Below are 56578 nucleotides of genomic sequence, written 5' to 3'. Positions count from 1 at the left end.
TTTGCGACCCCGTCTTTCGACGGGTGTGCCCTTGCAGCGCTCTCTTTTTCTAGCACGCGAGGGTGCGTGCCGCTATGCCCATGTTGTTTCGGGGAATGAGCGTCAGCCCGTCGAGCGGCGGCGCTGCAGCACGATCGCCAATGCCACGGCGGCGAGCAGCGCACCGGCGAAGAAGGTCCATGCGGCACCGGCGCGCTCCCACAGCAGGCCCGCGACAGCGCTGGCGAAGAGCATCGCGATGCCGCTGACGAGATTGAAGAAACCGAAGGCCGTGCCGCGCAGCGGCGCCGGCGCGGTGTGGGCGACCATCGTCGCGAGCAGACCCTGGGTCATGCCCATGTGCAGTCCCCACAGCACGATGCCGGTGCCGAGGCCAAGCCATCCGGCGCCTGTTGCGAGGGCGAGGTCGGCGAGGATCAGGATCGCCAGCCCGGCTGCGAGGAGGTGCGCGTGATTCAGGCGGTCGGCGAGCTTGCCGAAGGGGTAGGCGGCGAGCGAATAGACGACGTTCATGGCGATGAGGACGAGCGGTGCATAGGCGACGGCGAGGCCGGCGTCGAGCGCCCGCAGTACGAGGAAGGCTTCGGAGAAGCGCGCGAGCGCAAAGAGGGCGCCGACCGTGACGACCCACCAGTAGGCGCGAGGAAGGCGGCGCAGGCTGTCGCGGCGAAGCGGATTCGTGGCCGGGCCGGCGGGCGCGTGTGCCGGCTCCTTGACGCCGAACAGCAGCAGCGCGACGGACAGGAAGCCGGGGATGATGGCGACCCAGAATACCGCGCGGAAGTCGTTCTGCCACGCCAGCATCAAGCCCATCGCAAGCAGCGGTCCGCAAAAGGCGCCGACCGTGTCGAGGGCTTGGCGCAGACCGAAGGCAGCGCCGCGGGCCTCGGGTGGGGCGATGTCTGCGACGAGCGCGTCGCGCGGTGCGCCACGGATCCCTTTGCCGACGCGGTCGATGAGGCGGGCGGCGAGCACCATCCCCGGGCCGGCCGCAAGCGCAAAGAGCGGCTTCGACAGTGCGCCGAGCCCGTAGCCCAGCATCGCGAGCGGTTTGCGCTTGCCCCAGTAGTCGGACAGCGCCCCGGAGAAGATCTTGACGATCAGGGCCGTCGCTTCGGCGGCGCCTTCGATCAGGCCGACGATGAAGGGGCCGGCGCCGAGCGAAGTCACGAGGAACACGGGCAGCAGGCTGTGGATCAGCTCCGACGAGACGTCCATCAGCAGGCTGACGAAACCGAGCATCCAGATGGCGGCGGGGAGCCGCGCGGGCGTGGTGGTATGCGACGCGCCGGGCGAGGAGGGGGGGACTGTCATCGAAGCGGGGGCGAGGGCTCGCGAGCAATGAACCGGCCCCCATTCTGGCATGGCGGCATTGGAGGCAGACGAAATATCCTGGATCAAGGATCGCCGCGGATTAGGCGTATAGCATCGTTGGCAATCTTGTCATGATCGCGTTCGTTGCACTCCTTTGCCATGAATCTGTTTCTCCATCCGCTGTGGCTCGTCGGCTTCCGTCCCTTCTTCAGCCTGGCCTTCCTGTCCGGCCTGAGCCTGCCCGTGTTGTGGGCGCTGATGTTCGCGGGCGTGCTGGCGCCGCCCGCTGCGAGCTTTTCTCCGACGCAATGGCATGCGCACGAGATGTTCTTCGGCTTCGGCTGGGCAGTGATGGGCGGCTTCCTGCTGACGGCGACGAAGAACTGGGTGCAGATCCGCGGCTACCACGGCCCGATCCTGATGGCGCTCGTGGCGGCCTGGCTCTTCGAGCGCATCGGCATGGCTTGCGGCGGCGCCTGGCCGCCGACGCTGTTCTGGTTTTCCAACACTGTCTTTCTCGGCTCGATCGTCGCGTTGCTCTTGTGGACGCTGCTGCGCTACCGCAAGCAGGACAGCTTTCGCGACAACTATTTCTTCCTGATCGTCTTGCCGGCCTTCGTCGCCGCGAAGGTGCTGATGCTCGACCCCGCGCATTTCCATACCGGCGTGACGGTGGCGCTGGGCCTGTTCCGCGTCGCCTTTCTCGTGATGCTCGAACGCACGCTGACGCAGTTCATGAAGGGCGCCTTTCAGGTCGAGCTTCTGCGCCATCCGCTGTTCGACAACACGATCAAGCTGCTCGCGCTGTCACTGGTGTTCATGGACGCGATGCCGAAGGCGATGGCGGGCGCGGTGCTGGTGACGCTGGCCTTCCTGCTCGCGGCGCGGATCGTGCTGTGGAAGCCCCATCTTGCGATGCGCCGGATCGAGCTCGCGATCATGTATCTCGGGCAGGTCGCGATGGTTGCCCAGTTGCTGACCGAGTTCGTGGCGCTGCATCGTGCGCCGGCGTGGATCGGGAGTGTGTCGGTGCATCTCTTCACGTTCGGCGTGATCGGGCTGATCGTGCCGGCGATGCTGGTTCGCATCTCGAAAGGGCACACCGGGCGGAAGGTGGCGTTCGACGCGGCCGATCGCCTCGTGCTGTGGATCATGATTGCCGCGTTCGTCGTGCGGATCGTGTTGCCGCAACTCGCGCCCGCGGCCTACACGGCGTGGATCGGGCTCTCGGCGGCGGGCTGGTTCGCGTGCTTCGGGATCCTGGGCTGGCGCTACATTCCCTTCCTGCTGCAGCCGCGCGTGGATGGGAAGGTGCACTGAGGATGTCAGCGCACGGGGTCGGCGGGAGCTTGTGGGGTGCGTCGGCTGCGCGGCGGGTCGACGTGGATGGCGCGGGCGCGCAATTGGCCGCAGCCGCCATCGACGTCCTGGCCTGCCGACTGGCGCAGCTTGGTGAGGATGCCGCGGCCTTGCAGCCGGGCGGCGATCGCGTCCGCATGTTCCCGTGCCGGTCGGCGGAATTCACTGCCCTCGACCGTGTTGAACGGGATCATGTTCATGATCGCGTACTTGCCCGCGAGCAGGCGCACGATGCCTTCGATCTCGTCGTCGCTGTCGTTGACGCCTTCGAGCAGCGTCCATTGGTACTGGATCGGGTAGCCCGTCGCGCGCGCATACGCTTCACCCAGTTCGACGAGTTCCGCCGGTTCGATGCGCGGGGCGCGCGGCAGCAGTTGCTCCCTGAGCTGCGGACGGGTCGTGTGCAGCGACAACGCCAGCGCGGGCCGCACGCGGCCGAGGGGCAGGCGTTCGAATACGCGACGGTCGCCGACGGTCGAGAACACGAGGTTCTTATGACCGATGCCGCCTTCGGTGCCGAGCAGATCGATCGCCTCGAGGACGTTGTCGATGTTGTGCGCGGGTTCCCCCATGCCCATGAAGACGACCTTCTTGACCGGGCGCCGGGCACGGGCGAGGACGACCTGGGCGACGATCTCGGCGCTGCCGACCTGGCGCAGCAGGCCGTCGCGGCCCGTCATGCAGAATGTGCAGCCCACGGCACAGCCGACCTGCGAGGACACGCAGACGCCGTCGCGGAGCAGCAGCACGCTCTCGATCGCCTGGCCATCGGCCAAGTCGACGAGAAGCCGTGCCGAGCCGTCGTCGCCCGGATGCTCGGAACGCACGCGCGCGAGCCCCGCCAGCTCGTCAGCGAGGGCAGGCAGCGCGTCGCGCAGCAGGGCCGGGAAGAAGTCTCCCGCAAGGCCGCGGCGCGTGGTGTCGAGCGGGAGCGCGTGGGTCCAGGAGCGCAGCAGCTGTTGCTCGTGGCAGGGCTTGGCGCCGAGGGCGCGCAGGCGCTGGCGGAGGTGTTCGATACGCATGGGAAGGCGGATGTTAACATCGCTCGGGCGCTACCGGTAGCGGGAAGCTCAGGGCGAATTCGGTCGCGTGCGTCCGCAGGGGCGTGCTGCCATAATCGCTTCACCAACCCTTTCTGGAGACTCGGATGAGTGCCTGGAGTTGCCCTCACGATCTGGATGGCGTCTGTCAGCGCGTGAATGGCGCACGCTGTGACCCGGGCATGCGCGGCTGCGTGCTCGAAGGCAAGGTGCGTTTCGCGCGTGATGAGATGAACCGCGAACGCAAGCCCGTAAAGGCGTCGCCGCCCCCGCCCTCGGAAGAAAAGCCCAAGGAGCCGCCACGGCCGGTCCGGCGTCTGCCGTTCTGATGAGGCCGCTGCGATGATGGCCGGTGCGCCGGCCAGGGGGCGTTTGCCACTGCTGGCGGGCTGCGTTCTCGCGGCGGTCGGCATCGCGCTGGGCGCCTTCGGCGCTCACGGGCTGCGTAATCTGCTCGGGCCGGCCGAACTCGGTTGGTGGCAGACCGCGGTTCAGTATCAGATGTGGAACGCGGTCGGGCTTGTCGGCGTGAACGGGGCGGGGCTGTCCCGCAACGGGCTGCCGACGACGCTGCTCGTCGCGGGCACTCTCGTATTCGCCGGGACCCTCTACCTCATGGCACTGACCGGCTTGCGCTGGCTCGGCATGATCACGCCGATTGGCGGCGTGTTGATGATCGCGGGGTGGTTGCTGGTCGCCTGGCGGGTCTGGCGCGGGTGAGAGCCGGGCAAAGCGCCGACCCCCACCCGCGGCATGTTCAGGCCGATTCGGAGAACTGCAGGTAGGGCCGGGTGTCGGGGCCGATGCGGACGCGATGCATCTCGGTCAGGCCGTTCGCCTTGAGCAGCACCGTGTAGGCGCCGTGCGCGAACGGCCCGATCGTGCTCGCGCCGTCGAGCGCGACCTGCGTGATCGGACGGCCGGTCGTGTCGAGCACGCGTACGCGGGCGAGTGGCCCTGCCAAGACGGAGGTGCGCGCGGCGGGCAGGGCGAAGGAGTGCAGGTAGATGCTGCGGTCGAGGCCTTCGCTGCGGGCACCCGTTCGGCTCGCCTCATCGAACTGGCGCGCGGGCGGCTGCGCGTCATCGTCATCCGCATTCGCCGGTCCAAGATTGCCGAGCGCGAAGCTCGCGGCCGCGAGGTGCAGGAAGTGTCGCAGCACGCGTTGTGAGCTTCGGTAGTTATTCTTCATGCGTCTCTCCGTGGTGGGGGTGGGGCACGCGCCGGCCGCCTGGACGGCCGGCGGTCGAGTTAGCCGAGGTCGATTGGCACGAAGATGCGCGCGTCCTCGCGCTGAATCAGCAGCGCGATGTGCTTGCCGGCGCCGGACAATTGCTTGCGGAGCTCTTCCGCGCCGGTCACCGGGCGGCCATTCACCGACAGGATCACATCGCCGCGCTGGATGCCGGCACGGGCGGCCGGGCCGCTGGTATCGAGTACCAGCAATCCGCCCTTGGCGTCGGCCTGGCGCTGCTCCTCGGGCGACAGCGGGCGCACCGCGACGCCCAGGCGACCGCGGTCGGCCGAGCCTTCGTCATCGCTCGCGACTTTCGCCGCCTTCTGTTCGCCGACGGTGACCGTGACGTTCTCGGTCTTGCCCTTGTGCCAGACTTCGAGCTTCACGCTCTTGCCGGGCGCGACAGCGGCGACCTTGGGCGGCAGTTCGGCCGAGGAAGCGACCGCTTGCCCATCGATCTTGAGGATCACATCGCCCGCTTCCAGGCCGGCCTTCGCAGCCGGGCTGTCGGCTTCGACGCTGCTGATCAGCGCGCCGCGTGCGGAATCCAGTCCGAAGGACTCGGCGAGCGCCTGATTCACGTCCTGGATCGCGACGCCCATCCGCCCGCGCGTGACCTTGCCGTGCGTGAGCAGCTGATCCTTGACGTGCGCGGCGACGTCGATCGGGATCGCGAACGACAGGCCCTGGTAGCCGCCCGACTGGCTATAAATTTGCGAGTTGATGCCCACCACTTCGCCGTTGAGGTTCAGCAGCGGTCCGCCCGAGTTGCCAGGGTTGATCGCGACGTCGGTCTGGATGAAGGGCACATAGCCTTCGTCGGGCAGCGAGCGCGACTTCGCCGACACGATGCCGGCCGTCACGCTGTTCTCGAAGCCGAAGGGCGAGCCGATTGCCAGCACCCAGTCACCGACCTGCGCGCTCGCGGGATCGCCCAGTGGCACGGTCGGAAGGTCGTGCGCATCGATGCGCAGCACAGCGATGTCGGTCGGCTTGTCGATGCCGATCACCTTGGCGCTGAATTCGCGCTTGTCGGTGAGCTTGACGGTGACGTGGTTGGCGTCGGCGACGACGTGAGCGTTGGTCAGCACGATGCCGTCGGGGCTGATGATGAAGCCCGAGCCCAGGCCGTGCGTGATCTGCTCGCCCTGCGGCACCTGCAGTTGCGGGCCGAAGCGGCGGAAGAAATCGTAGAAAGGATCCTCCGGGTCGAGCCGGCCGAGCGGCGACTGACCGCGTGCCGAAGTCTTCGTGGTGCCTTCGACGCTGATGTTCACGACCGCGGGACCGTAGCGTTCGACGATGCTGCGGAAGTTCGGCAGCGTGACGCCTGCGGTGGTCGACGCGGGCGCCGTGAGGGCAGGCAGCATGCCGGCATGGGCCGGCGCCATCGAGCGGGCGGCCTCGTAGCCGCCGAAGGACAATGCCGCCAGCGCGGCGGCGGTTGCCGTGAGCTTGATTGCGAGAGTCTTCATTTGGGGCTCCTGTGACGGTAACGGGCGGAGGTATCCGCGACGTTGCCAATCTAACGGGGCCCGGCTTAACGGAAACTTAAGGATCGGTAAAATTTCCCGCTACGCACTTTCCCGCGTCGCCGGTGGGAAGGCCACCGATACGCGCAGCCCCCCGAGCGGCGATTCGTCGAGCACGAGCCGTGCGCCGTGGCGCTCGGCGATGCTCCGTACGATCGCGAGGCCCAGTCCGCTGCCGGGTTGCACCTGACCTGCGGGGCGATAGAAGCGGTCGAGCACGCGTTCGCGCTCGTCCTCGGGAATCCCCGGCCCGCTGTCGCTCACGCTGAGCCAGCACGTTGAGGCATCGGTGCCGGCGCCTGCCTTGACTGCGACATCGACGCGGCTGCCCTCGGGCGAATAGCGGATCGCGTTGTCGAGCAGGTTGCCGACCAGCGTGCGCAGCGCCGCCGCATCACCGATCACGGAGAGCGTCTCGTCGAGCGTTTCCGCGCCGAGATCGATGTGACGCGCGTCGCCCAGCGCGGCATGATCGGCGAGACTTTGGCGCGCGACGTCGGCGAGCCGCAGGGACGTCGGCGGCAAGGCGGCAGCGCCCGGCTCATGGCGGGCGAGGGTCAGCAGTTGCTGCACCATGTGGGTCGCGCGCTGCAGGCCCGCGCGCAGCTCGGCCATCGCGGCTTGACGCGTCGCTTCGTCGCTTGCGCGTTCGCACAGCTGGAGCTGGATCTGCAAGGCCGCAAGCGGCGTGCGCAGTTCGTGCGCGGCGTCGGCGACGAAAGCCCGCTGGGCGCTCAACGCCTGATCGAGCCGGCGCAAGAGTCGATTCAGTGCGGTGACGAGCGGTCGGGCTTCTTCGGGCACGTCCTGTGGCGGCAGCGCTTCGAGCGAGTCCGGCCGTCGGGCGGCGACTTCGCGCGTGAGCCGTTCGAGCGGGCGGAGGCCACGTCCGACGAGATACCAGATCAGGATGCCGAGCAGCGGGATCAGCGCCAGCGAAGGCACGAGCGTCCGGAGGGCCGCGCCGGCCGCGATGCGACTGCGCGCCGCCATCGGCTGGGCGACCTGGATCACGTGGTTGAGCAAGGGAATCGAGAACACGCGCCAGTCGCCTTCCGTCGTCTTGACCGTGTTGTAGCCGAACTTCGCCAGCGAGGGCAGCACGCTGTGCGGATGCGAGAGGTAAAGCTGGACGCCGGTTTCGTCCCAGATCTGGATGACGAAGTCGAAGGACGGCTCGGGCGGCGCGAGCCGTGGCCTGTCGGGGCCGCCGAATTGCTGGTCGCGCAGCGACAGCGCGAACTGCCGCAGTTGGTAGTCCATCAGCTCGTCCACCTCGTTGCGAGCGGTGCTGTAGGTGGCGATGCCGCCGAGGGCGAGCACCAGCACCACCGCGCCGAGCAGCGACAGCAGGAGCGTGCGCCGCAGCGACCTCATGCCGGCTCCGCCACGTAGTAGCCCACGCCCCGCATGTTGCGGATCCACTCGGCGCCGAGCTTGCGCCGCAGGGCGTGGATGTGCACCTCCACGGCGTTGCTTTCGACCTCTTCTTCCCAACCGTAGATGCGCTCCTCGAGCTGGCTGCGCGACAAGGGTCTGCCGGGCTGTTCCAGCAGTGCGCACAGCAATGCGAACTCCCGGGTCGAGAGGCGCACCGAGGCGCCGTCCAGCGTGACGGCATGGGTCGCCGGATCGACCTGCAGGGCCCCCAGCGTGATCAGCGGCTTCGCCTGGCCGCGCTGGCGGCGGAGTAGCGCACGCACGCGCGCGCTGAGTTCGTCGAGATCGAAGGGCTTTACGAGATAGTCGTCGGCTCCGGCGTCGAGCCCGCGCACGCGGTCCGCGACGGCGTCGCGCGCGGTCAGGATGATGACGGGGAGAGTCTTGCCTGCTGCGCGTATATGCTGTAGGAATTCGATACCATCACGGCGTGGGAGGCCGAGATCGAGCAGCAGCAGGTCGTAGGGGTTGTCCTGCACGGCCAGCTCCGCGGCGACGCCGTCACGCACCCAGTCGACGGCGTAGCCGTCCTGGCGCAGCGCCTGCTGCACGCCGGCACCGATCATGGGATCGTCTTCGATCAGCAGGAGTCTCATCGTGGGCGTAAGGTCGGAAGCGCATGCGGCCGGGGCAGTGCCCGGATTCTAATCCACGTGGCACCGGCGGATCCGTCATAAAGAAGAACGAGTGGGATCATGGTGGATAGTTTCAGGAGCGGGCTGTTTGCGCTGTGGCTGTTGCTCGCGCCGGCGGGTGTGCGCAGCGACGAGGCCGTGCCGGCGATTGAAGACCGGCAGGTCCACGTCGAACGCTCGCGCCACGGCTTCAGTGTCGATTTGCAGATGCACGCCCCGGTCAGCCCGTCCTTGGCGTGGGCTGTGCTGACCGATTTCGACCACATGGCGGCTTTTGTCCCCAATCTCAAGTCCAGCCGCATCGTCGAGCACGGCGAAAATACGCTCAAGGTGAACCAGAGCGGGACGGCGCGCTACGGCATCGTCACGATCGATTTCGAATCGGTGCGTGACATCCGGCTGATCCCCGAGCGCGAGATCCGTTCACACGGCGTCGGCGGAAACTTCAAGCACATGGAGAGCACCATGCACCTCGAACCGGAAGCCGACGGCACGCGCCTGCAGTATCACGCCGACGTCGAGCCCGAATTTTGGTTGCCGCCGCTGATCGGCCCGGCGGCCGTGCGCCACGAAACCGCCGAGCAGTTCTCGGCGATCCTGCAGGAAATGGTGCGGCGCCGTTGATTCGGATTGCGGCAAGATTTAATTTTCTTAATGTTCCGGCAGGATTCTCCTTAATGCGGCCGGGCTCAGACTGCTTTCCACGACGACGCCATCGTCGATATTCACTTAGGAGAGTTGCAATGAACGCCAAGCTTCTGAAGACCCTGGTCGCCGCCACCGCCGCTGCCGTCGCCCTGTCCGCCAGCGCTGTCGCCTCGGCTGCCGATGCCACCGACACGACCGCTGCCGCTCCGGCCAAGCATGCCAAGAAGACCGTGAAGCACACCAAGAAGAAGGCCCCGGCCAAGAAGGTTGCCCCGAAGGCTGCTCCGGCCGCTCAGTAATCGGTCCGCAACACCCGGACGGCGACCGCCAACCGCAACCCTGACGTGGACCACGGGAACCCCACATGGCCCCGTTCTTCCAATCGTCGCGGTGGCGAGCTGCGGTCGCGGTCCGGATGCGCCTTTGCGCGCTGACAGCCTGCTTGTCGGTTGCAGCGGCCGCTGCGGCCGGCGCGCAAGCGTCGGGAGGAAATCCTCCTGCTCCCGTCTCCGCCGCCGCGGTACCCTTCGCGGCCCCAAATGCCACTCCGATGCGCTCGGTCCGGGTGTTCCGGATCTACGGCTGGCGATCCCTGGAACCGCGTACCGCGATCCTCTGGCTCGGTGTCGACGAGCCCTACATCCTGAAAGTGCGCGGCGATTGCCGTGAGCAGGATCAGTCGATTCCCACTGCGCTCGCTCTGCGCGACTCGCACCTCGTGCCCGGCCGCGACCGCCTGCAGTTTGCCTCCGGCGCCTGCGTGATCGATAGCCTTGTGCGGGCCGACCGGAATAAACTGCGAGCGAATTCCATTACCCCCGACGCGGCGAACGCGATCCGCCTCATCCAGGAAGCCCCGCCGCAACGCAAGCCCCGATGAAGATACTCCTCGTCGAAGACGATCCGCAGCAGGCCCGCTACATCAGCAAGGGATTGCAGGAGGGCGGCCACACGGTCGACGTCGCCGGCGACGGACGCGAAGGGCTGTTTCTCGCCACCACCGAAACCTACGACGCGCTGGTGCTCGACCGCATGCTGCCGCGCGTCGATGGCCTGACCGTGCTGCGCACGTTGCGCGCCTCCGACATCACGACGCCGGTCGTGATTCTCAGCGCGCTCGGCGAGGTCGACGACCGCGTCGCGGGACTGCGCGCGGGCGGCGACGATTACCTCGTCAAACCGTTTTCCCTGATCGAACTCCTCGCTCGGCTCGAAGCCCTGCAGCGGCGCGGTTCGCCCGCTGCGCGGGAGACCGCCGAGCGCACGCGGCTCGCCGTCGCCGATCTCGAAATGGACCTCCTGCGCCGCAGCGTGTCCCGTGGCGGGCGGCGTATCGAGCTGAAGCCGAAGGAGTTCCAGCTGCTCGAATTCCTGTTGCGCCATTCGGACCAGGTCGTCACGCGGGCGATGCTGCTCGAAGCGGTGTGGAATTACCATTTCGACCCGCAGACGAACGTGATCGACGTGCATATCTCCAACCTGCGCGCAAAGATCGACCTGCCCGGGCTGCCGCCGCTGATCCACACGGTACGCGGCGCTGGCTACCGGCTCGGCGCGGATGTCGCATAAGCCGCTCGGCGCTCGTCTTCGCGCCTGGCTCAACAGCCCCTTCCACCGTTTCGCCGTGGTCCTGCCGGCGGCGATCGCACTGATCGTCGGGGCGCTGTTCTACCCCCTGTTCCGTGAAGCCGAAGGGCTGATCCGCGATGAGGTGCGCGCGGCGATCGCGCTCGAGATCAGCGGCCTCGAAGAGCATTACCACGAACGCGGGCTGCCCGGCCTGCGCGAAGTGCTGCAGCGACGCATCGACGCCGCGGCCGATCAGGACGCTGTCTACCTGCTCACCGACCGCGACGGCAAGTCCGTGATCGGCAACCTGCCGGAGTGGCCGGCGGGCGCGCGCGTAGCGGACGAGAGCTGGTTCCATGTGCGCGAGGCCGACGGCAGCATTCTGGAAGGGCAGGTGTTCCTGTTGTACGGCGGAGACCGTCTGCTCGTCGGCCGGCATTCGCCGCTCGAATCCTTCCAGCAGCGCATGGCGTGGCGCATGTGGGGCTCGGCCGTGCTCATCATCCTCGTCGCCGGCGTCATCGGGTGGTTCTTCATGCAACACCTGCATCGCCGCCTCGAACGGCTCGCGGTCGAAGCGGGCCGGATCCAGGAGGGGCATTTGTCGCAGCGCCTGAGCCTGAGCCGGCGCGACGACGAACTCGATGTGCTCGCCCGGCGCTTCAACACTGCCTTCGACGAGATCGAGCGCCTGGTCGATGCTGCCAAACACGTCTCGTCGGCGATCGCGCACGACATGCGGCGTCCGCTGATCGCGCTGCGTCAGGCCGTGGACCAGGCGAGCGAGGGAGCCGACACCGACCCGAAATTCCGCGCGCGTCTGAAGCGGCTCGGCGCCCACACCGACGACCTGCTGCGAACCTTCGCCGCGCTGCTGAGCCTCGCGCGGATCGAGGCCGGCGCGCACGGGCCGAAGATGCAGGAGGTGGATCTCTGCGCGGTCGTGCATGACGCGATCGATCTGTACGAGCCGGTGGCCGACGCCCAAGGGCGCGAACTCGTCGGCCGTTGTGCGCCGGCGACGGTGCGCGGCGACCCGGACCTCCTGTTCCAGGTGCTGCAGAACCTGATCGAGAACGCGCTCAAGTACGGCGCGGGGACGATCGAGGTCAGCGTCGGCACGGTCGCGGCGCGCCAAGTCGTGCTGCGCGTGCGCGACCATGGCGAGGGCGTCGAGACGTCGGACCTGCCGCGGCTTTTCGAGCGTTTCTACCGCGTCGACGCGAGCCGCAGCGCACCGGATGGTGCCGGCGTCGGGCTCGCGCTCGTGAAGGGGATCGCCGAAGCCCATGGCGGCAGCGCGTCGGCGCAGCACGCATGGCCGGGCCTGGCGGTGGAGGTCGTGCTGCCCGCGGCTGGCGAGGCAGTGGCCGGGCGTTCGACCGAAGCCGCCTGAGCGGCGCGGGTGTTCAGATCACGAGTTGCGTGCCGAGTTCGACGACGCGGTTGCTCGGGATCTTGAAGAAGTCCGTGGCGCTCGTCGCGTTCTTCGACATCGTCGCGAAGAGGCGCGAGCGCCAGCCGACCATGCCGTGGCTCGAAGTCGGCACGATGGTTTCGCGCGACACGTAGAACGAGGTCTCCATCATGTCGAAGGACTCGCCGAAGCGCTTGCACTGCGCGAGCGCATTCGGGATGTCCGGGTCTTCCATGAAGCCGTAGCGCACGACCAGGCGGAAGAAACCCTTGCCCATCGGGTGCAGGTAGAGGCGGTCCATGTCGTTCACGGTCGGCGAATCGGTGGTCTGCACGGTCACCAGCACCACGCGCTCATGCAGGATCTGGTTGTGCTTGAGGTTGTGCAGCAGCGCGGAGGGCACGCCTTCCTTCGTGCTCGTCATGAACACCGCGGTGCCGGACACACGCTGCACGTCCTTGCCGATCGACTCCAGAAAGGCGTCCATCGGGATGCTGAGCTTGGAGATCGCCTCGCTCAGCAGACGCCGCCCCTGGCGCCAGGTCGTCAGCACCGTGAAGGACACGAGCCCGGCCGCGATCGGGAACCAGCCGCCCTCGGGAATCTTGATCGCATTCGCCGAGAAGAAGGCGAGGTCGATCACGAACATGCCGCCGGCGACGAGCGCGACAAGCAGCACGTTCCAGCGCCACAGCAGCCGCATCACGAAGGCGATCAGCACGGTGTCGATCATCATCGTGCCGGTCACCGCGATGCCGTAGGCCGCGGCGAGGTTGGACGAATTCTTGAAGCCCAGCACCAGCGCCATCACCGCAAAATAAAGCGTCCAGTTCGTGAAGGGCACGTAGATCTGGCCTTCGGACGCGCCCGAGGTATGCACGATCAGCATGCGCGGCAGGAGGCCCATCTGGATCGCCTGGCGGGCGACCGAGAAGGCGCCCGAGATCACCGCCTGCGACGCGATCACGGTCGCCAGCGTCGCAAGCACCACCAGCGGGACCAGCGCCCAGTCGGGGGCGAGGTGGTAGAAGGGGCTTTGGATCGCTTCCGGGTCGTTGAGCAGCAGCGCGCCCTGGCCGAAGTAGTTGAGGACCAGCGCGGGCAGGACGAAGCCGAACCATGCGTAGCGGATCGGGCGGCGGCCGAAGTGACCCATGTCTGTGTAGAGGGCCTCGCCACCGGTCACCGCGAGAACGACCGAGCCCAGTGCGAGGAAGGCGAGCCAGGGATGGGTAGCGACGAAATGGACTGCATAGAGTGGGTTGATCGCGAGCAGCACGCCCGGGTTTTCGGCGATTTCGAGGATCCCGAAGGTGCCGAGCACGGCGAACCAGACGATCATGATCGGGCCGAAATACATGCCGACGGCGCCCGTGCCGCGCTTCTGGACGAAGAACAGCGCGGTGAGCACGACGCCGGTCAGCGGCAGCACGTAGCTTTCCAGCGCCGGCGTGATCAGTTCCAGGCCTTCGACTGCGGAGAGCACCGAGATCGCCGGCGTGATCATGCTGTCGCCGTAGAAGAGGGCCGCAGCGAAGATTCCGAGCAGGGTCACGACGCGCGCCATGCCGGCGTTTTTCGCGCGCTCGGTGATCAGCGCCAGCAGCGCGAGCGAACCGCCTTCGCCGCGGTTGTCGGCGCGCATGATCACGGCCACGTACTTGATCGACACCAGCATCATGATCGACCAAAACACGAGCGACAGCACGCCGAGGATGTTCTCGGGCGTCACCGGAATGGGGTGATGGCCGCTGAAGATTTCCTTCAGGGCGTACAGGGGGCTCGTTCCGATGTCACCGAAAACGACGCCGATGGCGCTGACGACGAGCGCCGGTAGGGCTTGACGGGCGTGCATGAGGCACCTAACGGGGTGAGGCTGATTTGTTCTTCGGGAGGCCTTCGCGCCGCGAAATTTCGGCTAGCGCGAAGGTTACTCGAAGTCGGCGCCATTGCAGAGTGCTTGTTGTGCGGTGCGCAACGGGTGCTCGCCAATCCGTCGCGTCGCAGCCACGCCCGGTCGATAAAGCAAGACGCCCCCGCAGCCGTGCTGGCTGCGGGGGCGTCGCGTGGAGGAGAGAGCGGGTGAGGAGGGCTTAGACGATCGTGAAGTCCGAGCCGCTCACCGTCGTCACGCCCGTCAGCGTGGCGATCTGCACCGCCGCGCCCGCGCCGCTGCCGTCGTGGTCGTAGAAAAGCGCGCCGGTCGTGCTGTCGAAGACGAGGAAGTCGTTGGCGTCGACCGCCGCCGTGCCGATGGCGACGTTGGCGCTGAGATCCGCGCTGCCCGCGAGCGCCGTGAATACGTCCGCATCGAGGGCGAGCACGTCGCTGCCGTGGGTGAAGTCCTTGACGGTGTCCACGCCGCCGACGGCGAGGTTGTCGAAGACGAAGGTGTCATTGCCCGCGCCGCCCGTGAGCGTGTCGGCACCGGCGCCGCCGATCAGCACATCGTTGCCCGCGCCGCCGTCCAGGGCGTTGTTGCCGTCGTTGCCGGTGAGGATGTTGTCCGCGCCGTTGCCGGTCGCGTCGACGTTCGCGATGCCGGTGAGTTCGATGTTCTCGACGTTGGCGAGCTTCGCGAGGCTGAACGAGGCGGAGGATACGACTGTGTCGTTGCCTTCGCCCGCCGTCTCGATGATCTTGTCCTTCGCGCTCGACACGAAGTAGGTGTCGTCGCCCGAGCCGCCGGCCATCTTGTCGTCGCCGTCGCCGCCGTCGATGCGGTCGTTGCCGTCGCCGGCCTTGATGTTGTCCTTGCCCGCGCCGCCGTCGATGAGGTCGTCGCCGCCGCCGGACATGATCGTGTCGTTGCCGTCGCCGCCGCTGATGTTGTCGGCGTCGTTGCCGCCGAGGACCTTGTCGTTGCCGGAGCCAGCGAGGACGATGTTCAGGCCGTCTCCGGTGCTGATATTGTCGTTGCCGCTGCCGCCGTCGATGTCGTCGTCACCTGCGCCGCCGGAGAGCTTGTCGTTGCCGTCGCCGCCGTCGAGGACGTCGTTGCCCAGGCCGCCGTCGAGTTGGTCGTTGCCGCGGCCGGCTTCGAGGAGGTCGTTGCCGTCGCCGCCATCGAGCTTGTCGTTGCCGTCGTCGCCGACGAGGTGGTCGTCGCCGGCGAGCCCGCTGAGCTTGTCATTGCCGCCGTCGCCGAGCAGTTCGTTGGCGTTCGTGTCGCCGACGATCACGTCGCTGCCGTGCGTGCCGCTGACGTCCTCGATGCCGACGAGGGTGTCATTGCCTTCGCCCTTGGCCGTACCGGCCGAGAGATCGACGACGATCTTCTTCGCCGACTCGAAGGACACGCTGTCGTGGCCGCCGCGCCCGCCGTCCAGGTGATCGTCGCCCAGTCCGCCGGTGAGGTCGTCGTCGCCGTCGCCGCCCGAGAGGTGGTCGTTGCCGCGGCCGCCGGACATGTGGTCATCACCGCCGCCGCCGAGCATGTCGTCATCGCCCTGGTCGCCGTGCATGTTGTCGTCGCCGTCGTCACCGATCTCCAGATTGTCGTTGTTCGCCTCGCCGAGATGGTCGACGAAGTCCTGGAAGGTGTCGGGATTGCTCAGCAGGCCGTTGGCCTGCGAGACGTCGAGCGAAATGCCGCCGACCAGCAGCAGCGACGCACCCGTGCCGCTGAGGAAATCGAAGCTGGAGACGCTGCCGCCGGTGACATTGCCGCCGGAGAGCGTGAAGTTGCCGCTGACGTGCAACGTGCTCGCGTGCGGCATGTCGTCGCCCGAATAGGTGAGCGCGTAGGTCAGGTCGGTCGCGGATGCGGAAACGAGTTGGGCGGCACTGATGTCGCCCACCAGATCTTCGACCTGGTCGTGGTTCAGACTGGTGGTGATGCTTGCCATGTTGCGGCTCCCGTTGAGTGATTGTTGATCTTTTTGACCGGCGTCCGCGTTGCAGGGCGGATGTCCGATCGCCGGCTGACCTGGCGTGCCCCATCCGTGCGGCGAGCGTCGCGCGCGTCTCAGTGTGGTCGGCTTTGTGGGTCATTTTCCCACATGTAAATTTTACTCCCCGAAAACCGGTAGGGGAATTCCCTCGGTGTAAGCGTCGGTTACATTTGCACTACGGCCGGTGGAGGTGGCAGCGGACGTCGATCGCGCCGGCGGCCAACGAAGGCAACCGGGATTTTTTGCGCCCGCGAACGCTCCAAATGGCTACGCCAAGCGCGCAGCCGCTTTCCCTACGACGGTTGATGAATCGCGACAGCAGCCCGTCCGGCGGTATCACCGTGACTTGTCAAAGGAGTAATATCTGCGTCGGATGTCATGTCGCGGGCCACTCCCCGAGGGCCGCAGCCGGCTCGGGTGCAGGCCGGGACAGCTTCAGCGGTGGCGTAGGCCGCCGAAGGCCTCCGCTGTTACGGTGACGACACAGCCGCACGAGGAATCATGAACGAAACGGCCCATCCGCCCGCCACGCTGCTCCTGGTCGATGACGAGGCCGGAATCCTTTCCGCGCTGCGGCGCCTGCTTCGACCGACGGGCTATACGATCCACCTCGCCGACAGCGGCCGCGCCGGCCTGGAGGTGCTCGAACGCGAGAAGATCGACCTCGTCATCTCCGACATGCGCATGCCGGAAATGGACGGTGCGCAGTTCCTCGAACAGGTGCGCGAGCGCTGGCCTGGCGTCACCCGCTTGCTGCTGACGGGCTATGCGGACATCACGTCGACGATCGCCGCGATCAACCGCGGCCAGATCTACCGCTACATCGCCAAGCCCTGGGACGACGACGAACTGCTGCAGATCATCGGCGACGCCCTGGAGCACCGCCGGCTGCGGGAGGAGAACGCGCGGCTGCTCGCGCTGACGCAGCAGCAGAACGAGGCCCTGCGCGAGCTCAACACGAACCTCGAGCAGAAGGTCCGCGAACGCACGGCCGAACTCGAGCAGGTCAACAGTTTCCTGAATCTCGCCAACGACAAGCTCAAACAGAACTTCCTCGTGTCGATCAAGATGTTCTCGGGCTTGATCGAATTGCGCGGCGGGGCGATCGCCGGCCATTCCCGACGCGTCGCGGATCTCGCGCGCAAGCTCGCAATCCATTTCGAGCTCGACACCAAGGGGCAGCAGGATATCTTCCTGGCGGCGCTGCTGCACGACGTCGGCAAGATCGGGTTCCCCGACGCGATGCTGGCCCGCCCCGTGGTGAAGATGACCGGTGACGAGCTCGGGCTGTACCGCAAGCATCCGGTCGTCGGCGAGTCCGCGCTGATGCCGCTCGACGAATTGAAGGAGGCCGCGCGCCTCGTGCGCTCGCACCATGAACGCTTCGACGGGCAGGGCTTTCCGGATGGGCTGGTCGGGCTGGGGATTCCGCTGGGCGCGCGCATCCTCGCCGTCGCGAGCGATTACGACGGATTGCAGAACGGCACGCTGGCCGGCAAGCGCATGAGCCCGGATGAAGCGAAGGCGATGATCGCGCAGTCGCGCGGCAAGCGTTACGACCCGCAGGTCGTCGATGCCTTTCTGGAGCTGCTCGGGCGGCCGAAGCCGGAGACCGGGCGCGACGTCGAAGTGCGCGCCCCCGACCTGCAGCCCGGGATGGTCCTCGCGCGCGATCTGGTCGGTCGCGACGGCGTGCTGCTGCTGGCGGCCGACTACATCCTCGATGCCAGCCTCGTGAAGCAGATCCAGGACTACGCGCGGCGCGAAGGGGTGTCCCTGAGCCTGCACATCCGCAACGACAAACGCATGAGTTCCGGCGCCAGCCCGGGCTCTTCCTGATAGAAACGCGGGAGGCGTATGAACCGCATACTGATCGTCGACGACGAAGAATCCATCCTGAAGGCATTGCGCCGCCTGCTGACCCTCACACCGTGCAAGGTCGGCGACAAGATCTACAAGTTCACCGTCGACAGTTTCGCGTCGCCCGAGGCCGCGCTGGAGAAGGCGCGCCACACCCCCTACGACCTGGTGCTCTCCGACTACCGCATGCCGCGCATGGACGGCGTCGCCTTCCTCAAGGCTTTCCGCGAGCTGCAGCCGGAGTGCGCGCGCCTGATCCTGTCGGGCTACGCCGACCTCAATGGCCTGATCGGTGCGATCAACGAGGCGGGCATCAGCCGCTTCCTGTCCAAGCCGTGGAACGACTACGAGTTGCTGGCGGCGATCGGGCAGGCGCTCGCGCTGCGTGAGCTCACGATGGAGAATCAGCGGCTCGCTGACCTCGCCCGGCTGTCGATGGGGCAGGTGTCCCCGGAGGAGATCGAGCGCAAGCGGCTGGAAGCCGAGGAGCCGGGCATCACGAGCGTGATCTGGGGGCCGGATGGTTCCGTGATGATCGATGAATCGCTGCTCGACGACGGTGACCAGGGGAAGCTCTGATGCCCGAGTTGGAGCGCGATGCAAATCGGCTCACCTTCAAGCTCGTCTACTACGGGCCAGCGCAGGGCGGGAAGACGACGAACCTGATGTGTCTGCACGACGTCGCGGACGCGCAGATGAAAGGGGAGCTGATGACCCTCGAAACGCAGCACGACCGCACCCTGTTCTTCGACCTCTTGCCGCTCGGCTTTCGTGCGGCGTCGGGTCTGACGATCCGCTTCCGGCTCTTCACCGTGCCGGGTCAGGTCGCGCATGACGGGACGCGCAAGGCGGTGCTGTCGCGCGCCGACGGCATCGTGTTCGTCGCCGACTCCCAGCGCCCGCAGGCGACCAACAACGGCGAGTCCTTCCAGAACCTCGCCGAGAACGTGGGGCGTGTCGGACTGGACTTGGAGCGCTTGCCGCTGGTCGTGCAGTTCAACAAGCGTGACTTGCCGGACATCCTGTCCGAGGACGAGATCCGCCAGCGCTATGCCGGGGCGCCGTGGCCGCTCTTCTTTGCGACGGCGACCGCAGGCAGCGGCGTGCGCGAGACCTTTTCCGCACTGCTGCACGGGGTGTGGCAACGCTACGCGGAGGAGCTGGATCTCGCGGGCGAGCATGGCCTGACCGAGGAGCGCTTCGTCACCGCAGCCGGAGGGCTGCCGTCATGAGCGAAGCCAGCGGTTTCGATCGCGACTTCTCCCTCGGCGAGCTCTTGGGGCCGCGTGACGCCGACGAGCTGTGCCGTGCCTTGAGCAATCAGCTCGACTGTCCCGTCGCGCTGCTGGATGAAACGGGAGCGCCCTTCGGTGCCGTCGTCCCTTCGCCCGACGCCGAGCGCGCGCCGCTGATCCTCGAACTGGAGCCGGTCGGCTACCTCGCCGCCGCTTGCGATCCGGCGAAGCTGAAGGAAGCGGCGCGTCTCGTGCGCTGGGGGCTGGTGTCGCGCGCTCGCGTGCGTATGGTGTCGGACCTGCACCTCGAGGCGGTGCGGGCGGACTACGCCAAGCTGCAGCAGCAGAACGAGGCGCTGAAGACCTCCGAGGCGAAGTATCGGGAACTCGCGGCGACGCTGGACGCCCAGGTGAAGGAGCAGATCAAGATCATCGACGAGCGCCAGCGCCAGCTCTACCAAGCCGAGCGTCTCGCGTCGATCGGCCAGTTGGCGGCTGGCGTCGCCCACGAGATCAATAATCCGCTCGGCTTCATCAGCAGCAACCTGTCGTCGGCCGAGCGCTACCTCGCCGGCCTCGCGGACTTGCGCGACGTGATCCCCGCCCAGGCGTGGAAGGCGCGCGACCTGGATTTCGTGTTCGAGGATTTCGGTGAGCTGCTGCACGACTCGCGCGGCGGCATCGAACGCATCGCACGCATCGTGCGGGACCTGAAGGGCTTTTCGAGCGTCGATCAGCCCGAGGAGCAGATGGTCGACCTCAACCAGCAGCTCGAATCGTTGCTGGTGGTGATCGAGGGGCAGAAGCCGCCCGAGGTCACGGTGATCCCGGACCTGCAGCCCGTGCCGCGCCTGCTCTGCCTGCCCGGACACCTCAACCAGGCCTTCTTCAACATTCTGCAGAACGCGCTGCAGGCGGTGGCTCGCGGCGGCGAGGTGGCGGTACGTACGCGCAGCGTGGGCGATGCGATCACGGTGGAGATCGCGGACACCGGACCGGGCATCCCGCCGGATGTCCAGCAGCGCGTCTTCGATCCCTTCTTCACGACGCGCGAGGTGGGCAGCGGCACGGGCCTGGGCCTGACTGTCGCGCGCGACATCGTTCTCGCGCATGGCGGCTCGGTGTCGCTGATCTGCCCGCCGCATGGCGGGACGTCCGTGACCATCCGGCTTCCCGTCTGAGTCGCCATGACCAATTACGCCGCCTACTTCACCGGACAGGGCGCGCCCGCCGCGGAAACCGCGGCGCCGGCGCCGGCCCGGTATCGGCTGCTGATCGTCGACGACGAGCCGTCGATCCTGAAGGCGCTGACGCGCACTTTCCGCTCGGAAGCCTACGAGGTGGTGACCGCCGGCAACGGCAACGAGGCGCTGGCCCGCATGCGCGAGGCGAGCGCGCACGTCATCATCAGCGATTACATGATGCCCGGCATGAGCGGCGCGGAGTTGCTCAAGCAGGTCAAGGCGCTGTATCCGGACACCATCCGCATCATGCTCACCGGCCACGCGGATACGGGCGCGGTGATGGGCGCGATCAACGAGGGGGCGGTCTACAAGTTCATCCTCAAGCCGTGGAACGACGACGATCTGCGCGTCACGGTGTCGCTCGCGCTGGAGCAGTTCGACCTCGTCCAGAAGAACCGCGCGCTGAGCCAGGAGAACGCGAAGAAGTCGAAGGAAATCTCGGCGCTGTCGCGGCTCGCGGTGTCGAACCGCAGCCAGCTCGGGATGATGCTGCACAAGAAGAACCTGATCACCGGCAACCAGTTGCAGGAGCTCACGCGGCTGCAGGGCATCCACAAGGAGCCGATGGTCAAGCTGCTGCTCGAGCGCGGTTGGGTCACGGAGAAGCCGCTGCGCAAGATCCTGCGCGACGAGATGCTGGTCGAGGAGGTTTCGCTCGGCGAGTTCCGCGTCGATCAGGCGGTCGCCGAACTCATTCCGCGCAGCTTCTGCGAGCGGCAGCTGGTGATCCCGCTGAAGCTCGAAGGCCGGCGCCTGATGCTGGCGGTGGCGGACCCGATGGACGCCGGCCTGATCGACGACGTGCGCTTCACGGCGGGCCTCGACCTCAAGGTCGTGATGGCCGACATCGAGGGGATCCGCGCGAAGATCAAGGAGGTGTACGGCGACCGCGAAGGCGTCGACTTCTCCGAGCTGCAGACGATGGCCGGCAACCCGGACCCCTACGAGGGGATCGAGATCGTCATCGAGGACGAGGACACCGTCCCGCTCGACGAGCTGCTGGCGTCGACCAACGAGCCGCCGGCGATTCGCCTCGCCAACGCGATCATCCTGGAGGCGATGCGGCTCGGCGCGTCCGACATCCACATCCAGCCGCGCACGAAGAACGTCGTCGTGCGCCTGCGCATCGACGGCGTGCTGCAGGACAAGATCCAGATCCCGCACGCGCTGCACAGTCCGCTCGTATCGCGTCTGAAGATCATGGCCGAGCTCGACATCTCCGAGCGCCGCCGTCCGCAGGACGGGCGCCTCACGGTGAAATCGCCGATGCGTATCGTCGACCTGCGCATCTCGACGCTGCCGACGATCAATGGCGAAAAGGTCGTCATGCGCATCCTCGACCGCAACTCGGCGGTGCTGAGCCTCGCCGGGCTCGGCTTCGGCGAGAGCGGGCTCGCCAAGGTGCGCGTGATGGTCGACAAGCCGCAAGGGCTGCTGCTCGCGACCGGCCCGACCGGCAGCGGCAAGACGACGACGCTGTATTCGCTGCTGCAGGCCAATGCCACGCCCGCCAAGAACTACATCACCATCGAGGACCCGGTCGAGTACTACCTCGACAGCGCCGGCCAGGTGCTCGTGAAGGAGAAGATCGGCCTGACCTTCCCGGCGGTGCTGCGCTCGATCCTGCGCCAGGACCCGGACGTGCTGCTGATCGGCGAGATCCGCGACTTCGACACGGCCGAGGTCGCCTTCCATGCGGCGCTGACCGGGCATCAGGTGCTGTCGACGCTGCATACCAATTCGGCGATGGCGACTGTGGCGCGTCTGCTCGACCTCGGCATGAAGCCCTTCATCATCGCGAGCGCGCTCGAAGGCGTGATCGCGCAGCGTCTGGTGCGGCGCATCTGCCGCCATTGCAGGCAGGAGATCGCGCCCGATCCGGCGCAGGCCGCGCGCCTCGGACCCCGCTTTCGCAACGCGCCGCCGGCCGGGTTCATCGGTGCGGGCTGCGCCGAATGTGACGGCACGGGCTACCGCGGGCGTCTCGGCCTGTACGAAATCCTGCTGCCGGACGAATTGCTGCGCGACCTGATCGCGCGCGGCGCCAGCATGAAGGAACTCCTCGCCCACGCCCGATCCTCCGGCTACGAATCGCTGTGGGACGACGCGTGGGCGAAGGTGACGCGAGGCGACACGACCGTGGCCGAGGTGCTGCGCGTGCTCGGCCCGGAACCGGAATAGGAGAAAGGGAGAATGGACGCACGGACCCCTCAACCGGTCATCGGAGGCGGCGAGGCCGGCGACGAAACGCAACAGCTGCGCGAACGCCTGGAGCAGGCGGAAAGCCGTCTCCTGCAGCTGGAAAAGATGGCCGCCGTCGGGCAGATCGCTGCCGGTGTCGCGCACGAGATCAACAATCCGGTGGGCTTCATCAGCTCGAACCTCGGATCGCTGAAAACCTACATGGAACGGGTCTTCGCTGTGATCGCCGCCTACGAGAAGATGGAAGCGGCGCTGCCGCCGGAACATCCGACGCGCGTCGAAATGGCCGACGTGCGCGCGGAGGTCGAGTTCGATTACCTGCGGCAGGACATCCCGGACCTCCTGACCGAGTCGCTCGATGGACTCGCGCGCGTGAAGGAGATCATCAACGATCTGAAGGATTTTTCGCGCGTCGATGACGGGCAGCGCCAGGAGGCCGACCTGCATCGCGGACTGGAAAGCACGCTCAACGTGATCCGCAACGAGATCAAGTACAAGGCCGAGGTGATCCGCGAGTTCGGCGATCTGCCGCTCGTCAATTGCGTGCCGGCGCAGATCAATCAGGTATTCATGAACCTGCTGTCGAACGCCGCGCAGGCCATCGAGACGATGGGACGGATCACGCTGCGGACCGGGGCCGACGAGGACTGGGCCTGGGTCGAAGTGAGCGACACCGGTAAGGGTATTCCGCCCGAGGTCCAGGCAAGGATCTTCGAACCCTTCTTCACGACCAAGCCGGTGGGCAAGGGCACCGGGCTCGGACTGTCGATTTCACGGGACATCGTCGAGCGGCATGGGGGCAAGCTGGAGGTGTCGAGCACGGTCGGGCAGGGGGCGACTTTCCGAATGGTCCTGCCGGTCGCCGGACTGCCGGAAAAAGGCGGCTAGTCGCCGCCACATCATAAGAACAAGGTAAAAACCATGACCGACGGTCCCACCCGTTCCCGCGATACGGCCAGTGGCGGAGCTTCCCCGATCCTGCGCGTGCTCTGTCTCGAGGACAACCCGACGGATGTGGACCTCGTGCGAGGTGCGCTGGAGCGACACTTGCCGGGGCTGCGGCTCGACATCGTGGGGACGGTCGCCGAGGCCCGGGCCCGCCTTGCGGGGAAGGCGCCGGATTACGACATCGTCCTTGCCGATCTGTGGCTGCCCGACGGCAGCGGCTTCGACGTGCTCGCGGACGTCCGCGACCGCGGCCTGCCCCTGTCCGTAGTCGTGCTGACCGCGTCCGCAGACCAGACGACAGCGCTTGCCGCCCTCGAGGCCGGCGCCGACGATTACATGCCCAAGCGCCTCGGTTACGGGGAGCGCCTGCCGCTGGTCCTCGAAAAGGTGCACCAGCAGATGCTGCTGGAGCGCGAACGCGCGCGTGAGCATGAGTTGGGCGAGCGACTCAAGCACGTGCTGGCGGCCAGCCCGGCGGTGGTCTATGCGCTGCGCGTCGAGGATGGGCGCTTCGTGCCGACGTGGGCGAGCGAGAACGTCACGGTGCTGCTCGGATACGAGATGGAGGAATGCCTGCAGCCGGACTGGTGGCTGTCGCACCTGCATCCCGACGACCGCGAACGCGTGTTTGCGCAGGCGCCGCGTCTGTTTGCCGAGGGGCAGACGGTGACGGAGTACCGTTTTTTCGACAAATCCGGCGGCGTGAGATGGATTCGCGACCACCTTCGGCTGATCGGCGCGGGCAAGGGCGAGGCGGCGGCGACCGTCGTCGGCTCGTGGAACGACATCACCGGGGAGCGCGAGGCGCAGGAGCGCCTGAGACTGTATGCGGTCGCGCTCGAAAGCAGCCGCGAGGCGGTCTTCATCACCGACCTCACGCCACGCATCCTGGCCGTCAATCCGGCCTTCACGCGCCTGACCGGCTACAGCGAGGCTGAAGCGCTCGGGCAGAATCCGAATATCCTGCGTTCCGGGCGCCAGGACCCTACCTTCTTCCGCGCGATGTGGGAGAACATCAAGGCCGTCGGTTTCTGGGAAGGGGAAGTGTGGAACCGGCGCAAGGACGGGGAAGTCTTCCCACAGTGGCTTTCGATCCATACGGTGCGTGACGAGGCAGGAAATCCGACGCATTACGTCGCGCTCGCGAGCGACCTGTCGCAGCTCAAGCACAGCGAGGAAAAGCTGCGCCATCTCGCGCATTTCGACCTGCTCACGGATCTGCCCAACCGCGTGCTGCTCGAAGTGCGCCTCGAGCATGCGCTGGAGCGCGCGCGCCGGCACGGGCAGGGGCACGGCGTCGCCGTGATGGTGTTCGATCTGGATCGATTCAAGACCATCAACGACAGCCTCGGCCACGCTGCCGGCGATAGCGTGCTGCAGGCGGTGGCCGAGCGGCTGCGCGGACGCCTGCGTAGCGAAGACACGCTCGCGCGCCTCGTGGGAGACCAGTTCGTCATCGTGATGGAGGGGCTGGCGGATTTTCGCGACGCCGAACGCATGGCGCGCGAGCTGCAGGGGCTGCTCGATGCGCCGTTCAGCCTCCCCGGGGCGCGGGAGGCTTACGTAACATCGAGCATCGGTATCAGCGTCTGCCCGGAAGACGGCGACACGGCGCAGGTGTTGCTCGACAAGGCCAACACTGCGGCGCATCGCGCGAAGGAGCTGGGCGGCGGACAGCTGAGCTACTACACCGGCGAGCTCAACAGCCAGGCGCTGAGCACGCTGGAGATGGAAGTGGCCTTGCGCCGCGCGCTCGAACGCGGGGAGTTCGTGCTGTACTACCAGCCCAAGGTCGACCTCGTCAGCGGCCGCATCAGCGGCGCCGAAGCGCTGATCCGCTGGCAGCGCCCGGGGCAGGGACTGGTGCCGCCGCTGCAGTTCATCCCGCTCGCCGAGCGCTCGGGGCTGATCGTGCCGATCGGGGCGTGGGTCGTCGAAGAGGCTTGCCGGCAGTTGCGGGCCTGGACCGACGCGGGGATGCTGTACGTGAATGTCGCGGTCAACGTGTCGGCCAGGCAGTTCCGCAGCGGCGACCTGGAAGGGACGGTCGAGGCGGCGCTCAAGCGCCATGAAGTGGAACCTCGACGCCTGATGCTGGAGCTCACCGAGAGCATCCTGATGGAGCGCCCGGAGGAGACCGTGCAGCGCCTGGTCGCCTTGAAGCGCCTCGGCGTGCGGCTGTCACTCGACGACTTCGGCACCGGCTATTCGAGCCTCGGCTACCTCAGCCGCTTCCCCATCGACCAGCTGAAGATCGACCGCTCCTTCGTCACGGACATCGTGTCGGATCCGAGTTCGGCCATCATCGCGACGTCGGTGATCGGGCTCGCACACCGCATGGGCATCGAGGTCGTTGCCGAAGGGGTCGAAACCGAGCCTCAACTGGGCTACCTGCGGAAGAACCGCTGCGACAAGATGCAGGGCTACCTGTTCAGCAAACCGGTGCCGGCCGAGGAGTTCTGCAACCAGTTGCGCCAGGACAAGGCCCTGCCCGGACTCGCCCAATTGCCGGCTGCGCGCACGCTGCTGGTCGTCGACGACGAGCCGAACATCCTGTCGGCGATCCGGCGGCTGCTGCGCGGCGAAGGCTACCGCGTGGTGACTGCCGGCAGCGCGCGAGAGGCCCTGGAAATCCTAGCGAGTCAGCCGGTGCAAGTGATCCTCTCCGACCAGCGCATGCCGGAAATGAACGGCACGGAATTCCTCTCACGCGTGAAGGTGCTGCACCCGGAGACGGTGCGGATCGTGCTGTCCGGCTATACCGAGCTCGAGTCCATCATGCAGGCGGTCAATAGCGGCGCGCTGTACAAGTTCCTGACCAAGCCGTGGGACGACGAGACGCTGCGCGGGCATTTGCGCGACGCGTTCAGCTACTACGAGGCGGTCGTGCAGCCGAAGGCGAACGGGGCGACAGGGATGCCCGCGGCCTGAAGGGTGACCTTACTGGATCGTTTCGCCGCGGGGCCGAACGGCGTGCGGTTCGTTCGTCAGCGGGAGCCACAGACGGATCGCGGTTCCCTGCCCGGGGGCACTATCGACCTCGAAACGACCGCCGTGTGCCCGCGCTACGCTGTAGGCAACCGATAGCCCCAGGCCGGTGCCTTGTCCGACCGGACGCGTGGTGTAGAAGGGGTCGAACATCCGTGCGCGCACGTCCGGCGCCATGCCGCAGCCGTCGTCCTGCACCTCGATGCAGACTTCGTCCTCGGCGTGCGAAGTCCGGATCGTGATCGTGCCCTTGTCCCCGATTGCATGCGTGGCATTGAGCAGGAGGTTCATCAGCACCTGGTTGAGCTGCGCGGCATTGCCGCGGACGCGCGGCAGCGGCGCCTCGTCGCGCATGATGGTCGCCTTGCCCTGGAGAGTGGGGGCCAGGACGCGCAGCGTGGTGTCGATGGCGTGATGGATGTCGACCTCGTTCCAGTCGTCGAGCGAGTCGACGCGCGAAAATTCGCGCAGGTCCGCAACGATGCGGATGACACGTTGCAGGCCGTCGCGGGTTTCCTCGATCAGCGCCTGAGCGTCCCCGCGCACGAAATCGATATCCGCCTCGTCGTGCAGGCGCTGGACGACCGATTGCGTCTGCATGTCGGCGCTATCCTCGAGTAGCGCTTCGTAACGCGCGACGAGCTTCAGCAGATCCTCGGTGTAGTTCGCGAGGACCGCGAAATTGGAGCTCACGAAGCCGATCGGATTGTTGATCTCGTGGGCCACGCCGGCGGCGAGCGCGCCGAGGCCGACGAGCTTCTCGGCCTGCACGAGTTGCGTCTGCGTGTCGGCGAGGCGGGCGTTGGTTTCCCGCAGCTGGGCGATCGTTTCACGCAGCAGGCTCTCCTGCTCGCGGCGTTTTGTGACGTCGCGGAACACCACGACGGCACCGACCGACTGGTCGCTATCGACGAGGGGGGCCGCCGTGTATTCGACCGGAAAACTCTCGCCGTTGCGACGGAAGAACACTTCGTCGTCGCGATGGATGATCCGCCCCTGCCGGCGGGCGCGGGCGATCGCACAATCGGCGATCGGGTAAGGGCTGCCGTCGGCGTGGTGATGATGCAGCAGATTGTGGGAGGGGCGCCCGAGGATGTCGATCTCCTCATACCCGAGCATCGCGAGCGCGGCCGGGTTCATGAAGATGATCTCTCCGCGCACGTCGACCCCGTAGATGCCCTCGGCCGCCGATTCGAGGATCGCCTGCTGGCGGTGGCTGAGGCGATCGATCGCGGCTCGGTCGTCTGCCATCTGCGCGACGGTGCGGTTGATGGCCGTAGCGATCCGCGCCATCTCCGTTTCACCTTCGCTATAGGGAACGGTCACGGTCTGGTTGCCGCTGGCGATGGCTTCGAGGGTCTCCTCCACGTCGACGATGCGCTGCATGATGTAGCGGCCGAGACGGATCGAAAAGACGCCGAGAAAGAGCAGGCCGCCGATCAGCAGCGAGCCGACGACGACGCGTGTCTTGAGGATCGAGCGGTCGAGCCCGGTGATTGCGGCGCGGGCGTGGCGCTCCTGGAATTCCTGCAGCGAGCGCAGGTTGAAGAGGAGGGCCTGCTCCAGTTGATACCAGTCGGAGTCCACGAGTTGTGTCAGCTGCACCGGGTCGTAGATGCGGTATGCGGTTTCGGTCGCGTCGAGGAAACGCCGCAGCGCCGGCAGCGCATCCTCGATGTCCGCGATCAGCTCGTCCTCGCCGGGGTCGCGGAGCCAATTGCGGTGGTCGTTTCGGAAGCGGACCCAGGCATCCTCCAGCACGACGCGTTGCTTTCGCAACAGCTCCAAGGCCCCGAGCGGCGACGCCTGCGTGAGCAGGACGGACTGCATCCGGACATGGATCGACTGGAGCTGGGATTCCATTTCGCGCAGATCCGCCGCGGGCGCCATCTCGTCGCGGAAGATATGTTCGAGCGCCCGGTCGGTCTCGCGCTGCGACCAGACAAAGGCGAGCGCAAGACACAGCATCACCGCGCCGATGAAGAGCGCCTGAAGACCAAGACGCCTACGGATGCTGTATCTGCTCACTGTCGGATCGCCGCTTAACGATGCCGAATGATAAGCGATCCCTGATCTTCTACGCTATGACTAAAAGCATAGATTGCGCACTTCGCGGCAGCCGACGGCGTCTAGGTCGATGGCATGCGGTGCCGTGCCGCAGCTACCCGCCGAATTGACAATGTACTTAGCGGTGGCGGAATGCGGGCTTGCGCTTTTCTGTGAAGGCCGCCATCCCTTCCTTCTGGTCGTCGAGCGCGAACGATGCATGCAGCGTGCGGCGCTCGAAGAGCAGCCCTTCGCCGAGCGGGGCCTCGAAGGCGCGATTGACGGCTTCCTTCATCATCATCAGCGCCGGTAGCGAGTAGCCGGAGATCAGCTTCGCGGTCGCGAGCGCTTCCTCGAGCAGTTGCTCCGCCGGAAAGGTGCGCGACACGAGGCCGGCGCGCTCGGCTTCGGCCGCATCGATCATGCGCCCCGTGAGGCACATCTCCATCGCCTTCGCCTTGCCGACGGCGCGCGGCAGACGCTGGGTGCCGCCGCAGCCGGGGACCGTGGCGAGCTTGATCTCGGGCAGTGCGAAGCGGGCGTCGGTCGATGCATAGACGATGTCGCACATCATCGCGAGCTCGCAGCCGCCGCCGAGCGCGAGGCCGGACACTGCGGCGATCACGGGCTTGCGGAAGCTTTTCAGGTGCTCCCAGTTGCGGGTGATGAAGTCCGTCTTGTAGACGTCCATGTAGTTCCACGTCTTCATCGCTGCGATGTCGGCGCCGGCGGCGAAGGCCTTGTCGTTGCCGGTGATGACGACGCAGGCGATGCCGTCGTCGCCGGAGAAGGCGTCGAGCGCGGCGCCCAGGGCGTCCATCACTTCGTCATTGAGGGCGTTGAAGACCTGCGGGCGGTTGAGGCGGATCAGGCCGACGCGGTCGTGGGTCTCGGTCAGGATGACCTTGGTGGTGGTGTTCATGCGGACTCCGTCGTTTATGCGGTCTGGCCGAATTGCCGCGCCATCTCGCGCAGCCGGAATTTCTGCACCTTGCCGCTCGGCGTCGCGGGCAGGGCTTCGATGAGTTCGAGCCGTTCGGGCCAGTACTGGCGGGCGACCTTGCGGTCTTCGAAGAAGGTGCGCAGGTCGTCGAGTGTGAGCGTCGTGCCGGGCTTGACCGACACGAAGGCGCAGGCGCGTTCGCCGAGTCGCGCGTCGGGGTAGCCGACCACCGCGCAGCTCATCACCGAAGGGTGCTGGTAGAGGAGGTTCTCGATCTCCATCACCGGGATGTTCTCGCCGCCGCGGATCACGATGTCCTTGGCGCGGCCGTTGATGCGCATGTAGCCCTCGTCGTCGACGAAGGCGAGGTCGCCGGTGTCGAACCAGCCGTCGTCGGAGGTGGCGTTGAGGTGGGGGCGCTTGAGGTAGCCGGCGAAAAGCGAGGCGCCGCGGATGCGCAGCGAACCGGTTTCGCCCGGCGGCACTTCGGCACCGGCGGCGTCGATGATCTTCAGCTGCATGCCGGTGAGTGGCCGGCCGTCGGAGATGCCGGATTTTTCGAGTGCGCGTGCCGGTTCGGTCACGGTGACGGCGCCGCATTCGGTCATGCCCCAGGCCGAGCTGATCGTGAGGCCCATCATGCGGTGGGCGCGTTCGATCAGCACCGGTGGGATCGGCGCGCCGGCGCAGTTGAACTTGGTGAAGATCGGCGAGGTGGCTTCACCGTTTTCGACCGCGAGGCACAGGTCGGCGACGAAGGCGGACGAGGCCATGCTGAAGGTGACGCCTTCGCGGCGGATGATGTCGAGCGCGCGTTTTGCGTCCCAGACGTCCATCAGCACGGTCGTCGAATTCAGGATCAGCGGGATCATCGCGAGATAGCCGTAGCCGGTGAGGTGGGCCATCGGCGAGGCGCCGAGCACGATGTCGGCGCTCGTGAGCTTCATCGTCTCGATGTAGGCGTGCAGGTTCGAAAACAGCGTGTTCGAGGTGTGCATCACGCCTTTGGGCTCGCCAGTCGTGCCCGAGGTGTACATCAGGAGCAGCACGTCGTCGGGGGCGATTCCGGGCCCTTGCAGCGGCGGCGCGTCGTCGCGCAGCAGCGCGCGATCGAAACCGTCCTCGCCGTCGCCGCCGACGACGACCAGGCGCTTGAGATGAGGCAGCGCGGGCAGCATCTCGCGCGCCATCGCCTCATAGTCGAAGCCGCGGAAGCTCTTCGGGACCACGAAGACCTTCGACTCGCCGAAGTTCAGCATGAAGCCGAGTTCGTGCTGGCGGAACATCGGCATCACGGGGTTCGCGGCCGCGCCGAGGCGGGCGCAGGCGAGCGACAGCGCGATGAATTCCCAGGAGTTCGGCAGCTGGAAGGTCACGACGTCGCCGCGGCCGACGCCTATCGCGGCGAGATTGCGCGCGATCAGCCCGGCGCGGCGGTCGAGCTCCCGGTAGCTGAGCCGCAGTGGCTCGGCGACATCCTTCCGGTAATCGACGATGGCCGTCTTGTCGGGGCAGCGCGCGAGGGCCTGCTCGACGAAACGGTTGATCGTCTGGTCACGCCACAGCCCGGCGATCTTCATCGGTGCCATGCGCGACGCGAGCAGTACGGGATCGAAGTTCATTGATTTCTCCTGAAAAACCGCGGCGGCTGGGAGGGTTTAGGCTCGCCGGACGCGCGTGTCTCGCTCCTTGGGTGGGGAATCTGGTCGGGGTTGTGGGGGGGGGCGCTGCAACAAAGCCCTGCGTCGTTATTGGTAAATATATTGTCTGAAAATGCGGAGGTCAATACGACCCGGTGTTGCTGTACTGCGCCGCGGATAGGCAAATAAACGCCTGAATAGCCGTTAAATGCGCCGCTTTAAACACATCCTGCCGAAACGCCCACATGGGAATATATAGCAATATATTGACAAATTATCCGAGCGCTTCCTAGAATGCATCCATGGCAAACGGAGGAGGTGCAGCGATGGATTTCAGTCTCAGTCCCGAGCAGTCGGCGCTCGTCGAAACAGCCGAAAAGTTCGCAAGGAATCGCCTGGCGCCGGGCTATCAGGCGCGTGAGAAGGCCGAGCGCATCGAGCGCGAAGTGATCCGCGAGATGGGCGAGATGGGGTTGCTCGGTCCGGAGTTGTCCGAGGAGCACGGCGGGCTCGGCGTCGATTGCGTCACGAGCGGCCTGCTGCTGGAGCAGATCTCGTACGGCGACTTCAACGTCTCCTACGTGAATCTGCTGACCTCGCTGTGCGGCCAGATCGTGGCGAACTACGCGCGGCCCGACATCGCCAAGGAATGGCTCGGGCAGGTGATCGCCGGGCGCAAGACGATCGCGATCGCGCTGACCGAGCCGAGCGCAGGGTCGGACGCGGCGCGGCTTAAGCTCAAGGCGACGCGCGACGGCAAGGACTTCGTGCTCAACGGCGAGAAGACCTCGATCTCGATGGCGACCCAGTCCGACGTCGCGGTGGTGTTCGCTCGCACCGGCACGGACGCCGACCGCGCCCGCGGCATCAGTGCCTTCCTCGTGCCGATGGATCTGCCGGGCATCACGCGCACGGCTTTCGACGACATCGGCACGCGCCCGGTCGGCCGCGGGTCGATCTTCTTCGACGACGTGCGCCTACCGGCCGAGATGATGCTCGGCGACGAGGGCCAGGGCTTCGTGCAGGTGATGCAGGGCTTCGACTACAGCCGGGCGCTGATCGGCATCCAGTGCATGGGGGTGGTACGCGCCTCGCTGGACGAGACCTGGCGCTACGTGCAGGAACGCGAGGCCTTCGGCAAGCCGATCGCCGACTTCCAGGGCGTGACCTTCCCGCTCGCGGAGGCCGAGACGATGTACGAGGCCTGCCGGGCGTTATGCCTGAAGACGCTGTGGCTGAAGGATCAGGGACTGGAACACACCGCGGAGGCGGCGATGTGCAAGTGGTGGGCACCGAAGGTGGCGTGCGAAATCATCCACCAGTGCCTGCTCACGCATGGCCACGGCGGCTATGCGAGCGACTACGCCTTCGGTCAGCGCTATCGCGACGTCATGGGTCTGCAGATCGGCGACGGCACCGCGAACATCATGAAGATGATCATCGGGCGCGAGAAGCTCGCGACCCACGCGATCTAGCGGTTCTGGTGCTTCGCCATGTTGCGCTGCAGGAGGCTCACGTAATGGATGAACTGCAGGCGGTCGTCGAACGAGAAGCCTTTCAGCGCGCCGTCGTAGAAGTCGTGGATCGGCTTGGCGAGTGCGACCCAGAGCTCTTCGCCCTTGGCGCTGAGCTTCACCTTGCGCGAGCGGCGGTCTTCGGTGCTGGTCGCGCGCTCGATCAGGCCGTCGCGTTCGAGGCGGGTCAGCAGGCCCGACAGGTTCTGGCGGCTCACGAGCAGGTAGCGGGTCAGCTCGCCGACGCTCATGCCGTCCTTGACCTGCGGGCGCGACAGCGCACCGAGCACGGACCACTGCTGCGTCGTCACGCCGAATTCGTCGAGGGCTTGCGTGCCCTTGGTGTGCAGCGTGTTGGCGGCCTGGAAGAAGCGGAAGAACAGGCGGTTGGCGATCTCGATGGAGGCAGCGTCCTGATCGTCGGGAAGGTCGGTCATCGAGGCGTGGGAGCGGTTGAAAGGGGTCTCATTGAATCCCAAAGCACGGCCTGAACGCAATGGGCCAGCAATTTGATGTCATCCAACAGGAGGAAAACAGCATGAGAGGAATCAACGGAAAGGTCGTCATCGTCACCGGTGGCGCGGGCGGAATCGGCTCGTCGATCTGCCGCCGCTTCGGCGAGGAAGGCGCGGTGGTCGCGGTGCTCGACATCAATCGCGAGGCTGCGGCGGCGGTCGCCAGCGAGATCGAGGCGAAGGGCGGCAAGGCGCGCGCCTACGCGATGGATCTCACGAGCCAGGATTCGGTGGTCACGGCAGTGACGGCGGTCGAGGCGGAGCTCGGCCCGGTGGATGTGCTCGTCAATAACGCGGGCTGGGACAAGGTCGGCAACTTCCTCGATACCGACAAGCCGCTGTGGGACAAGATCGTCGCGATCAACCTCTATGGCGCGCTCTACATGCACCACGCGGTCGTCAAGGGGATGCGCGAGCGCGGCCGCGGGCGTGTGGTCAACATCGCGTCCGACGCCGGCCGCGGCGGCTCCTCCGGCGAGGCGGTGTATTCGTTCTGCAAGGGCGGCCTGATCGCCTTCTCGAAGACGCTCGCCCGTGAGGTCGCGCGCCAGCAGATCAGCGTCAACGTCGTCTGCCCCGGCCCGACCGACACGCCGCTGCTCGACGACATCTGCGGCGAAGGAGAGCGCGGCGAGAAGCTGCGCCAGGCCTTTACGCGCGCCGTGCCTTTCGGTCGCCTCGGCCAGCCGGACGACCTGCCGGGCGCGATCGTGTTCCTGTCGAGCGACGACGCGGCGTTCATCACTGGGCAGGTGGTCAGTGTGTCGGGCGGCCTGACGATGGCCGGCTAACGACGAATTCAAAGACATCGAGGACGAAAAATCATGGAATACCAGGACATTCTCTACACCAAGGCCGACGGCATCGCGACCATCACGATCAACCGCCCGGCGCAGTACAACGCCTTCCGCGCTCAGACTTGCGAGGAAATGATTCACGCGCTGAAGGACGCCGACTTCGATCGGAAGATCGGCGTGGTCGTGCTGACCGGCGCGGGCGACAAGGCCTTCTGCACCGGCGGTGACCAGGGCACGCAAGACGGCGGCTATGGCGGCCGCGGCGTGATCGGGCTGCCGATCGAGGAAGTGCAGAGCGCGATCCGCGATATCGCGAAGCCGGTGATCGCCCGCGTGAATGGCTACGCGATTGGCGGCGGCAACGTGCTCGTGACGATCTGCGACTTGGCGATCGCGTCCGACAAGGCTCAGCTCGGCCAGGCCGGTCCGCGCGTGGGCTCGGTCGATCCGGGATTCGGCACAGCGCTGCTGGCACGTGTCGTCGGCGAGAAGAAGGCGCGCGAGATCTGGTACTTGTGTCGCCGCTACACCGCGCAGGAAGCGCTGGCGATGGGGCTCGTGAATGCGGTCGTGCCGCACGACCAGCTCGATGCCGAAGTGAAGAAGTGGTGCGACGAGATCGTCGAGAAGAGCCCGACCGCGATCGCGCTGGCGAAGAAGTCGTTCAACGTCGACACGGAAATGATCCGCGGCATGGGCGGGCTCGCGATGCACGCGCTTAAGCTCTATTACGAGACGGCCGAGTCGGCCGAAGGCGGCAACGCGTTCCGCGAGAAGCGCAAGCCCGAGTTCCGCAAGCACCAGAAGTAAGCGTCTTCGGCGGCGCTGCCCGATATCGGGCAGCGCGCGCCGGACATCCAAGAGCATAAGCACCCGCAACACCGGAGGGGGAAACGACATGATCCGAGATCAGGAGACACTCAATATTCTTCTCGACACGATCTCGCGCTTCGTACGCGAGCGCCTCGTGCCGCAGGAGGCGCTCGTCGCCGAGACCGACCAGATCCCGCAGGCGCTGGTCGACGAGATGAAGGAGCTGGGCCTCTTCGGCCTGTCGATTCCCGAAGAATTCGGCGGCATGGGGCTGACGATGGAGGAGGAGGTCCTCGCGACCTTCGAGATCGGCCAGACCTCGCCGTGCTTCCGTTCGCTCTTTGCGACCAACAACGGCATCGGCGCCCAGGGCATCGTCATCGACGGGACCGACCAGCAGAAGCGCGACTACCTGCCGCGCCTCGCGTCCGGCGAGATCATCGGCTCCTTCGCGCTGACCGAACCGGACGCCGGTTCCGACGCGGGCAGCCTGCGCACGACGGCGCGCCGCGACGGCGACCACTATGTGTTGAACGGCACCAAGCGCTACATCACCAACGCACCCGAAGCGGGCATCTTCACGGTGATGGCGCGCACCAATTCCAACGAGAGGGGCGCATACGGCATTTCGGCCTTCATCGTCGAGAAGGGCACGCCGGGCCTATCGCTCGGCCACATCGACAAGAAGATGGGGCAGAAGGGCGCCCATACCTGCGATGTGATCTTCGAGGACTGCCGCATTCCGGCGTCGAACCTGATCGGCGGCAAGGAAGAGGTCGGCTTCAAGACCGCGATGAAGGTGCTCGACAAGGGCCGCATCAACATCGCCGCGATCTGCGTCGGCGTCTCCGAACGCATGCTGGCGGATGCGCTGCGCTACGCGATGGAGCGTAAGCAGTTCGGCAAGCCGATCGCCGAGTTCCAGCTCATCCAGGCGATGCTCGCCGACAGCCGCGCCGAGATCTACGCCGCGCGCAGCATGGTCGTGGATGCGGCACGGAAGCGCGATGAGGGGCGCGATGTGGGCACCGAGGCCGCGTGCGCGAAGCTCTTCGCATCGGAGATGTGCTGCCGCGTCGCCGACCGCGCGGTGCAGATCTTCGGCGGCGCCGGGTATCTCGCCGAATACGGCATCGAGCGCTTCTACCGCGACGTGCGCCTGTTCCGCATCTTCGAGGGCACGAGCCAGATCCAGCAGCTCGTGATCGCGCGCAACATGATCCGGGACGCCGGCGAATGAACGGCCGGGCGCGTGATCCGGCACCGGAGCGCGGCGCGCAGGCGGCGGTGTCGGCCGGCGCGATCCTGCGGCGCCGGACGCGCCCGAAAACCGGCGTGTCCCCGAGCGTGCACGGCTCACCGAATACTTGAACGTCCCTTCGTCTTCTTCTGCGGGCCCGGACAGCGCAATGCGCTGAACGGACTGGCCGCCGGCGCGGCACCTCCTTTTTCCCTCGTCCGCCGGTGTTTTTAACGGCCCGGTGCAAGCGCACCGGGCCGTCTTTCTAGCCCCGCTGCTTCTGCTCGCTCAGCGGCACGATCTGCGGCATCACGATGCGCTTGCGATCCGCTTCGACGGCGGCGAGCGCGTGGGTCTCGACCATCGTCTCGAGGCAGCGTACCGCGAGGTTCTGGTAGATGCCCGTGCCCTGGACCTTCCACGCCATCTCCTGCTCGGTCAGCGCCCGCACGACTTTCGCCGGCACGCCGGCAACGAGCGAGTTCGACGGCACGACCATTCCCGCCTTGACGAAACTGCACGCGGCGACGAAGGAGTTCTCGCCGATCACCGCGTTGTCCATGACCACCGCGTTCATGCCGACCAGCGCGTTGCGCTCGATCGTGCAGCAGTGCAGCACCGCGCCGTGGCCGATATGGCCGTTCTCATGTACGACCGTATCGTGCTCGGGGAAGCTGTGGATCACGCAGGTGTCCTGCACATTGACGCCCGCTTCGAGGATCAATCGCCCGAAATCGCCGCGCAGGCTCGCGCAGGGGCCGACGTAGCAGCCGGGGCCGACGATAACGTCACCGATCAGCACGGCCGTTGGATGGATGTAGGCGGTCGGGTGGACGACCGGCACGACGCCGTCGATGGCAAATACGCGGGGTGGGTTCATGGCGATCTCCGTTGCAATCAATTGCAGCGCAAAAGATTTGATTTGGAACAAATTCCGCGTATGCTGTCACGCATGCGGCCGCGGCGCGCCGGATCTTTTGCGCCTTAATTGGTAATAGTATTGATATAAATTGGCGCGTCAAGCCGGTCCGTCGCAGATAGGCGAAGTGTAAAGGCCAGGGCAGTATGGAAGCGACAGCTGCGTGGTTCTTGGCTATATAGGTAAATATATTGACCTAAATAGGGAGGCCTTGCTATCTTGGAACTATGCCCTCGCAGTGGGGCGTCCAGGATGGGAGCAATTGCGATGAGTGTGATCATCGAGCAGCCTATGGAACGGGTTGCACGGATTCGTCTGAACCGGCCGGAAGTGCGCAACGCGCTGAACCAGGAGACGCGCGCGCAGCTCGCGGCGGCCTTCGAGCGCGTGGGCGCGAACCCGGACGTGCGCTGCGTTGTGCTCGCGGGTTCGGACAAGGTCTTCGCCGCCGGCGCGGACATTCGCGATCTCTCCGAGCGCAGCGCAGTCGAGATGATGCTGCGGAACACCCATCGCCTGTGGCAGGCGATCGCCGACTGTCCGAAGCCCGTCATCGCCGCCGTCAACGGCCTCGCGCTCGGTGGCGGCTGCGAGCTCGCGATGCACGCGGACATCATCGTCGCAGGCGAGGGCGCGGCCTTCGGTCAACCCGAGGTGCGCATCGGCATCATGCCCGGCGCCGGCGGCACGCAACGGCTGACGCGCGCCGTCGGCAAGTTCCGCGCGATGAAGATGGTGCTGACCGGTCAGCCCGTGAGTGCGCGCGAGGCGCTGGAAATGGGGCTCGCGAGCGAGGTCGTGGCGGACGGCGAGGTACAGGCGCGGGCGCTCGAACTCGCCGCCGAGATCGCCGCACTGCCGCCGCTCGCGGTCATGCAGATCAAGGAAGTCGTGCTCGCCGGCCAGGACGCGTCGCTGGATGCTGCGCTGACCCTCGAACGCAAGGCATTCCAGTTGCTCTTCGCCAGCGCGGACCAGAAGGAAGGCATGCATGCCTTCCTCGATAAGCGCAAACCGGAATACGTGGGGCAATGACGATGTTCGATGCGAACCGTAACGATCTCCTGCTCAGTGTCGTCGGCACCGGCCTGATGGGGCGCGGCATCGCGCAGATCGCGGTGCAGGCCGGCATTCGCGTGCTGCTGCATGACGTGCGTGCGGAAGCCGGCGCCGAAGCGCGCGACGCGATCGCGCAGACGCTCGCGAAACTTGCCACGAAGGGAAAAATTTCCACCGAGGACGCGCAGGCCGCAACAGGTCGCCTCGGGATCGCCGAGTCCCTTGATGCGCTGGCGGACTGCAACGTGGTCGTCGAGGCGATCAGCGAGAACCTCGAAGCGAAGTGCGGACTTTTCCAGCGTCTGGAGGAGGTCGTCAGCGAGCGCTGCATTCTCGCAACGAACACCTCGTCGCTGTCCGTGGCTGCGATTGCTGACGCGTGTCGCCTGCCCGGGCGCGTCGCGGGCTTCCATTTCTTCAGCCCCGTGCCGCTGATGAAGCTCGTCGAAGTCATCGACGGCGCACTGGGCGAGCCGCCAGTCGGCGACGCGCTGATGGCACTCGCGCGCCGCATGGGGCACACGCCGGTGCGGGCGAAGGACTCACCGGGCTTCATCGTCAATCATGCCGGACGCGGTTTCACCACCGAGGCGCTGCGCATCCTCGGCGAAGGCATCGCGGCGGTCGCCGACATCGACCGCATCCTGCGCGACGCGGCGGGCTTCCGCATGGGCCCCTTCGAGCTGCTGGACCTCACCGGGCTCGACGTGTCGCACCCGGTGATGGAGTCGATCTACGACCAGTACTACCAGGAGCCGCGCTTCAGGCCGTCGCCGATCACGCGTCAGCGCCTCGCGGCCGGGCTCCTCGGGCGCAAGAGCGGGCGCGGTTTCTACGTCTACCGCGACGGCAAGGCCGAGCCGGTAGCCGAGGAGGCGCCGCCCCCTAAGAACGCGACCCCGGTCTGGCTGAGCCGCCGCAACGGGCCCGCAGCCGAACGCGTCGCAGCGCTGCTCGACCGGCTCGATGCACGGCGCGACCGGGGCGACCGTCCCGGCATTGACTCGCTATGCATCGTCCTGCCGCTCGGCGAGGATGCCACGACCGCCGTGCTCGCCGAAGGGCTGGACCCCGCCCGCACGCTCGCGCTCGATCCGCTCGGCCTTGACGGCCGCCGCACGCTGATGCGCACGCCACTGACTTCACCCGCGATGCGCGACGCCGCCCGCGGCGTCTTTGCCGCCGATGGCACACCCGTCACCGTGATCAACGACAGCCCCGGCTTCGTCTCGCAGCGCGTGCTCGCGACCATCGTCAATATCGGCTGCGACATCGCCCAGCAACGCATCGCGACACCCGAAGACATCGATCGCGCCGTCACGCTCGGCCTCGGCTACCCGAAAGGCCCGCTCGCGCTCGGCGACGCCCTCGGCGCCCCGACCGTGCTCGCGATTCTCGATGCGATGCACGACTTCTACCGCGATCCCCGCTATCGCCCCAGCCCCTGGCTCGTCCGCCGCGCCCGCCTCGGCGTGTCGCTGCTGACGCCTGAAGACTGACCCCGCGTCCACAGAGGAGACCCCATGCTCGACGCCTATATCTACGATGGCCTGCGCTCGCCGTTCGGCCGCCATGCCGGCAAGCTCGCCGCCGTCCGCCCGGACGACCTCATCGCGACCGTGATGCGCGAACTCGTCGCCCGCTCGCCCTTCCGCGCCGAGCAGATCGAGGACGTGATCCTCGGCTGCACCTCGCAGGCCGGCGAGGACAGCCGCAACATCGGGCGCAACGCGCTGCTCGCCGCTGGCCTTCCGCCCTCGGTGCCGGGGCAGACCGTCAACCGCCTGTGTGCGAGCGGCCTCGCCGCCGTGCTCGACAGCGCCCGCGCCATCAGCTGCGGCGAAGGCGAGCTGTACCTGGCCGGTGGCGTCGAGAGCATGAGCCGCGCCCCCTTCGTCGTCGGCAAAGCGGAGTCGGCCTACAGCCGCGAGTTCAAGGTCTTCGATTCGACGATCGGCGCGCGCTTCCCGAACCCGCAGGTCATCGAGCAATACGGCAACGACACGATGCCTGAGACCGGCGACAACGTCGCGGCCGAGTTCGGCATCTCGCGCGAGGACTGTGACCGCTTCGCTGCCGCCTCGCAGATGAAGTACGCCGCCGCGCGCGAAGCCCGCTTCTTCGAGGACGAGATCCTCCCGATCAGCGTCCCGACCGGCCGCAAGACGCCGCCCATTGTCGTCGCCGAGGATGAGCACCCGCGCCCCGACACGACCTACGAGACGCTTGCGAAAATGCGGCCACTCTTCGAAGGCGGCGTCGTCACCGCCGCCAACGCCTCGGGCATCAACGACGGCGCCGCGGCGCTGCTGCTCGGCAACGCCGCGGTCGGCGAGCGTGCCGGCGCGAAGCCGATCGCGCGGATCCTCGCCGGTGCGGCGGCCGGCGTCGATCCGCGGATCATGGGCGTCGGCCCGGCCTTCGCGATCCCGAAGGCGCTCGAACGCGCCGGCATCACGCTCGCCGACCTCGACCTTATCGAGATCAACGAAGCCTTCGCGTCGCAGATGCTCGCCTGCCTCAAGCTGATGAAGGTCGCCTCCGACGACTCGCGCGTGAATCCCAACGGCGGCGCGATCGCCCTCGGCCACCCGCTCGGCGCGTCCGGGGCGCGCCTCGCGCTCACCGCCGCGCGCGAGCTGCAGCGGCGCAACGGCCGCTACGCGGTGCTCAGCCTGTGCATCGGCATGGGGCAGGGCCTCGCGATGGTGATCGAACGGGTGTGAGTCCGACCCTCTGATTCCCCCTCTCGACCTTCGGCGCCCGTTTTGCACTCTCCTCCCTCAGGGCGCCGAAGTTTGATCCGGCTCGGTGACTCGGCTGTCACCCAGCAATCCACCGAGCCGGCTTTTTTTGACTACGCTGATGGAGTCGCGGCCGATGTGCCGCAGTGCCGGGCAGGAGAGCTCCATGCCGAGTCACAACACCCCATCCACCCCCACCGTCGCCGCTGTCCGCCCCGACCGCGAAGTCCTCACCCGCCAGCGCCTGCCGTATTTCGTCGGGATTTCCGGCGAGACCGTCGGCAGCCGCGGGTTGTCGATGCACATGGTCGTCATCCCGCCCGGCGGTGTCGCGGCCGCGCATAGTCACCGCGGCTACGAGACCGGGATCTACGTGCTCGAAGGCAGCGTCGAGACGCGCTACGGTCCGGGCCTCACCGAACGCGTCGTGACGAGCGCGGGCGAATTCCTCTTCATTCCGCCGGATGTCCCGCACCAGGCGATCAACCTCAGCGACAGCCTGCCGGCGCGCGCGATCGTCGCCCGCAACGATCCGGCCGAACAGGAGAACGTCGTCCCCTACGACCCCGCGCAGGACGAGGGCTCAAGTACGCCTTGAATCGCGGCGGCCGGGATCACAGGGGGATGGTCTGCATGTAGGCGGCCTCCGTCACCGTCGCGTGGAAGCTCGCCTGCAGCCGCTGTTGCAGCGCGTCCATCGCCTGCGGTTCGCCGTGGACGAGGACGACGGGTGGCCGGCCCTTGATCCGGCCGTACCACTGGACGAGACCGTCCTGATCCGCATGGGCGGAGAGGCCGCCGACCGTGTGGATGCGCGCTTTGACCTCGACCTCGTCGCCCCACAGGTGGATATGCCGCGCCCCGTCGACGAGCGCCCGGCCGGTCGTGCCCGCAGCCTGGAAGCCGGCGATCAGGACATGGGCGTTTTCCCGCCAGACGTTGTACTTCAGGTGATACCGGATCCGGCCGCCTGTGCACATCCCGCTTCCGGCAATGATGATCGCGCCCGAGCTGATCTCGTTGATTCGCATCGAATCCTCGGTGCTGCGGCTGACCTTGAGGTTCGGCAGCTCCAGCGGTGCGGCGCCCTTCGCCTGCCACCGGAGGGCGTCGACGTCGTAGACCTCGTCGTGACGCGCGTACACCTCGGTCGCGCGGTTCGCCAGCGGGCTGTCGAGAAAGATCTGCCAGTTGCCCAGTTTCCAATCGTCGAAGTGCTGATGAAACGCGTAGAGGAGTTCCTGGGTGCGGCCGACCGCGAAGGCGGGGATCAGGATATTGCCCCGGCCGCTATCGGCGCTGCGAATGATTTCGCCGATTTCCGCCCAGGTCTCCGACCACGGCCGATGCAGGCGGTCGCCATAAGTGCTTTCCATCACCACCAGGTCGGCCTTGTCGACCGTTTCGGGGTCGCACAGGATCGGCGCGTCACGATGGCCCAGGTCGCCGGAGAAGATGACGGTGCGGGCGCGCTCACCGTCGCCCAACTTCAACTCGACGATGCTCGAACCAAGAATGTGGCCGGCATCGAGGAGCGTCAGCCCGACGCCGCTCAGGATCTCGGTCGGCGTGCGGTACTCGAGGGGAACGAAACACTTCACGGCCCGCCGCACGTCGTCCGCGTCGTAGAGCGGCTCGATGTCCGCCTGATTGTGGGACTTCCTCTTTCGACGCTCCCACTCGGCTTCCCTTTCCTGCAGGTAAGCCGCGTCCTCCAGCAGGATCGCGCAAAGGTCGGCAGTCGCGCGGTGCGTGAAGATCGGCCCCTTGAAACCTTGCTTCACGAGCAGCGGCAGGCGCCCGGAATGGTCCAGGTGCGCATGCGTGAGGACCACCGCGTCGATGTCCCTGGGCGAGAAGGGGAAGGGCGCGCGGTTGTGACGCTCGTGTTCGTGACTGCCCTGGATCAGTCCGCACTCGACCAGTATCCGATGGCGCCCAGTCTGGACGAGGAAGCAGGAGCCCGTGACTTCACGGGTCGCCCCATAAAAAGTGATGTTCATTGCGGTCTCCGAGCGGCCCTTGTTACGTTTTCAGCTTAACGCCATGACGGGGCGGCTGCGTTGATGTGCGTCACACGGCGGGGCATGGGTTGCGTGACTGAGGTGCCGGACAGCGGGCGCTTGCCCCGAGGGGGAAGACTGTATATAAATATACTCAAAGTCGTATTGCCTCCCGCGTCGTCCGTTTTTCCCGCAGCTCTCCGCAGTCCATATCCCGCATTCCATGTCCCGCATCGACCAAGCCGACGACGAAGTCCAAACGGCCCATTACCTGTCCCGTCTCAACGACGCCCAACGCGAGGCGGTCCGCTACGCGGTCGGCGAGGCGGCGGCGCCCGACGATGGCGCGCTGCTGGTGATCGCCGGCGCGGGCTCGGGCAAGACCAACACGCTTGCCCATCGCGTTGCACACCTGATCGTCCATGGCGCGGACCCGTCGCGCATCCTGCTGCTGACCTTCTCGCGCCGCGCCGCCGACGAGATGATCCGGCGCGTCACGCGCATCGTCGGTCAGGCGACAGCGGGGCGGCCGGGGACGGGCGAAGTCGAGCTGCCGTGGGCGGGTACTTTCCACAGTGTCGGCGCGAAGCTGCTGCGCGACTACGCGGGCCGCATCGGCCTCGATCCGGGCTTCACGATCCACGACCGCGAGGACTCGGCGGACCTGATGAACATCGTGCGACACGAGCTCGGCTTTTCGGCGAAGAACAAGCGCTTCCCGATGAAGGGCACCTGTCTTTCGATCTATTCGGCGGCGGTGAATACGCAGGCGGAAATGGCTGCACTGCTGCTGCAGTCCTTCCCCTGGTGCGCGATGTGGCAGGCGGAGCTGCAACAGCTCTTCCTCGGCTACGTCGAGGCCAAGCAGGCGCAGCAGGTGCTCGACTACGACGACCTGCTGCTCTACTGGTCGCAGATGGTCGCCGAGCCCGCGCTCGCGCAGGAGCTCGGCGAGCGCTTCACGCACATCCTCGTCGACGAATACCAGGACACGAATCGCCTGCAGGCCTCGATCCTGCACGCGCTCAAACCCGAAGGCCGCGGGCTGACGGTGGTCGGCGACGACGCCCAGTCGATCTACGCCTTCCGCGGCGCGACGGTGCGCAACATCCTCGACTTCCCCGGCCGCTTCACGCCGCCCGCGCGGCAGGTGACGCTCGACCGCAACTACCGCTCGACCCAGCCCATCCTCGCCGCCGCCAACGCCGTCATCGCCCGGGCGAAGGAACGTTTCACGAAGGACTTGTGGAGCGAGCGCCAGTCCTCGCAGCGCCCGCGCCTCGTGACGGTGAAGGACGACGCCGACCAGGCCAACTTCATCGTCGAGCAGGCGCTCGAGCGGCGCGAAGCCGGCATGAAGCTCAAGTCCCAGGCGGTGCTCTTCCGCGCCTCGCACCACAGCGCGCGGCTGGAGGTGGAACTCACGCGGCGCAACATCCCCTATGTGAAGTTCGGCGGGCTGAAATTCCTAGAAGCTGCGCACGTGAAAGACGTGCTGGCGGTGCTGCGCTGGGCGCAGAACCCGCGAGACCGCGTCGCCGGCTTCCGCGCGCTGCAACTCCTTGCCGGCATCGGCCCGAAGACCGCCGCGCGCGTGCTCGACAACGTCGCGGGCGCGGCGCCGGGCTGCGCGCTCCTTGCCGAGCAGCCCGTGCCAGAAGGTGCGTCCCAGGGCTGGCAGGAACTCGTGACGCTCGTCGAGAACCTTGCGCAACGCAGCGCGCCCTGGCCCGCGACTTTCGAAGCGGTCTGCCGCTGGTACGAAGAGCCCATCGCGCGGATCTACGACGACGCGCAGATCCGCCAGGGGGACATCGACCAGCTCGCGCGCATCGCCGCGACCTACCCGAGCCTCGAACGCTTCCTCACCGAGCTCACGCTCGACCCGCCCGATGCGACGAGCGACCAGGCCGGCGTGCCGCTCCTCGACGAGGACTATCTGAATCTTTCGACGATCCACTCGGCGAAGGGGCGCGAATGGGGTGCCGTCACCATCCTCAACGTCGTGGACGGCTGTCTGCCGTCGGACCTCGCGACCGGCAGCAGTGAGGAGATCGAGGAGGAGCGGCGCCTGCTCTACGTCGCGATGACGCGCGCCAAGGACCATCTCGACCTCATCGTGCCGCAGCGCTTCTACACTTCCGGCCAGTCCCGCATGGGCGACCGCCACGTCTACGGCAGCCGCAGCCGCTTCATCCCGAACTCGATCGTGTCGCATTTCGAGAACCTGGCGTGGCCCCCTGCGAAACCGGGCGAGGAGGGGAGCGCGGCCGCCCCCGCCACGGCGGTCGATCTCGCTGCGCGCATGCGGGCCATGTGGCGCTGAGGCAGCGCCGCCCCTAACGGCAGCCGCTTTCGCCGACCTCGCCTGACTCCCGGCCCGGCTGGCCCTCCACGAGGGTTGCCGGCGCCCATCCCGTCTTCCTTCAAGGCCTTTCGTTCAACAAAAGGCCTTGACTTCCCGCGCCGATGATCCAGACTAACATCCACATGGATGGTAAATGGATGGTTTGTGGATGGCGAGGAGATGGTCATGAGCGTGCACGAACTGCGTCCGAAAGCGGGCGATACGACCGAGAAGATCACGATCAACCTGGGCGTCGTGGACCTCGGGCAGATCGATCTATTGGTACAGGAGGGTTTTTATTCGAACCGAACCGACCTCATCCGCACGGCGATCCGCAATCAGCTCGCCGCGCATAACGAAGTCATCCGCGACACCGTGGCCCGCAAGGCCTTCGTCCTCGGGCTGCAGCATTACACGCGCCGGGACCTGGAGGCGGTGCAGGCAGCCGGTGAGCGGCTGGAAATCCAGGTGCTCGGTCTCGCGAGTATCGCGGCCGACGTAACCCCCGAACTCGCGCTGGCGACGATCGACTCGATCGCCGTGCTCGGCGCGCTGCACGCCAGCGCAGCGGTCAAGGCGGCGCTGGGTGATCGAATCAAGTGACTGCGATCGCGGCCCACAAGGAGATTCAAGCAATGAACGCGAGACTCAATCCCGACCTGCTCGAAGCCACGCGGCTGACGCGTGCCGGGCAACTGGCGGAAGCGACCGCGCTGATCCAGCGCGCGTTGGGCGGCGGAATCGTTCCGCCGTTTGCGGCGCGTGGCGAGAGCGCGCGCAGGTCGGACACTAGCCAGGCTGCCGAGCCGGCACTCGAAGGCAGCTGCCGCGTCGTCGACATCGGCCCCTTCATCGCCGACCCCGACGAGCGGCCCGCCCAGCGCGACTGCGATGACGCTGCACTGGCATCCGGCCCGGCCGCAAGGCAGCCATTCGCGCCTGCCTCGGGGCTCGGAGCGGCACTGCATGAAAAGCTGTTCAAGTTTCGTGGCCCCTTGCCTGTGTTCGAGCCCGACATCGGCGGCGGGGTGCCGGATGCGCTGCCCGACGGCGCGCGCTTCATCACCGGCTCCTTCACGAATCCGGCCGGCACGCGCAGCTACAAACTCTACGTGCCGAGCGGCTACCACGGCCAAGCCTTGCCGCTAGTCGTCATGCTGCATGGCTGCACGCAGAACCCCGACGATTTCGCGGCCGGTACGCGGATGAACGAACTGGCCGAGAAGGAACCCTGCCTCGTGCTCTATCCAGCGCAATCGGCAGGCGCGAACCCTTCGAAATGCTGGAACTGGTTCAAGCCTTCGGACCAGCAAGCGGGCCGCGGCGAGCCGTCGCTGATCGCGGGCATGACGCGCGAGATCGCTGCGAGCTACAAGGTCGACGCGGGGCGTATCTACGTTGCCGGCCTCTCGGCGGGCGGGGCAATGGCGATGACGATGGCGACGACCTATCCCGATCTGTACGCCGCGGCCGGCGTCCATTCCGGCTTGCCGCACGGCGCGGCGCATGACCTGCCGTCGGCACTCGCAGCTATGCAGCAGGGGAGCAAGCGAACTGCTGCGCCGGCATCCGCCGCCTCGCGGCCGGTGCCGATCATCGTCTTCCACGGCGACCGGGACACGACGGTTCATCCGCGCAATGGCGAGCAGGTGATCGGACAGTGCGTGGCGTCCGCCGCACGCCCCGGCTCCTCGGGCGCGGGCGCGAAGCCGCGGGCCAATGTGCAACGCGGCCAGGTGCCGAGCGGCCGCGCCTATACGCGCACGACGTATCACCATGCGGAGGGCGCGCCGCAGGTCGAGCACTGGACGATACATGGCGCGGGTCATGCGTGGTCCGGCGGCAGCGCGCACGGCTCTTATACCGATCCACAAGGACCGGACGCCACGAAGGAGATGCTGCGCTTCTTCCTTGCCCACGCAGGCGAGCAAAAGCCGGCATCGAGCACCGGATCTCCGGCCTAGCCTGGGACTGAGTTTCGACGACGCACACGTCGCCCCAAACTCATGCGGCGACTTGGCGGCAGCCCTCTCGCCCGGCCTTACCCTCGGGTCGCCATGTAACGCGCGAACAATTCCTCATGCAGGGCGCGCAAGGCCTTCTGCTTGGCGGCGACTTCGTACTGGCGGCCCTGGCGCTCCAGATTCTGCAGCTGCATGACGACCCGAGCGGCCTGTTCCGCGGGCCCGTTCGGCGAGGTCCGGGCGTCGTGCAGCGCCGCTCCGAGGCCGGGGTCGGAGAGCTGAGCCCAGGCGGGAAACCACGCGAATTCGCTGTCGTCGCCGGCGTCGAAGTGGCGGTCGAAGTCGCGCAGCAAGCGCGCCAGCGAGGGCGAGGCGATCCCCCGCGCGAGGACCGCGAAGTCCGCCGGAGCGAGCCATGCGAGCTCGGCCAGCAGCGGCCAGGCCGCTTCCAGGCCGTCAAGTTCGAACGCGATCCGGCCCATCCATGCCAGCGGCCGCGGGAAGCTGCGCCATGACGTTATCGTTTCGACGGCGGCGCGCGCCCGCTGCCACTGGCGCATGCGGAGAAGGACGCTCGCCGCGTGCGCATCGGGGAATTCGGGATCGAAGGGCAGCGCCGACAGCGCCGCGGCGAGCGCGGACCACAGCGGCGCCAGCCATTCGTCGCCCTTTGCGGGGCCGAACACCTGCACGGCAGCGGGAGCGACTTCGTGGTCGATGAGCTCGACCGCCGCCTGCGCGGCCGCCGTGTCGGCAACCGGCCGCCGACGGCGCCCGATCTGGCCGAGCAGGACTGCCGCGGGGCCAAGCAGTGCGTCCTGCGGATACTCAGCGGCGAGCCGCGCGCGGGCCCTGCGGCCGGCCGCCGCGTCGCGGGCGCGCAGTGTGTCGATAAGCTTGTGGCGGAGGATGACGCCGCGGCTGTCGGCGAACATATCGAGTTGCATGAAGCGGGCCGTGGGGCGTTTAGGCAGCGTCGGCGAATGATAGGCGTTTTTCGGCCGCCATAAAGAAAATGGCGCGACCGAGGCCGCGCCATTTTCGTCAGATCGACTCAGCGGTCGTTTTCGAGACGACTCACCAAGAGGTCTCGTGTTCCGCCGTTGCCGACACCTTGTGCAGCGAGATATCGGCGCCCATGAACTCCTGTTCCGGGTCGAGGCGGATGCCGACGGTCGCACGAATGGCGCCGTAGATCACCGTGCCGCCAACCAGCGCGATGACAATGCCGGCGAGCGTGCCGACGATCTGCGCGCCGAGGCTGACGCCGCCGATACCCCCGAGCGACTGGCTGCCGAAGATGCCGGCGGCGATGCCGCCCCAAGTGCCGCACAAGCCGTGCAGCGGCCACACGCCGAGCACGTCGTCGATCTTCAGGCGGTTCTGGGCGATGGTGAAGAGTTGCACGAAGAGCACACCGGCGATCGCGCCGACGACGAGCGCACCAATCGGGTGCATCAGGTCGGAGCCGGCGCAGACGGCGACGAGGCCGGCGAGCGGGCCGTTATGCACGAAGCCCGGGTCGTTGCGTCCGGCGGCGAGTGCGGCGAGCGTGCCGCCGACCATCGCCATCAGCGAGTTGATCGCGACGAGGCCGTTGGCGGTTTCCAGGCGCTGCGCGCTCATCACGTTGAAGCCGAACCAGCCCACCGCGAGGATCCAGGCGCCGAGCGCGAGGAAGGGGATGCTTGACGGCGGATGCGCGGCGATGGCGCCGTTCTTGTGGTAGCGGCCGCGGCGGGCGCCGAGCAGCAGCACGGCGGGCAGCGCGATCCAGCCACCGAAGGCATGCACGACGATGCTGCCCGCGAAGTCGTGGAACTTGGCGCCGAAGGCCGCTTCCAACCAGCCCTGGAAGCCGAAGTTGCCGTTCCAGATCACGCCTTCGAAGAAGGGGTAGAGGAAGCCGACGATGAAAAAGGTGGCGATGAGCTGCGGCACGAAGCGCGCGCGCTCGGCGATGCCGCCCGAGATGATCGCCGGGATCGCGGCGGCAAAGGTCAGCAGGAAGAAGAACTTGACCAGTTCGTAGCCCGAGTCCGCCACGAGCTTGTCCGCGCCGACGAAGAAGGTCGTGCCGTACGCGAGGCCGTAGCCGATGGCGAAGTAGGCGACGGTGGACATTGCGAAGTCGCTGAGGATCTTCACCAGCGCGTTGACTTGGTTCTTATTGCGGACGGTCCCGACTTCGAGGAAGGCGAAGCCGGCGTGCATTGCGAGCACCATGATGGCGCCCAGCAACACGAAAAGGACGTCCGCTGAGGTCTTGAACTGCTCCATTAATGTGCTCCAGTGGCTGAACTGGTGCATAAAAGCAATGGATGTGCCAGATTTCGAAGTTTGTAAAATCAAATAGTTACAAATTTGATGCACGAAAATGCGGCGCTGAAAGCACGGTACTGGTGCATCCGGTCTTGGAAAGCGCACCGATAATGTGCGCAGATGTCCAAGTTGGGGCCTCGAAACGGTGCGCGTCAGTCAACCGCGGCCTGCATTTACGGTTTTAGAACGATTGTCGGCAAAAATGGGATAAGTTGCGTACAATAATGTCTCAGCTGACATGTTAGCCGCCCGCTCACGAGCGCGGTTTCGTGAAGCCTTTCGTCAATCCTTTTCGTTTACGCATCCGTCGACGTCTCCATGAATCGCAACCGAAGCCTACTTCTCGCCAGCGCCGCGATGATCCTGATGTCCGTGATCTGGGGCTACAACTGGGTCGTCATGAAGCAGGTGAATCGCTACGTCGCGCCCTTCGATTTCTCCGCACTGCGTACGCTGATCGGCGCGCTGGCGCTCTTTGTCGTGCTGGCGGTCCGACGCCGTTCGCTGCGCCTGGTCGCGCCGCTGCCGACGCTGTGGCTGGGCCTGCTGCAGACGGCGGCCTTCACGGGGATGATCCAGTGGGCGCTCGTGAGCGGCGGGGCGGGCAAGACGGCGGTGCTCGTCTACACGATGCCTTTCTGGCTGATGCCGATGGCGTGGATGTTCCTTGGCGAGCGCATGCGCGGTGCCCAGTGGCTCGCGAATGGTGTCGCACTGGCAGGGCTGGTGCTCGTGCTCGAGCCGTGGGAGATGCGTGGAGGCGCGATGAGCACCGTGCTCGGCCTGGCCGCGGGCTTCGCGTGGGCGGCGAGCGCGGTCGTCGCGAAGCGGTTGCGCGCCGGGTCGGAAGTCGATCTCCTATCGCTGACCGCGTGGCAGATGCTGCTCGGTTCGCTCGTGCTGTGCGCGATCGCCTGGATCGTGCCGTCGGAGCCGGTGCGCGTGACGCCGTATTTCATCGGTGCACTCGCCTATAACGCGCTGCTCGCGACGGGGTTCGCGTGGCTGCTGTGGCTGTACGTGCTCGATCGCTTGCCGGCCGGGATGGCCGGCCTGTCCTCGCTCGCAGTCCCCGCGATCGGAGTGCTGGCCGGATGGATGGAACTGGGCGAGCGCCCGTCGCTCGCCGAGGGCGCCGGCATGCTGCTGATCGCGGTTGCGTTGTTGGCGATCAGCGCGCTGGCAATGCGCGGTCGGGGACGACTCCGCCCCGCGACGGAAGCCGTGAGAAGCGGACAATCATCGCCATCGCCGCAGGGGGCGTCTGCCGTGAAAGCCCGAGCCGCCGGCGAGTGCCCGGAAGCGCGTTAGCGCAGGTTTTCGGACGTGAACAGCACGACCTGGTCGGCGACGAAGTTCACCTGGATGTGCCGCTCGTCATTGCCCCATTTGCAGGTCTTCACGGCGAGGACGTCGCTGCACTTGTCGGGCGCGCCAAGCACTTGCTTGACCTCTTCGTAGCGCATGCCGACGCGGATCTTGTCGTAGTTCTCGACGGTGAGGCGGTTGCATCCGGCGGCCAGCGCGGCGGCAGCCGTGAGGGCGATCAACGAGAGGCGGCAGAGTCGGGGCGTAAGCGGTTTCATGAATAAGATGTAACACAGGCTTCGCCGATCGGTCACGAATATTTCGTATCCGTTTTCCAGCCTTCGGATTCCTGCGCGAGCCTGTGGCGGACTGCTGTGCAGAAGCTCTTGCGACGTGCCCGGCAGCGCTTCGGGGCGCTGCCGGTGTCGGTGGATCAGCCGCCCGTCGCGAGCTTGGCCGCAAGCCGCGCAACCGACGCGCCGACGCCTTCGACCGAAGCGCGCACCCGTGCATCGACAAGTTCGCCCTCGGCATCGAAGGCCGAATCGGCCTTCGGCACGCCGACCTGATCGGGAACGACGAGGAAGCCGAGGTTCGACAGGTATTGCCGGCAGTGCTGCAGCGAGCGCATGCCGCCGAGCGCGCCCGGCGAGGCGGCGACCATGCCGGCAGGCTTGCCGCGGACATGGATCGTGCCGGGTTTGCCCGAGCCGTCGGGAATCGGGCGCGACAGCCAGTCGAAGGTGTTCTTCACGAGCGGCGGAAAGAAGCCGTTGTACTCGGGTGTCGCGAGCAGCAGGCCATGGTGCTCGGAGAACAGGCGCTGCAGGCGTGCCGCGGCGGCGGGGATGCCTTCGGCGGCTTCGAGGTCGCCGTCGTAGAGCGGCATCTCGTTGTCGCGCGGCTCGTAAACCGTCACCGTCGCGCCGGCCTGTTCGGCCCCGCGGACGAGAATCTTGAGCAAGCGGCGATTCAGGGATTCGCGGCGGGCGCTGCCCGGCATGGCGAGAAGTCGGATCGTCGTCACGGCGTCATTTCCTCCTGGAGGTCGCTGGGGGACTCGCGCGTACCCGTCCCGCGCCGCCGCGTGCTGCGGCCGGGGTCGGACACGTCTGCGGCAATGGGATCAGGCTCGATGAAGCAAGGTTGCATCGACACTGTAACTGCCCGGGCCGTGAACGGCCAGGAGCAGCATCCCGCCGGCCATCGCGATGTTCTTCATGAACATGATGGCCTGCATCTGGTCGGCGAAATTGGTGTGGAAGAAGAGCGCCGCGAGAACCGTGAATCCCGCCAGAGCGAGGGCGGCGAGGCGGGTGAAGAGGCCGATCAGGACGGCCAGCCCGCCGCCGAGTTCGGTCATTATGACGAGCGGGAGCAGCATGCCCGGTAGCCCGGCCGACGCCATGTACTGCTGGGCCCCCGCGTAGCCGGGACCGAGCTTGCCCCAGCCGGCGACGAGGAAGATCAGGGCGATCATCAGGCGTGCTGCAAGCGTGACCGTGTCTTTCATGTTGTTCTCCTTGGACGCGGATGCGGGAGAGACTGTTACCCCATGTAGTCGACCGGCGACACGTGCGCTTAGTGCCCGAGACTGCCGAAGCGGCCGCGGGCACGATGCTTCACTGAGGGATCTTCACGACGTGCAGCAAGTTCGTGCTGCCGCTGCGGCCGAAGGGGAGTCCTGCGATGATGACGACGTCGTCGCCAGGGCGCGCGAACTCGTGGGTGACAGCGGCGGTCTGCGCGTGCTCGACCATTTCGGCGACGTCATGGACGTCTTCGAAGGGCACCGGATGGACGCCCCACACCAGCGCGAGGCGGCGGGCTGTCGTGAGCTGCGGCGTCAGGCCCAGGATCGGCGTCGCCGGGCGCTCGCGACTCGCGCGCAGGCAGCTGAAGCCGCTGCTGGAGTAGGCGACGGTTGCGGCCGGCGAGAGGAGCGCCGTCACGCGCCGCAGCGCGCAGCAGATCGCGTCCGGCGTGTTCGACTCGGGCGGCACGTGGCTCGCTTCCAGGCTCGTGCGCCACGCGGGGTCCTGTTCGACCTGGCGGATGATGCGGTCCATGATCGTCACCGCTTCGACCGGGAACTGGCCGGAGGCCGATTCGGCTGACAGCATCACCGCGTCGGCGCCGTCGTAGATCGCGGTGGCGACATCGGAGGCTTCGGCGCGGGTCGGCACCGGCGACACGATCATCGATTCGAGCATCTGCGTCGCGACGACGACCGGCCGGCCGGCGGCGCGTGCGCTGCGCACGATGCGTTTCTGCAGCATCGGCACCTGCTCGGGCGGCAATTCGACGCCGAGGTCGCCACGCGCGACCATGACGCCGTCGGCCAGTGCGACGATCTCGTCGAGGCGCTCGATCGCGGAGGGCTTTTCGAGCTTGGCCATAATCCACGCTCGCTCGCCGATGATCTCGCGTGCTTCCCGGATGTCTTCGGGGCGCTGCACGAAGGACAGCGCCACCCAGTCGACGCCGAGCGACAGACCGTAGTCGAGGTCGGCGCGGTCCTTCGCCGTCAGCGGTGAGATCGGCAGCACGACGCCGGGGACGTTCACGCCCTTGCGGTCGGAGAGCGCCCCGCCGACCAACACCGTGGTGTCGGCGAAATCCGGACCGAAGGCATCGACGCGCAGGCGCAGCTTGCCGTCGTCGAGCAGCAGTTCGGTGCCCGCTTCGAGCGCGGCGAAGATCTCGGGGTGCGGCAGATTCGCGCGGGTCGCATCGCCGGGCGTCGGGTCCAGGTCAAGCCGGAAGCGTCGGCCATTTTCGAGCGTCACCTTGCCGCCTTCGATCGTCCCGATGCGCAGCTTCGGCCCCTGAAGGTCCATCAGCACGCCGATCGGGCGGCCCGTCTCGCGTTCGATGTCGCGGATCAGACCCAGCCGCGCGGCATGGTCGGCGTGGCTGCCGTGGCTGAAGTTGAGGCGGAACACGTCCGCGCCGGCCTCGACCAGCGCGCGGATGCGCTCGGGGGTGGAACTGGACGGGCCGAGCGTCGCGAGGATGCGCGACTGGCGGTGGCGTCTCATGGGTGTCTCCTCCTTGTTCTGTAGACGCGTCGGGCGGGAGTCATTGTTATCCGCCCGACGTTTCAGATTGATTAGGCGAGGGCGGCAATGCCTGCGCGGGCAATCTGCGCGTCTTCCGGCGCCTTGACGCCCGAGACGCCGACCGCGCCGATCACGGTGCCGTCGATGATGATCGGCTCGGCACCTTCGAGCGTCGCCACCGGCATGTGGAGTGCCGCGAAGCGACCGCCGTTGACCATGTCTTCCAGCGCTTTCGTGGGCTTGCCGGACAAGGCGCTGGCGCGGGCCTTGTCCGGGGCGATCGTCGCGCTCATCACCGGGGCGCCGTCCATGCGCTGAAGCCACAGCAGGTGGCCGCCCGCGTCGCAGACGGCGATGCTGACTGCCCATTTGTTGTTGACGGCCTCGGCTTCAGCGGCAGCGGCAATGCGCTTGACGTCGTCGAGGGTGAGGGCTTTGATGGTCTTCATGGTGACTCCGTGATGCAGGAAAAATGCGCCATTCAGCGAATGAGAATGGCGCGGAAATCGTTGACGTTGGTGAGCGTCGGACCGGTCACGAGCGAGTCGCCGAGCGCCTCGAAGAAGCCGTGGCCGTCGTTGTTCGCGAGGCTGTCGCGCGGGCGGATGCCCTGCGCCCAGGCGCGTTGCAAGGTGTCGGGAGCGACGAAGGCCCCGGCGATCTCCTCGAGCCCGTCGACGCCGTCGGTGTCGCCCGCAACCGCATGCACGCCCGGTTCGCCGTCGAGTGCGACCGCGAGCGAGAGCAGGAATTCGACATTGCGCCCGCCCCGGCCGTTGCCGCGCACCGTGACCGTGGTCTCTCCACCGGACAGCAGCACGCAGGGCGCGGCGACGGGCTGGCGATGGCGGCGGGCCTGCAGCGCGATCGCGGCCATCACCTTGCCGACGTCGCGCGCCTCGCCTTCGATGCTGTCGCCGAGCAGGACCGGCGTGTAGCCGGCACAGGCGGCGATCTTTGCGGCGGCTTCGAGCGCCATCTGCGGCGTCGCGACGAGCGTCGTCGTCACGCGGGCGAGGCGGGCATCGCCAGGCTTCACGGTCTCGCCGGCACCGCTGTCGAGCATCGCCTGCGCGGCCAGCGGCAGGTCGATGCCATAGCGGCGGACGATCTCGAGCGCGTCGACGCAGGAGGTCGGATCGCCGACCGTGGGGCCGGAAGCAATGTCGATCGGGTTGTCGCCGGGGACGTCCGAGATCAGCAGATTGACGACGCGGGCCGGATAGCAGGCGGCGGCGAGACGGCCGCCCTTGATTGCGGAGAGATGGCGGCGCACGCAGTTCATCTCCGAGATCGTCGCGCCGGATTTCAGCAGCGCGCGGTTGATCGCCTGTTTGTCTTCGAGCGTGATGCCTTCGGCCGGCAGCGGCAGTAGCGCCGAGCCGCCGCCCGAGATCAGGCAGATCACGAGGTCGTCTTCGGTGAGGCCTTGCGCGGTCTCCAGCATCGCCCGCGCGGCGGCGAGGCCGGCGGCGTCGGGCACCGGGTGCGCGGCCTCGACGATCGTGATGCGCTCACAGGGCACGGCGTAGCCGTAGCGGGTCACGACGAGACCGGACAACTCGCCCGGCCAATGGCGTTCGAGCGCCTGTGCCATCGCGGCGGACGCCTTGCCGGCGCCGATGACCACGGTGCGGCCTTTCGGGGCCGGGGGCAGATGGCGCGGAATGCAGCGCTCCGGCTGGGCGGCGTCCACCGCGGCGGTGAACATCTGGCGCAGCAGGGCGCGGATGTCGTCTTCAGTGGTCATGGCAGGATCCGTATGCGGGAGGGGCGAGGTGTTTGACCGCGAGGGGGGCGGATGTTCTCCCGCGAGCCCTGCGGGGAACATCCGGTATTACGCGTATTGCCTTGGAGCGATCAGCTAGCAACCACTTACTGGCCGATCTCGAAGTTCGCCATCTTCTCCAGCGCCTGCACCATCGCCGAGTGATCGCGGCCGGCGCCGCCATGCGCTGCGCAGGCGTTGAAGAGTTCCTGCGCAGTCGCGGTGTTCGGCAGCGACATGCCGACCTGGCGCGCGACGGTGAGCGCGAGGTTCAGATCCTTCTGGTGCAGCTCGATGCGGAAGCCCGGATCGAAGGCGCGCTTGATCATCCTCTCGCCATGCACTTCGAGAATGCGTGACGAGGCGAAGCCGCCCATCAGCGCCTCGCGGACGCGGGCCGGATCGGCGCCGTTCTTCGCGGCGAAGAGCAGCGCCTCGGCAACCGCCTCGATGTTCAGCGCGACGATGATCTGGTTGGCGACCTTGCAGGTCTGGCCGTCGCCGTTCTTGCCGACCAGCGTGATGTTCTTGCCCATCAACTGCAGGATCGGCAGCGCCTTCTCGAAGGTCGAGTGCTTGCCCCCGACCATGATCGACAGCGTCGCAGCCTTCGCGCCGACCTGGCCGCCCGAGACCGGCGCGTCGAGGTATTCGCAGCCGAGATCGTTGATCTTCTGCGCGAACTGCTTGGTCGCGACCGGGCTGATCGAGCTCATGTCGATCACGGTCTTGCCCGGGGCGAGGCCCGCTGCGACGCCGTTCGCGGCGAAGAGCACGGCTTCGACGTCCGGGGTGTCGGGCACCATCACGATGATGAAGTCCGACTTCTCGGCGACTTCGCGGCCGGTTTCGCACACCGTCGCGCCGGCGTCGATGATCTGGCGCGGCGTCTTGCCGTGGGTGTTCACGAACAGCGTGTGGCCGCCGTCGATGAGGTGCTGGGCCATCGGCGCGCCCATGATGCCGAGTCCGATGAATCCGATGTTTGCCATGATGTGTTCTCCTTTATGTGT

At 66.9% G+C, this 56578-nt stretch carries 50 protein-coding genes and 1 riboswitch (1 of these 51 cut by a window edge); of the genes, 27 read left to right on the top strand and 23 right to left on the bottom strand.

Annotated elements, in window-relative coordinates:
• A riboswitch (cyclic di-GMP riboswitch) is annotated at nucleotides 1-40 on the bottom strand (it extends 48 nt beyond the left edge of the window).
• A gap of 62 nt (nucleotides 41-102) precedes the next feature.
• Nucleotides 103-1314 (bottom strand): MFS transporter, encoded by a 1212-nt coding sequence (locus VJ673_RS16060; protein WP_324127151.1) that lies wholly within the window; start codon nucleotides 1312-1314, stop codon nucleotides 103-105.
• 159 nt (nucleotides 1315-1473) lie between these two features.
• Here VJ673_RS16060 and VJ673_RS16055 point away from each other — a divergent pair, with 159 nt between their 5' ends.
• A complete protein-coding gene (locus VJ673_RS16055; protein ID WP_324127150.1) occupies nucleotides 1474-2634 on the top strand; it encodes an NnrS family protein in 1161 nt (386 codons plus the stop codon).
• 5 nt (nucleotides 2635-2639) lie between these two features.
• Here VJ673_RS16055 and VJ673_RS16050 read toward each other — a convergent pair whose 3' ends face one another.
• On the bottom strand, nucleotides 2640-3695 hold the full coding sequence (locus VJ673_RS16050; RefSeq protein ID WP_324127149.1) for an RNA methyltransferase: 1056 nt from the start codon (nucleotides 3693-3695) through the stop codon (nucleotides 2640-2642).
• 125 nt (nucleotides 3696-3820) lie between these two features.
• Between VJ673_RS16050 and VJ673_RS16045 the strand changes: the two genes are divergently transcribed.
• Nucleotides 3821-4042: a hypothetical protein gene (locus VJ673_RS16045; protein ID WP_324127148.1), complete on the top strand. Its 222-nt coding sequence runs from the start codon at nucleotides 3821-3823 to the stop codon at nucleotides 4040-4042.
• 13 nt (nucleotides 4043-4055) lie between these two features.
• Nucleotides 4056-4433, top strand: coding sequence for a DUF423 domain-containing protein (locus VJ673_RS16040; RefSeq protein ID WP_324127147.1), 378 nt, complete (start codon nucleotides 4056-4058; stop codon nucleotides 4431-4433).
• Between the two features lie 37 nt (nucleotides 4434-4470).
• Here VJ673_RS16040 and VJ673_RS16035 read toward each other — a convergent pair whose 3' ends face one another.
• The 4 genes from VJ673_RS16035 to VJ673_RS16020 form a co-directional block, all read right to left on the bottom strand.
• Nucleotides 4471-4905 (bottom strand): hypothetical protein, encoded by a 435-nt coding sequence (locus tag VJ673_RS16035; protein WP_324127145.1) that lies wholly within the window; start codon nucleotides 4903-4905, stop codon nucleotides 4471-4473.
• Between the two features lie 59 nt (nucleotides 4906-4964).
• Complete coding sequence (locus tag VJ673_RS16030; protein ID WP_324127144.1) at nucleotides 4965-6425, bottom strand: DegQ family serine endoprotease; 1461 nt, start codon at nucleotides 6423-6425, stop codon at nucleotides 4965-4967.
• 99 nt (nucleotides 6426-6524) lie between these two features.
• The gene (locus VJ673_RS16025; protein ID WP_324127143.1) at nucleotides 6525-7859 is read right to left on the bottom strand and encodes an ATP-binding protein; all 1335 of its coding nucleotides are present in this window, start codon (nucleotides 7857-7859) and stop codon (nucleotides 6525-6527) included.
• Complete coding sequence (locus VJ673_RS16020) at nucleotides 7856-8518, bottom strand: response regulator (protein ID WP_324127142.1); 663 nt, start codon at nucleotides 8516-8518, stop codon at nucleotides 7856-7858. The genes VJ673_RS16025 and VJ673_RS16020 overlap by 4 nt, the downstream gene beginning before the upstream one ends.
• A 99-nt stretch (nucleotides 8519-8617) precedes the next feature.
• Between VJ673_RS16020 and VJ673_RS16015 the strand changes: the two genes are divergently transcribed.
• The 5 genes from VJ673_RS16015 to VJ673_RS15995 all read left to right on the top strand — a co-directional run bounded on the left by VJ673_RS16015 (nucleotide 8618) and on the right by VJ673_RS15995 (nucleotide 12170).
• Nucleotides 8618-9181, top strand: coding sequence for an SRPBCC family protein (locus VJ673_RS16015; RefSeq protein ID WP_324127141.1), 564 nt, complete (start codon nucleotides 8618-8620; stop codon nucleotides 9179-9181).
• 119 nt (nucleotides 9182-9300) lie between these two features.
• A complete protein-coding gene (locus tag VJ673_RS16010; protein ID WP_324127140.1) occupies nucleotides 9301-9504 on the top strand; it encodes an excinuclease ABC subunit A in 204 nt (67 codons plus the stop codon).
• Between the two features lie 65 nt (nucleotides 9505-9569).
• On the top strand, nucleotides 9570-10085 hold the full coding sequence (locus tag VJ673_RS16005) for a DUF6491 family protein (protein ID WP_324127139.1): 516 nt from the start codon (nucleotides 9570-9572) through the stop codon (nucleotides 10083-10085).
• Nucleotides 10082-10774 carry a response regulator transcription factor gene (locus VJ673_RS16000; RefSeq protein ID WP_324127138.1) on the top strand — a complete coding sequence of 231 codons (693 nt, stop codon included), beginning with the start codon at nucleotides 10082-10084 and terminating at the stop codon, nucleotides 10772-10774. Before VJ673_RS16005 ends, VJ673_RS16000 begins: the two co-directional genes overlap by 4 nt.
• Nucleotides 10764-12170, top strand: a complete 1407-nt coding sequence (locus tag VJ673_RS15995) for a sensor histidine kinase (protein ID WP_324127137.1) — start codon at nucleotides 10764-10766, stop codon at nucleotides 12168-12170. Before VJ673_RS16000 ends, VJ673_RS15995 begins: the two co-directional genes overlap by 11 nt.
• Nucleotides 12171-12183: 13 nt before the next feature.
• On the opposite strand, the gene VJ673_RS15990 is transcribed toward VJ673_RS15995, so the two are convergent.
• Nucleotides 12184-14046, bottom strand: a complete 1863-nt coding sequence (locus VJ673_RS15990; protein ID WP_324127136.1) for a potassium transporter Kup — start codon at nucleotides 14044-14046, stop codon at nucleotides 12184-12186.
• Between the two features lie 238 nt (nucleotides 14047-14284).
• Entirely contained in the window at nucleotides 14285-16039 is a 1755-nt protein-coding gene (locus VJ673_RS15985; RefSeq protein WP_324127135.1) for a calcium-binding protein, read from the bottom strand.
• 546 nt (nucleotides 16040-16585) lie between these two features.
• Here VJ673_RS15985 and nosR point away from each other — a divergent pair.
• The 7 genes from nosR to VJ673_RS15950 are packed head-to-tail and all read left to right on the top strand — an operon-like array spanning nucleotide 16586 to nucleotide 26504.
• On the top strand, nucleotides 16586-17923 hold the full coding sequence (gene nosR / locus VJ673_RS15980) for a response regulator c-di-GMP phosphodiesterase, NosR family (protein ID WP_324127134.1): 1338 nt from the start codon (nucleotides 16586-16588) through the stop codon (nucleotides 17921-17923).
• An 18-nt stretch (nucleotides 17924-17941) separates the two neighbouring features.
• Nucleotides 17942-18523, top strand: coding sequence for a response regulator (locus VJ673_RS15975; RefSeq protein ID WP_324127133.1), 582 nt, complete (start codon nucleotides 17942-17944; stop codon nucleotides 18521-18523).
• Entirely contained in the window at nucleotides 18523-19176 is a 654-nt protein-coding gene (locus tag VJ673_RS15970) for a GTP-binding protein (RefSeq protein ID WP_324127131.1), read from the top strand. The genes VJ673_RS15975 and VJ673_RS15970 overlap by 1 nt, the downstream gene beginning before the upstream one ends.
• A complete protein-coding gene (locus VJ673_RS15965; protein WP_324127130.1) occupies nucleotides 19173-20360 on the top strand; it encodes a sensor histidine kinase in 1188 nt (395 codons plus the stop codon). Before VJ673_RS15970 ends, VJ673_RS15965 begins: the two co-directional genes overlap by 4 nt.
• A gap of 6 nt (nucleotides 20361-20366) precedes the next feature.
• Entirely contained in the window at nucleotides 20367-22604 is a 2238-nt protein-coding gene (locus tag VJ673_RS15960) for an ATPase, T2SS/T4P/T4SS family (protein WP_324127129.1), read from the top strand.
• 12 nt (nucleotides 22605-22616) lie between these two features.
• Nucleotides 22617-23513, top strand: coding sequence for an ATP-binding protein (locus tag VJ673_RS15955; protein ID WP_324127128.1), 897 nt, complete (start codon nucleotides 22617-22619; stop codon nucleotides 23511-23513).
• A gap of 33 nt (nucleotides 23514-23546) precedes the next feature.
• Complete coding sequence (locus VJ673_RS15950; RefSeq protein WP_324127127.1) at nucleotides 23547-26504, top strand: EAL domain-containing protein; 2958 nt, start codon at nucleotides 23547-23549, stop codon at nucleotides 26502-26504.
• A gap of 9 nt (nucleotides 26505-26513) precedes the next feature.
• Here the strand turns inward: VJ673_RS15950 and VJ673_RS15945 are convergent, their stop codons facing one another.
• From VJ673_RS15945 to aliA, 3 genes are all read right to left on the bottom strand, one after another.
• Complete coding sequence (locus VJ673_RS15945) at nucleotides 26514-28589, bottom strand: ATP-binding protein (RefSeq protein ID WP_324127126.1); 2076 nt, start codon at nucleotides 28587-28589, stop codon at nucleotides 26514-26516.
• 157 nt (nucleotides 28590-28746) lie between these two features.
• A complete protein-coding gene (locus VJ673_RS15940) occupies nucleotides 28747-29529 on the bottom strand; it encodes an enoyl-CoA hydratase (protein ID WP_324127125.1) in 783 nt (260 codons plus the stop codon).
• 14 nt (nucleotides 29530-29543) lie between these two features.
• Nucleotides 29544-31172: a cyclohexanecarboxylate-CoA ligase gene (gene aliA / locus VJ673_RS15935; RefSeq protein ID WP_324127124.1), complete on the bottom strand. Its 1629-nt coding sequence runs from the start codon at nucleotides 31170-31172 to the stop codon at nucleotides 29544-29546.
• 344 nt (nucleotides 31173-31516) lie between these two features.
• On the opposite strand from aliA, the gene aliB reads away from it, so the two are divergent.
• A complete protein-coding gene (aliB, locus tag VJ673_RS15930) occupies nucleotides 31517-32665 on the top strand; it encodes a cyclohexanecarboxyl-CoA dehydrogenase (protein WP_324127123.1) in 1149 nt (382 codons plus the stop codon).
• Here aliB and VJ673_RS15925 read toward each other — a convergent pair.
• Entirely contained in the window at nucleotides 32662-33141 is a 480-nt protein-coding gene (locus tag VJ673_RS15925) for a MarR family winged helix-turn-helix transcriptional regulator (RefSeq protein WP_324127122.1), read from the bottom strand. The genes aliB and VJ673_RS15925 overlap by 4 nt on opposite strands.
• Before the next feature lie 101 nt (nucleotides 33142-33242).
• On the opposite strand from VJ673_RS15925, the gene badH reads away from it, so the two are divergent.
• The 3 genes from badH to VJ673_RS15910 all read left to right on the top strand — a co-directional run bounded on the left by badH (nucleotide 33243) and on the right by VJ673_RS15910 (nucleotide 36069).
• Nucleotides 33243-34010, top strand: coding sequence for a 2-hydroxycyclohexanecarboxyl-CoA dehydrogenase (gene badH / locus VJ673_RS15920; protein ID WP_324127121.1), 768 nt, complete (start codon nucleotides 33243-33245; stop codon nucleotides 34008-34010).
• 33 nt (nucleotides 34011-34043) lie between these two features.
• On the top strand, nucleotides 34044-34826 hold the full coding sequence (gene badI, locus VJ673_RS15915; protein WP_324127120.1) for a 2-ketocyclohexanecarboxyl-CoA hydrolase: 783 nt from the start codon (nucleotides 34044-34046) through the stop codon (nucleotides 34824-34826).
• A gap of 88 nt (nucleotides 34827-34914) precedes the next feature.
• On the top strand, nucleotides 34915-36069 hold the full coding sequence (locus tag VJ673_RS15910; protein WP_324127119.1) for an acyl-CoA dehydrogenase family protein: 1155 nt from the start codon (nucleotides 34915-34917) through the stop codon (nucleotides 36067-36069).
• Nucleotides 36070-36334: 265 nt separating this feature from the next.
• Here VJ673_RS15910 and VJ673_RS15905 read toward each other — a convergent pair whose 3' ends face one another.
• Entirely contained in the window at nucleotides 36335-36949 is a 615-nt protein-coding gene (locus VJ673_RS15905; protein WP_324127118.1) for a phenylacetic acid degradation protein PaaY, read from the bottom strand.
• A 306-nt stretch (nucleotides 36950-37255) separates the two neighbouring features.
• Between VJ673_RS15905 and VJ673_RS15900 the strand changes: the two genes are divergently transcribed.
• The 4 genes from VJ673_RS15900 to VJ673_RS15885 all read left to right on the top strand — a co-directional run bounded on the left by VJ673_RS15900 (nucleotide 37256) and on the right by VJ673_RS15885 (nucleotide 41389).
• Nucleotides 37256-38023, top strand: coding sequence for an enoyl-CoA hydratase-related protein (locus VJ673_RS15900; protein WP_324127117.1), 768 nt, complete (start codon nucleotides 37256-37258; stop codon nucleotides 38021-38023).
• Nucleotides 38020-39546, top strand: coding sequence for a 3-hydroxyacyl-CoA dehydrogenase (locus VJ673_RS15895; RefSeq protein ID WP_324127116.1), 1527 nt, complete (start codon nucleotides 38020-38022; stop codon nucleotides 39544-39546). The genes VJ673_RS15900 and VJ673_RS15895 overlap by 4 nt, the downstream gene beginning before the upstream one ends.
• Nucleotides 39547-39570: 24 nt before the next feature.
• On the top strand, nucleotides 39571-40773 hold the full coding sequence (locus tag VJ673_RS15890; protein ID WP_324127115.1) for a 3-oxoadipyl-CoA thiolase: 1203 nt from the start codon (nucleotides 39571-39573) through the stop codon (nucleotides 40771-40773).
• A gap of 184 nt (nucleotides 40774-40957) precedes the next feature.
• Nucleotides 40958-41389 (top strand): cupin domain-containing protein, encoded by a 432-nt coding sequence (locus VJ673_RS15885; RefSeq protein ID WP_324127114.1) that lies wholly within the window; start codon nucleotides 40958-40960, stop codon nucleotides 41387-41389.
• A gap of 16 nt (nucleotides 41390-41405) precedes the next feature.
• On the opposite strand, the gene VJ673_RS15880 is transcribed toward VJ673_RS15885, so the two are convergent.
• Nucleotides 41406-42794: an MBL fold metallo-hydrolase gene (locus tag VJ673_RS15880; RefSeq protein ID WP_324127113.1), complete on the bottom strand. Its 1389-nt coding sequence runs from the start codon at nucleotides 42792-42794 to the stop codon at nucleotides 41406-41408.
• Nucleotides 42795-43017: 223 nt separating this feature from the next.
• Between VJ673_RS15880 and VJ673_RS15875 the strand changes: the two genes are divergently transcribed.
• The 3 genes from VJ673_RS15875 (at nucleotide 43018) to VJ673_RS15865 (ending at nucleotide 47105) form a co-directional block, all read left to right on the top strand.
• A complete protein-coding gene (locus VJ673_RS15875; RefSeq protein ID WP_324127112.1) occupies nucleotides 43018-45120 on the top strand; it encodes an ATP-dependent helicase in 2103 nt (700 codons plus the stop codon).
• A gap of 207 nt (nucleotides 45121-45327) precedes the next feature.
• The gene (locus tag VJ673_RS15870; RefSeq protein WP_324127111.1) at nucleotides 45328-45744 is read left to right on the top strand and encodes a CopG family transcriptional regulator; all 417 of its coding nucleotides are present in this window, start codon (nucleotides 45328-45330) and stop codon (nucleotides 45742-45744) included.
• A gap of 32 nt (nucleotides 45745-45776) precedes the next feature.
• Nucleotides 45777-47105 (top strand): extracellular catalytic domain type 1 short-chain-length polyhydroxyalkanoate depolymerase, encoded by a 1329-nt coding sequence (locus tag VJ673_RS15865; protein WP_324127110.1) that lies wholly within the window; start codon nucleotides 45777-45779, stop codon nucleotides 47103-47105.
• A 77-nt stretch (nucleotides 47106-47182) separates the two neighbouring features.
• Here the strand turns inward: VJ673_RS15865 and VJ673_RS15860 are convergent, their stop codons facing one another.
• Both VJ673_RS15860 and VJ673_RS15855 read right to left on the bottom strand, forming a co-directional pair.
• On the bottom strand, nucleotides 47183-48052 hold the full coding sequence (locus tag VJ673_RS15860) for a hypothetical protein (RefSeq protein WP_324127109.1): 870 nt from the start codon (nucleotides 48050-48052) through the stop codon (nucleotides 47183-47185).
• Between the two features lie 130 nt (nucleotides 48053-48182).
• Nucleotides 48183-49385, bottom strand: a complete 1203-nt coding sequence (locus VJ673_RS15855) for an ammonium transporter (RefSeq protein WP_324127108.1) — start codon at nucleotides 49383-49385, stop codon at nucleotides 48183-48185.
• A gap of 360 nt (nucleotides 49386-49745) precedes the next feature.
• On the opposite strand from VJ673_RS15855, the gene VJ673_RS15850 reads away from it, so the two are divergent.
• Nucleotides 49746-50738 carry a DMT family transporter gene (locus tag VJ673_RS15850; protein ID WP_324127107.1) on the top strand — a complete coding sequence of 331 codons (993 nt, stop codon included), beginning with the start codon at nucleotides 49746-49748 and terminating at the stop codon, nucleotides 50736-50738.
• On the opposite strand, the gene VJ673_RS15845 is transcribed toward VJ673_RS15850, so the two are convergent.
• The 7 genes from VJ673_RS15845 to VJ673_RS15815 form a co-directional block, all read right to left on the bottom strand.
• Complete coding sequence (locus VJ673_RS15845; protein WP_324127106.1) at nucleotides 50735-51013, bottom strand: hypothetical protein; 279 nt, start codon at nucleotides 51011-51013, stop codon at nucleotides 50735-50737. The two genes, VJ673_RS15850 and VJ673_RS15845, sit on opposite strands and share 4 nt — an antisense overlap.
• A gap of 155 nt (nucleotides 51014-51168) precedes the next feature.
• Complete coding sequence (locus VJ673_RS15840) at nucleotides 51169-51762, bottom strand: NADPH-dependent FMN reductase (protein WP_324127105.1); 594 nt, start codon at nucleotides 51760-51762, stop codon at nucleotides 51169-51171.
• Between the two features lie 99 nt (nucleotides 51763-51861).
• Entirely contained in the window at nucleotides 51862-52248 is a 387-nt protein-coding gene (locus VJ673_RS15835; RefSeq protein WP_324127104.1) for a DoxX family protein, read from the bottom strand.
• A 109-nt stretch (nucleotides 52249-52357) separates the two neighbouring features.
• Entirely contained in the window at nucleotides 52358-53776 is a 1419-nt protein-coding gene (gene pyk / locus VJ673_RS15830; protein WP_324127103.1) for a pyruvate kinase, read from the bottom strand.
• 71 nt (nucleotides 53777-53847) lie between these two features.
• A complete protein-coding gene (locus VJ673_RS15825) occupies nucleotides 53848-54246 on the bottom strand; it encodes a GlcG/HbpS family heme-binding protein (protein ID WP_324127102.1) in 399 nt (132 codons plus the stop codon).
• A 32-nt stretch (nucleotides 54247-54278) separates the two neighbouring features.
• A complete protein-coding gene (locus tag VJ673_RS15820; RefSeq protein ID WP_324127101.1) occupies nucleotides 54279-55547 on the bottom strand; it encodes a glycerate kinase type-2 family protein in 1269 nt (422 codons plus the stop codon).
• Between the two features lie 125 nt (nucleotides 55548-55672).
• Nucleotides 55673-56557 (bottom strand): 2-hydroxy-3-oxopropionate reductase, encoded by an 885-nt coding sequence (locus VJ673_RS15815; RefSeq protein WP_324127100.1) that lies wholly within the window; start codon nucleotides 56555-56557, stop codon nucleotides 55673-55675.
• Between the last annotated feature and the right edge of the window lie 21 nt (nucleotides 56558-56578).

Source organism: Aromatoleum sp. (assembly GCF_035254505.1).
In the GTDB taxonomy this organism is placed as follows: domain Bacteria; phylum Pseudomonadota; class Gammaproteobacteria; order Burkholderiales; family Rhodocyclaceae; genus Aromatoleum.
This window is presented reverse-complemented; position numbering and strand designations above follow the sequence as displayed.

Bases quoted from the DNA above. Each gene is read 5' to 3' on its own strand.
- VJ673_RS16060 (WP_324127151.1), bottom strand. From the start codon at position 1,314: ATGACAGTCCCCCCCTCCTCGCCCGGCGCGTCGCATACCACCACGCCC.
- VJ673_RS16055 (WP_324127150.1), top strand. From the start codon at position 1,474: ATGAATCTGTTTCTCCATCCGCTGTGGCTCGTCGGCTTCCGTCCCTTC.
- VJ673_RS16050 (WP_324127149.1), bottom strand. From the start codon at position 3,695: ATGCGTATCGAACACCTCCGCCAGCGCCTGCGCGCCCTCGGCGCCAAG.
- VJ673_RS16045 (WP_324127148.1), top strand. From the start codon at position 3,821: ATGAGTGCCTGGAGTTGCCCTCACGATCTGGATGGCGTCTGTCAGCGC.
- VJ673_RS16040 (WP_324127147.1), top strand. From the start codon at position 4,056: ATGATGGCCGGTGCGCCGGCCAGGGGGCGTTTGCCACTGCTGGCGGGC.
- VJ673_RS16035 (WP_324127145.1), bottom strand. From the start codon at position 4,905: ATGAAGAATAACTACCGAAGCTCACAACGCGTGCTGCGACACTTCCTG.
- VJ673_RS16030 (WP_324127144.1), bottom strand. From the start codon at position 6,425: ATGAAGACTCTCGCAATCAAGCTCACGGCAACCGCCGCCGCGCTGGCG.
- VJ673_RS16025 (WP_324127143.1), bottom strand. From the start codon at position 7,859: ATGAGGTCGCTGCGGCGCACGCTCCTGCTGTCGCTGCTCGGCGCGGTG.
- VJ673_RS16020 (WP_324127142.1), bottom strand. From the start codon at position 8,518: ATGAGACTCCTGCTGATCGAAGACGATCCCATGATCGGTGCCGGCGTG.
- VJ673_RS16015 (WP_324127141.1), top strand. From the start codon at position 8,618: ATGGTGGATAGTTTCAGGAGCGGGCTGTTTGCGCTGTGGCTGTTGCTC.
- VJ673_RS16010 (WP_324127140.1), top strand. From the start codon at position 9,301: ATGAACGCCAAGCTTCTGAAGACCCTGGTCGCCGCCACCGCCGCTGCC.
- VJ673_RS16005 (WP_324127139.1), top strand. From the start codon at position 9,570: ATGGCCCCGTTCTTCCAATCGTCGCGGTGGCGAGCTGCGGTCGCGGTC.
- VJ673_RS16000 (WP_324127138.1), top strand. From the start codon at position 10,082: ATGAAGATACTCCTCGTCGAAGACGATCCGCAGCAGGCCCGCTACATC.
- VJ673_RS15995 (WP_324127137.1), top strand. From the start codon at position 10,764: ATGTCGCATAAGCCGCTCGGCGCTCGTCTTCGCGCCTGGCTCAACAGC.
- VJ673_RS15990 (WP_324127136.1), bottom strand. From the start codon at position 14,046: ATGCACGCCCGTCAAGCCCTACCGGCGCTCGTCGTCAGCGCCATCGGC.
- VJ673_RS15985 (WP_324127135.1), bottom strand. From the start codon at position 16,039: ATGGCAAGCATCACCACCAGTCTGAACCACGACCAGGTCGAAGATCTG.
- nosR (WP_324127134.1), top strand. From the start codon at position 16,586: ATGAACGAAACGGCCCATCCGCCCGCCACGCTGCTCCTGGTCGATGAC.
- VJ673_RS15975 (WP_324127133.1), top strand. From the start codon at position 17,942: ATGAACCGCATACTGATCGTCGACGACGAAGAATCCATCCTGAAGGCA.
- VJ673_RS15970 (WP_324127131.1), top strand. From the start codon at position 18,523: ATGCCCGAGTTGGAGCGCGATGCAAATCGGCTCACCTTCAAGCTCGTC.
- VJ673_RS15965 (WP_324127130.1), top strand. From the start codon at position 19,173: ATGAGCGAAGCCAGCGGTTTCGATCGCGACTTCTCCCTCGGCGAGCTC.
- VJ673_RS15960 (WP_324127129.1), top strand. From the start codon at position 20,367: ATGACCAATTACGCCGCCTACTTCACCGGACAGGGCGCGCCCGCCGCG.
- VJ673_RS15955 (WP_324127128.1), top strand. From the start codon at position 22,617: ATGGACGCACGGACCCCTCAACCGGTCATCGGAGGCGGCGAGGCCGGC.
- VJ673_RS15950 (WP_324127127.1), top strand. From the start codon at position 23,547: ATGACCGACGGTCCCACCCGTTCCCGCGATACGGCCAGTGGCGGAGCT.
- VJ673_RS15940 (WP_324127125.1), bottom strand. From the start codon at position 29,529: ATGAACACCACCACCAAGGTCATCCTGACCGAGACCCACGACCGCGTC.
- aliA (WP_324127124.1), bottom strand. From the start codon at position 31,172: ATGAACTTCGATCCCGTACTGCTCGCGTCGCGCATGGCACCGATGAAG.
- aliB (WP_324127123.1), top strand. From the start codon at position 31,517: ATGGATTTCAGTCTCAGTCCCGAGCAGTCGGCGCTCGTCGAAACAGCC.
- VJ673_RS15925 (WP_324127122.1), bottom strand. From the start codon at position 33,141: ATGACCGACCTTCCCGACGATCAGGACGCTGCCTCCATCGAGATCGCC.
- badH (WP_324127121.1), top strand. From the start codon at position 33,243: ATGAGAGGAATCAACGGAAAGGTCGTCATCGTCACCGGTGGCGCGGGC.
- badI (WP_324127120.1), top strand. From the start codon at position 34,044: ATGGAATACCAGGACATTCTCTACACCAAGGCCGACGGCATCGCGACC.
- VJ673_RS15910 (WP_324127119.1), top strand. From the start codon at position 34,915: ATGATCCGAGATCAGGAGACACTCAATATTCTTCTCGACACGATCTCG.
- VJ673_RS15905 (WP_324127118.1), bottom strand. From the start codon at position 36,949: ATGAACCCACCCCGCGTATTTGCCATCGACGGCGTCGTGCCGGTCGTC.
- VJ673_RS15900 (WP_324127117.1), top strand. From the start codon at position 37,256: ATGAGTGTGATCATCGAGCAGCCTATGGAACGGGTTGCACGGATTCGT.
- VJ673_RS15895 (WP_324127116.1), top strand. From the start codon at position 38,020: ATGACGATGTTCGATGCGAACCGTAACGATCTCCTGCTCAGTGTCGTC.
- VJ673_RS15890 (WP_324127115.1), top strand. From the start codon at position 39,571: ATGCTCGACGCCTATATCTACGATGGCCTGCGCTCGCCGTTCGGCCGC.
- VJ673_RS15885 (WP_324127114.1), top strand. From the start codon at position 40,958: ATGCCGAGTCACAACACCCCATCCACCCCCACCGTCGCCGCTGTCCGC.
- VJ673_RS15880 (WP_324127113.1), bottom strand. From the start codon at position 42,794: ATGAACATCACTTTTTATGGGGCGACCCGTGAAGTCACGGGCTCCTGC.
- VJ673_RS15875 (WP_324127112.1), top strand. From the start codon at position 43,018: ATGTCCCGCATCGACCAAGCCGACGACGAAGTCCAAACGGCCCATTAC.
- VJ673_RS15870 (WP_324127111.1), top strand. From the start codon at position 45,328: ATGAGCGTGCACGAACTGCGTCCGAAAGCGGGCGATACGACCGAGAAG.
- VJ673_RS15865 (WP_324127110.1), top strand. From the start codon at position 45,777: ATGAACGCGAGACTCAATCCCGACCTGCTCGAAGCCACGCGGCTGACG.
- VJ673_RS15860 (WP_324127109.1), bottom strand. From the start codon at position 48,052: ATGCAACTCGATATGTTCGCCGACAGCCGCGGCGTCATCCTCCGCCAC.
- VJ673_RS15855 (WP_324127108.1), bottom strand. From the start codon at position 49,385: ATGGAGCAGTTCAAGACCTCAGCGGACGTCCTTTTCGTGTTGCTGGGC.
- VJ673_RS15850 (WP_324127107.1), top strand. From the start codon at position 49,746: ATGAATCGCAACCGAAGCCTACTTCTCGCCAGCGCCGCGATGATCCTG.
- VJ673_RS15845 (WP_324127106.1), bottom strand. From the start codon at position 51,013: ATGAAACCGCTTACGCCCCGACTCTGCCGCCTCTCGTTGATCGCCCTC.
- VJ673_RS15835 (WP_324127104.1), bottom strand. From the start codon at position 52,248: ATGAAAGACACGGTCACGCTTGCAGCACGCCTGATGATCGCCCTGATC.
- pyk (WP_324127103.1), bottom strand. From the start codon at position 53,776: ATGAGACGCCACCGCCAGTCGCGCATCCTCGCGACGCTCGGCCCGTCC.
- VJ673_RS15825 (WP_324127102.1), bottom strand. From the start codon at position 54,246: ATGAAGACCATCAAAGCCCTCACCCTCGACGACGTCAAGCGCATTGCC.
- VJ673_RS15820 (WP_324127101.1), bottom strand. From the start codon at position 55,547: ATGACCACTGAAGACGACATCCGCGCCCTGCTGCGCCAGATGTTCACC.
- VJ673_RS15815 (WP_324127100.1), bottom strand. From the start codon at position 56,557: ATGGCAAACATCGGATTCATCGGACTCGGCATCATGGGCGCGCCGATG.